A 57,671-nucleotide genomic window follows, 5' to 3' on the forward strand; every position below is an offset into this window, starting at 1 on the left:
TATGATCATAACTGTGGATGGCCAACTTTTACGAAACCGATTCTTTCTTATCATCTCAAAGAAAATCTCGATCAAAGCCACGGAATGTTAAGAACTGAAATCAAAAGCTTATATGGAGATTCCCATCTAGGTCACGTTTTTGAGGATGGTCCAAAAGAAAGAGGAGGACGTAGATATTGTGTGAACTCAGCAGCCCTCTGTTTTATTCCGTTGAATGAGTTAGAAGAGAAAGGTTATGGTGAATATCGAGCTCTTTTTAGTTGTACGAAAAACCGAACATAATAATATATTTAGGAAGAAATCAAAACCGTATCGAACATCAAACATTCAATACGGTTTCTCATTTATTTCAAGTGATAAATATTTTGAGCAGAATAATGAGTAGGAATATTTGATAAGAATTGTTTAGGATTTTTCAATTGTTTGTTTAGCTTTTTGTAAATAGCGTTTAAATGTTTTATATAGGGTTCGTAGATAACATCAAGTAATGATTTCGTGAATGGAAGCGGATTGTATTTCCAAAGTTCGAATTTAGTTGAGCTAATTAGGAACATACTACTGAAATTAAAACATATTAATGGTGTCTCGTTTATAAAAATGTTGTTTTTTTGTTTGGAAGTCTTGTAATGATCTATATCCATAAATAGAAGATTCCACGGAGCGACGTTTATTCCAATATGATCCATTATTTTTATATTTTCAAATTGATTGGGAATGTCATTTAAATATTTTTGATCTAACCAACGATCCTCTTCATCAAGAAGAGTATTATAGCACCAATCTACACAATGATCTCTCCACCACGAGAGAATATGTTTGCTATTTGATTCTTGTTTAAAACCAATTAAACCAGATTGATATAAACCGTGATTATTTGTGTGTAACTCTGTTGTTCTTGTTGTACATAGAAAAACAGAGTAATTTGCCCATTGTTCAAAAATGGCTTTTGGATCAGAGAAAAAGTACATATCTGCATCACAGTACACTATATGGTCAAGCTCTCTATAGTTGTCGAGAATATGCTTGCATAAAGGTGCTTTCATCGTTGCGCAGCATTCCTTCATAGTGCGGTTATGGTTTATTTGGTTTAATAGATTTTGTTCAACTTCCCAAACAGGGATAAGGCTAACGTTACTTAAGTCTAATTTCTTTAATTCTTCCAAACTCTCATGATCCATACAACAGATCCATAGGTGAAAGGCCTCAGTTTGATTTAATAAAGATTCGTATAAAGCGTATCCTTTCAATAGATAATCTTTACTCAAGATAGTAGTAAAACAATAAAATTCATCATATTGATCCATCTTTTTACGGAATTTTGTGTTCTTATAATACGAGCGTGCTTCAGATGTAGGATTTTTACTATAGAGAGGATTTACATCAATCTTTTCACTAGCTAACCTTTTTATGACCTCAGCCAGCTTTATCATGTAAGGCTCATAAATATGTTTTTTGATGGACCGACTAAATTTAACAGAGTCCAGAGACCATAAATCAAATTCATCTTCGTTAAAAATGGTAAAGCATGCAAAATGAAAAGCAACTAATTTGTCATTTCCAATATAAACAGTGTTGTTCCTTTTAGAAACTTGTGGGAAATGGTTATATACACAGTTCCAAGGTGCGGCATCTATTCCTAAATGATAGGAGGTTTTTACGTTTGGAAATAATAAAGGTAGATGATCTAAATATTTCTGATCTCCAAATCTGTTTTCCTCAGGTTCTAAGAAACACCATTCTTCACATCTCCTTCGCCACCACCTTAACCCGTCAAGACCATGTTGATCATTTCGAAATCCGATGATGCCTGCTTGATATTTGCCATACCTTTCTTCGACCCAGTCGATATCGCGTTGAGTACATAAATAAATGGAAGCAGAACCCCAGTCATCAAAAATTTCTTTGGGGTCAGAGAAAAAAAGATGTCTCCGTCACAGTACAACATTGTTTCAAGATCGTGTCTTATTAATAGATGATGAATTAATGGTGCCTTTAATGTCCAGCAATATTCATTAACAGCACGCTCTTGTTTAAGTGCACGAAGCTCGTCATTTTCAACTTCATCTACTTTAAAAACAACGGCATGTGTCAAATTCATTTTATTCAGTATAGAAAACGAACTTTCATCTATACAACAAATCCATAATTTAAATTGATCTGAGTAATCGATAAGTGATTGATACATGGCTCGTACTTTAATGACATAGTCTTTACTTGCGATCACACAAATATGATTAAGGCCCCAATTATCTGGCATTTTATCAACATTCCTTTTTTAAAGTTTTCTTCCCTAGATTTTTCCCTCTCTTTTTTTAGTGTCTCAATACACTATGAAATAAGTTTGTTTTTGCTGTAGTCAGATAACTGTTTTTACTAGAAAAAAGAGAAGAGAACGTATATCTAGTTTGTTCGTACAAGCAAATTAAAGATTCATTCCATCTGATTAGAACTAGTTAAAGGGCATCATAAGGTAGATGAAGACTGAACCGAGCGAGCGCAGACAGAAAAAAGGTCTTCATAAGGCTGATGAAGACCGAATCGACCGAGCACAGACAAAAAGAAGGTCTTCATAAAGTAGATGAAGACTGAATCGAGCAAGCACGGACAGAAAGAAGGTCTTCATTAGGTAGATGAAGACTGAACCGAGCGTTCGCAAACAGAAAAAAGCACCGCAAACGCGGTGCTTCAAACTTTAATTTGCAAAACTCATCAATCTCTTCATGAGCCAGTAATTAAGAGATTTTTTTCGCCTCTAAAATCTCTTTATCACAAGGAACTTCTGCATTTTTCCGTTGGTAGTAATACCAGTTTAATGCGATAGAAATCACATAGAAAGTGATAAAGAAGTAAAGCGCTGTGATCGGTGTACCCGTGTTAGAGACAGACCAACCAAATAATTTAGGAATAAAAAATGATCCGTATGCAGCAAATGCAGCCGTAAATCCAAGAACGGGTGCTGCTTCTTTAACAGGGAAGATAATCGGAATCATTTGGAATGTTGAACCCGAACCCATACCAGCTGCAATAAATAAGATTAAAAACGATATTAAAAATCCAACGAAATTTTGTTGACCAATAAAGTAGATAACAGAAATAGCACCAAGGCTCATGCCAACAAGAACAAATGTGGTAACTCTTGCTCCACCAAATTTATCGGAAACCCAACCACCAACAGGGCGGAACGCAGCTGCTAAGAAAGCACCTAAAAAGGCTAGCGCTACGTATTCAGGAAACTGAGATCTTAGTAGTAAAGGAAATGCAGCACCGTATCCAATGAAAGATCCGAAAGTAGCTACATATAATATTGTCATAATCCATGTGTGTTTGCGTTTTACAATGATAAATTGATCTTTAACAGATTGTTTAGCTGTTGGTAAATTATCCATTCCGAAATAAGCAATAATTGTCATAACTACAATAGGAACGACCCAAATGAATGCGGCATTTTGCAACCAAATTTCTTGGCCATTAGGTAATACTTGAGCTTCTCCACCAATAAAAGCAAATGTACCGACCGTAATAATGAGGGGTGTTACAAATTGAACAACAGAAACCCCCATATTACCTAAACCACCGTTAACACCAAGTGCTGTCCCTTTTTCTTTTTTCGGGAAAAAGAAACTAATATTTGCTAAAGCAGAAGAAAAGTTACCGCCACCAAGTCCACAAAGCGCTGCAAGTGAAAGCATTACCCAGTAAGGTGTATCTGGATTTTGAACTGCGAAACCAATCCCTAGTGTTGGAATAATTAACACCCCAGTTGAGAAGACAACCCAGTTTCTACCTCCGAATTTACCTACTGCAAAAGTATAAATAAAGCGTAATGAAGCTCCTACTAAACCTGGAGTTGCTGCTAATGTGAACAATTGTTCATCTGTAAATGCGAAACCAATATCATTTAAGCGTACAGCTACAACTGACCAAATCTGCCATACAATAAAGGCTAGCATTAATGTTGGAACGGATATCCATAGGTTCCTTCTTGCATGACGTTTTCCTTCTCGTTCCCAAAATTCTTGATTTTCTGGCTGCCATTCTTTAATTCTTGCCATTTAAATTTCCCCCATTTTCATTTATAGAAATTAACGTCTTTATCTCGTTTACAAGATTGATCATACAAACATTTTCAAGCCTTGAAAGTGATGTACGTCACAAAATATAACAAACGAGTCGAAGTTATTTCTGTATATATAAAGGAAGCTACACGGAATTAATGAAAGAAAAAATTAATATCTTACATTTATATTTCTTCTGAATACGTGCCATTTAAATTTTTCTTATAACTGTGATGAACCTCACATTTATTGTGAGGAAAAACAAATACAATGTGAGTAAGAAAGATATTGTGAATCAATGCACAAGTGGAGGGTTTGAAAATGAAAAAGCAAAAGTTAGTAATGGTAGGTAATGGAATGGCAGGAGTTCGAGTAATTGAAGAGATCATTAAAATAAATCCTAATTTATATAGTGTTACCATCTTTGGATCTGAGCCGCACCCTAACTATAATCGCATCAAATTATCAAATGTTCTTCAAGGAGAAACGAGATTTGAAGAAACCATTATTAATGATTGGGATTGGTATCAAGCAAACGAAATTGAGTTATATACTGGAGAAACAGTGTTAAAAGTGGATCCAGAGAGTCAAATTATAATCACTGATAAAGGACGAGAAGAGAGCTACGATAAATTAATTCTAGCAACAGGATCATTGCCATTTATCTTACCAGTCCCAGGCGCTGATAAAAAAGGTGTTATCGGTTTCCGTGATATCAAAGATTGTGAAATGATGATCAAAGCATCAGAGCAATATAAGAAAGCGGTTGTAATAGGTGGTGGATTGCTAGGCTTAGAAGCGGCAAAAGGCTTAATTCACCTAGGCATGCAAGTAGATGTTGTTCATCTTATGGAGCATTTAATGGAAAGACAGTTAGATCCAGTTGCATCTAGCATGTTAAAACGCGAACTTGAAGAACAAGGGATGAATTTCTTAATGGAAAAGGCAACTGTTGAATTAGTTGGCGATGATCGAGTAAAAGGAATTCGCTTCAAGGATGGAACAGAAGTTCAAGCAGATCTAGTGGTAATGGCTGCTGGAATCAAACCAAACGTAACGGCTGCAAATGAAAGTGGAATTTATGTAAATCGAGGAATTGTAGTGAATGATTTTATGGAAACGAACCAGCCAAATATTTATGCTATTGGGGAGTGCGCAGAACATAGAGAAGTGGTATACGGTCTGGTAGCTCCACTGTATGAACAAGGCAAAGTGCTTGCTCAAGTGCTATGTGATCAAAAAGATAAAGGTTATGAAGGTTCTATTACAGGAACACAATTAAAGGTTTCAGGGATTGACCTTTTCTCAGCAGGGGAAATTTATGAAGATTCAACATCAAAATCAATCATCGTTCATAACGAGTTCGATGGAGTCTATAAAAAAGTTCAAATTAGGGATAATCGTGTAGTTGGGATCGTCTTATATGGAGATACAAAAGATAGCAACCGTTTATATAAGATGCTAATTGAAAAACAAGATGTATCTGATTTAACGTCAATTGCATTTTTACAAGCAGCAGGTCAAGGGGAAGCGAATGACATTGCCTCTATGCCAGCAGACGAAATTGTTTGCGGATGTAATGGGATTGTGAAAGAAACGATCGTGCAGGCTATTCAAAATGAGGGAGTAACAACTGTTGAACAAGTAGGAGGATGTACGAATGCAGGGCGTTCTTGCGGACGTTGCAAACCACTGATTCAAGATATATTAGAATATACGCTTGGGGACAGTTTTGATCAATCGAACAATAAGAAAACACTCTGTGGTTGTACGTCTTTAAACCGCGATGAAGTCGTCCATGATATACGTTCAAAAGAATTAACAACGATTAAGGAAGTTATGAATGTTTTAGAATGGCAAAATGAAGAAGGTTGTTCTAAGTGTCGTCCTGCACTGAACTATTTTTTAGGAATGGTTCATCACGATTATGTGGATGAGAGAAATTCTAGATTAGTGAATGAGAAAATGCATGCAAATATTCAAAAAGACGGAACATATTCTGTTATCCCAAGAATGTATGGGGGCGTTACGTCAGCTAAAGATCTTCGTACTATCGCTGATGTAGCTGAAAAATATAATGTTGGCCTTGTGAAATTAACAGGTGGTCAAAGAATTGGTCTTTACGGTTTGAAAAAAGAGGACCTGCCTGCTGTTTGGGAGGATCTTGGAATGCCTTCAGGATATGCATACGGGAAAACTTTACGAACAGTTAAAACGTGTGTCGGTAAGACATTTTGCCGATTTGGAACTCAAGATTCAATGAGTATGGGAATTGAGCTAGAAAAACGGTTTGAGCGTTTGGATACGCCACATAAAGTAAAAATGGGAGTATCTGCTTGTCCAAGAAACTGTGCAGAATCTGGTATTAAAGACGTTGGAGTTGTAGGTCTTGATGGTGGCTGGGAACTGTATGTTGGTGGGAACGGCGGAACTGACCTTCGAGCTGGTGACCTTCTTTGCAAAGTAAAAACTAAAGGAGAGGTACTAGAGTTAACTGGAGCTTACCTACAATATTACAGAGAAACAGCGATGTATTTAGAGCGTACTTCCCAGTGGTTAGAGCGAGTTGGCTTAGAACAAGTAAAAGAAGTGTTAGCTGACGAAGCGAAGCGAAATGAGTTAAACGAGCGTTTGCAGCAAACATTAGCTCGCTATGAAGAGCCTTGGCAAAAAGCGATTGAAGATGAGTCAATAAGAGACACTTATTACACGGTTAAGTAATAACTAAGGAGGAGATAAAATGATTGCGACAGGTACACAAGTGAAAATTAGTAATATTAAAGAACTACCGGTTGGCATCGGTCAAGTTTACCGAGTCAATAACGAAGAAATTGCCGTGTTTCGTTTGTCAAACGGAAAGGTGTATGCGATTGAGAACAAAAGTCCACACCCTAAAGGTGGTAGGCTAGCAGATGGTCTCGTTAGTGGAGAATATTTATTTTGTCCGATTCATGACTGGAAAATTTCTTTAATAGACGGAACGGTTCAGGCACCGGATCAAGGTAAAGTGAAGAGTTTCCAAGTCGACATTTCAAACAATGAAGGAGTCATTTACCTTTAACACTGCTTTATTTCATAATTTTGACAAACTTAATATAGAGATTGTGATTTATATCACATTGTTTTAAGAAGGATTTGTTTAAACTTATAGATAAGAGGAATTCCTTTTTAGATTTATTATTTGATTACCGATAAGGTAAAGGTTTTAAAACAGTATTAGTGTGTGAGGAAAATTACTATTTATAAGAAGTATATGAAAGCGGGGAATTATAATGGCAGTTATGACAGCTACTAATACAGATCACTGGAGAACTTTTAAAAAAGGAAAATGGCAACATGGAATCGACGTAAGAAACTTTATTCAACGTAACTATGCAGTGTATGAGGGTGATGATGTTTTCCTAGCTCAGCCTACAGAGCATTCTAATAAATTATGGGCCCAAATTATGGAGCTAACTAAAAAAGAAAGAGAAAACGGTGGAGTGTTAGATATGGATACTGAGATTGTATCTACGATCGTCTCTCACGGTCCAGGCTATTTAAACAAAGATTTAGAGCAAATTGTCGGGTTACAAACAGACGTTCCGTTCAAACGTTCTTTACAGCCTTATGGCGGAATTCGTATGGCGATGGATTCTTGTAAGTCTTATGGCTATGAAGTTGATGAAAAAGTAGTAGATACGTTTACAAACTATCGCAAAACCCATAACCAAGGTGTATTTGATGCTTATACAACGGAGATGAAACTTGCGCGTAAAGCCGGAATCGTGACTGGTCTACCGGATGCTTATGGTCGTGGTCGTATTATCGGTGATTATCGCAGAGTAGCTTTATACGGAGTTGATTTTCTAATTGAACAAAAACAAAAAGATTTAGAAGCGACGAGTAGTGTGATGTCTGAGGAAGTTATTCGCGATCGTGAAGAAATCACAGAACAAATAAGAGCTTTGCAAGAATTAAGAGCAATGGCAAAAGCTTATGGCTGCGATATTTCATTACCAGCTACAACAGCTCAAGAAGCTTTCCAGTGGTTATATTTTGCTTATCTAGCTGCTATCAAAGAACAAAACGGTGCAGCGATGAGCTTAGGTCGAACATCTACGTTCTTAGATATCTACATCGAGCGCGACATTCAAGAAGGTAGATTAACGGAAGAAGCAGCTCAAGAGCTAGTGGACCATTTTGTTATGAAGCTTAGATTAGTTAAGTTTGCTAGAACTCCAGATTATAACGAATTATTTAGTGGAGACCCAACATGGGTAACGGAATCTATCGGTGGAGTTGGTGTAGATGGCAGACCGCTAGTTACAAAGAGTTCTTTCCGATTCTTGCATACGCTTGATAATTTAGGACCAGCACCAGAACCAAACTTAACTGTACTTTGGTCAAATAATTTGCCTAAAAACTTTAAAGATTACTGCGCGAAAATGTCTATCAAAACGAGCTCTATTCAATATGAAAATGACGATATTATGAGAGCTCAGTTTGGTGATGATTACGGAATTGCTTGTTGTGTAAGTGCGATGAAAATTGGAAAACAGATGCAATTTTTCGGAGCGCGTGCGAACCTAGCAAAAACATTGCTATATGCGATTAATGGTGGGGTTGATGAAAAATTAAAACTACAAGTAGGACCGAAATTTGCTCCGATAACGTCAGAATATCTTGAGTATGAAGAAGTGTTAGAAAGATTTGACAAGGTAATGGATTGGTTAGCAGACATCTACATGAATACATTAAATGTTATTCATTATATGCATGATAAATATAGCTATGAGCGTATTGAAATGGCCTTGCACGATAAAGAGATCGTTCGCACAATGGCTTGCGGAATTGCAGGATTATCCGTTACTGCCGACAGCTTAAGTGCTATTAAGCATTCAAAAGTTAAAGTGATTCGTGATGAAAATGGAATTGCTATTGACTATGATATTGAAGGAGAGTATCCACAATACGGTAATAACGATGAAAGAGTAGATGAAATTGCTGTATGGCTTGTTAAAACTTTTATGAATAAGCTAAAGAAGCATAAAACATATCGTAATGCGATTCCAACTATGTCTGTTTTAACGATTACTAGTAATGTGGTTTACGGAAAGAAAACGGGAACGACTCCAGACGGGCGTAAAGCTGGAGAGCCTTTTGCACCAGGAGCTAATCCTCTTCATGGTCGTGATCGAAAAGGAGCACTTGCTTCACTAACATCAGTAGCTAAGCTACCATATGAAGATTCATTAGATGGTATTTCAAACACATTTAGTATCGTTCCAAAAGCACTAGGAAAAGAAGAAGTTGATCAAATATCCAATTTAGTAGGTATTTTAGATGGTTACGCAAAACAAGGAGGACATCACTTAAATATCAATGTATTTAACCGTGAAACTCTTTTAGATGCTATGGAGCGACCTGAAGAATATCCACAGCTAACGATTCGTGTATCTGGTTATGCAGTAAACTTTATTAAATTAACTAGAGATCAACAAATCGACGTTATTAATCGCACATTCCACGAATCACTATAATAGGATTGTAGTTTCAGCCCCGAGAAAAGGTCGGGGCTGACTACTTTAGAAAATGAGGGATTTTACATGATGGGGAAAGTACATTCTATAGAAACATGCGGAACAGTAGATGGACCGGGTCTAAGGTATGTGGTATTTATGCAAGGCTGTTTGTTACGCTGTCAATATTGCCATAATCCAGATACATGGAAGATTGGTGAAGGCAAAGACATGAGCGTTGATGATATTATGGCTGATTTAGAGCATTATCTTCCGTACTTTGAAAGTAGCAATGGGGGAATCACGGTTTCTGGTGGTGAGCCATTACTTCATCTCGACTTTTTAATTGAACTATTCACAAAATGTAAAGAACGTGGCATTCATACAACGATAGATTCTTCTGGTGGTTGCTTTCAGGAACATCCTGAGTTTCTAAGAAAATTAGATCTGCTATTAGAATTAACTGATTTAATCTTACTTGATATTAAACATATTGACTCCAAGAAACATCACGCCTTAACAGGGATGAAGAATGATCATATTTTAAAGTTTGCTAAATTACTTTCTGCGAAAAACTTCCCAGTTTGGGTGAGACATGTATTGGTTCCTGGCATAAGTGATGATACGAACGATCTGCTCGCCTTGAGATTGTTTCTTAATCAATTAAATAATGTAAAAAAGGTAGAAATTTTGCCTTATCATAAATTAGGTGTTTATAAATGGAAAGAATTGGGACTCAAATATCCTTTAGAAGAGGTTGAACCGCCTTCTGAAGAGAAAGTAATGGAAGCTAAAAAGTGGTTACAAATGGTGTAAAAAAAGCTATTGAGATGATGATTCTCAATAGCTTTTTACATATAAAGGGATTAATGGATAAGACATGTGCCGAAAAGCTTTAAGATAACCACTGAATTAAGATACTCATTGGCCTTATTTATGATTTGGTGGAAAAATAATCTAATTTGTGATAAATATCACAGTATTTTTGATAAGTAGTATATAAAATACATCTTATAGAAGTGTTATTTATTACTTAGGAGGCGATTCGTTATGTTCTGTTATCAATGTGAACAAACACCAACTGGAGGATGTCAAATCGTGGGTGTCTGTGGGAAAAATGAAGATATTGCAAGTTTACAAGATACACTTGTATTCGCTTTAAAAGGAATCGCAGCATATGCAACACACGCGAAACAACTAGGCTATTCGAGCCCGGAGGTAGATGCCATTACACATGAGGCACTTTATATGACTTTAACTAATTCAAACTTTAACTTACAGGAACATGTTGATATGGCATTAAAGGTAGGATCTTCGGCAGTAAAAGTGATGGAGTTATTAGATGCTGCTCACACTGCGAAATTAGGAGTTCCAGAACCGATTACGGTTAGCCAAAATAAAGTAGAAGGAAAAGCGATCGTTGTAACAGGACATAATTTATTTGCCCTAGAAGAACTGTTAAAGCAAACAGAAGGAACAGGAATTAACATTTATACACACTCAGAAATGCTTCCTGCTCATGGGTACCCAGAACTGAAGAAATATAACCACCTAAAAGGAAACATAGGAAAAGCATGGTTCGACCAACGTCGTTTATTTGAAAAGTTTCCAGGAGCTATCCTTGCAACAACAAACTGTGTTATGCCAATTAAAGGGACTTATGCTGATCGTTTCTTTTCTTATGAAGTTGCTGGATTAGAAGGAGTGGAGAAAATCATGAATGATGACTTTACCCCTTTAATTGAAAAAGCTTTGTCATTGCCAGAAGCAAATATGCAAAGTGAAGAAAAGTTAACAACGGGCTTTCATCATAATACAGTAATTGGAATTGCACCAGAGATTGTAACCGCGGTTAAAGAAGGAAAGATTAAACGTTTCTTTGTTATTGCTGGCTGTGATGCACCAGGTCCAGGAGGGAAATATTATCGGGATTTAGCGACTAGCTTACCTAATGACACGGTCATTTTAACAACATCTTGTGGAAAATTTAGATTTAATGATCATGATTTCGGAACAGTAGCAGACACAGGAATTCCTCGTTATATAGACTTAGGTCAGTGTAATAACTCTATTTCGACAGTGAAAATTGCACTTGCTTTAGCAGAGGCCTTTGATTGCGAAGTCAATGAATTACCTGTTAGTATTGTGCTTTCTTGGTTTGAACAGAAAGCTGTTGCGATTTTATTAGGGCTGTTTAGTTTAGGAATTAAAGATGTTCGTATTGGACCTAAACCACCAGAATGGATCACTCCAGGGGTATTAGGAGTTTTACAAGAAGCTTTTGGTCTTAAATTAATTACGAATGTTGATGATGACATGAAGGCTATGCTTCAACATTGATCTTGAAACTAGTATTAATATGCTTATCAACAGATTCTAAATTCATAACGGTTTTATTTTCATGATTTAATGTAAGAAAACCTTTTGGATTAACGCAATCTAAAAAAGTTTAATATTGATTTATATTAATAATTTTTTTATACTGTCAAAATATCAAAATCAATGATGAAGAGAGTAGTTATGATGATGGATTAAAGCGAGTTAGGGATGGTGAAAGCCTAATGGATGTCTCATAATGAAGCGCACTTCGGAGATGCAGCCTGAAAATATTAGGGTGTAGTCGGGGGAACCCGTTATTAATCTGTAAGAAGGTTCCTTTGGGAACAATAAGAGTGGTACCGCGGGAAATCTCGTCTCTAATTAGAGAGAGATTTTTTGTGTTTTTAAGAAAGGTTGTTGTTTAACCATAATAATAGAAGGGTGAGGAAAAGAATGGAATTTAAAAAGATATTTGCAAACGAAATTGTTCTTCATTTAGAGAATCTGTTATCAATAAACGAGGTAGAGAAATTAATTGAGAATCCGAAATACGAACAACAAGGGGATATGGCCTTCCCCTGTTTCTCTCTTGCTAAGCTATTAAAAAAAGCCCCAAATCTTATAGCAATAGATCTGGCTAGTAAAATAAACCATCCTTTTATTGAGAACGTAGTTGCTGATGGACCATATGTAAATGGATTTCTGAACAAAGAGATTGTGAGTAAACGGATATTGGATACAATCTTGAGTGAGGGTAATCATTACGGAAATCATTCCATTGGGATGGGTAAAAATGTGGTTATAGATTTTTCTTCACCAAATATCGCAAAGCCCTTTTCAATGGGGCACTTAAGGTCTACTGTAATTGGAAATTCACTTTCGAATATTATTGAAAAGTGCGGGTTCAACATAATTAAAGTGAATCACCTCGGAGACTGGGGGACTCAGTTTGGTAAGCTGATCGTAGCTTATAAACTCTGGGGAGAAGAACAGCAAGTTAGGAACAATCCTATAAAAGAACTATTGCATTTATATGTGAAGTTCCACGAAGAAGCTGAAAATAAACCTAATTTGGAGGACGAAGCTAGGTATTGGTTTAAGAAATTAGAGGATGGTGACGAAGAAGCCAAAATACTCTGGAAATGGTTTAGGGATGAATCTTTGAAAGAGTTTTCTAAAATTTACGGATTGTTAGACGTTGAGTTTGATTCTTATCAAGGAGAAGCTTTCTATAATGATAAAATGGATAAAACCATCAAACATTTATATCATCAGCAACTAATTAAGGAATCAGAGGGTGCAGATGTGATTGAATTAAAGGAGTTTGATTTACCGCCATGTTTAATCAGAAAGTCGGATGGAGCCACACTTTACGCAACTAGAGATTTAACAGCTGCCATGTTTAGACAAAAGGAATATCAGTTTGAAAAAGCATTGTACGTAGTTGGGCAAGAACAAAGCTTGCATTTTAAACAAGTGTTTCTTGTTCTTGAAAAAATGGGTTATTCATGGTCACAAGGTTTAGAGCATGTTCCATTTGGTTTTATCTTAAAAGAAGGAAAGAAGATGTCAACGAGAAAAGGCAAGGTAGTACTTTTAGAACACGTAATTAAGGAAGCTATTGAGTTAGCTGAAGAAAATATAAAACTGAAAAATCCTGATCTAGAAAATAAAAGTGAAGTTGCTAAGATGGTTGGAGTAGGCGCAATTATTTTCCATGATCTTAAAAATGAAAGGCAGAATAATGTAGAATTTTCTCTTGAAGACATGTTGAGGTTCGAAGGGACTACAGGACCTTATGTCCAGTACACACATGCAAGAGCCACTTCCATTTTAAGAAAGGGAAATGATACGAATGATTTTTTTAATGTACTTGGGTTAAGTGATAATCACAGTTGGTCAGTGCTCAAAATATTAATGGAATTTCCAAATGTAATTGAGAGAAGTTTTAACTTAAATGAACCATCTCAAATCTCTAAGTACTTATTAGACGTCTCTCAGGAGTTTAATACTTATTACAGTCGTGTGAAAATTCTTGCAGAGGATAACGAGAAACAAGGTAGATTGGCTTTAGTAAAATCAATCACGATTGTTTTGAAAGAAGGGTTAAGGTTACTTGGGATTAAAGCACCTGAGAAGATGTAATGTGAAGCTGTATAGGTCATTAAGAGTATCTCTCTTAAGACGAAATTTGTAGTAGTACGATCAGAATATAAAAAATGAGGCCTCTCTAAAAGTCTACGTTCAGACATTTAGGAGAACCCCATTTCATATAAACTTTCTTTAGATCATTGATTAAAACTGAGTTCCACCCATTTGTTGCTCAGCCATTTGAACTAAGCGCTTTGTAATTTCTCCACCAACAGAGCCGTTTGCACGGGAAGTTGTGTCAGCTCCTAATTGAACACCAAATTCTGATGCAATTTCATACTTCATTTGATCCAATGCTTGCTGTACACCTGGAACTAATAATTGATTTGAATTATTGTTGTTACTTGCCATGTTTGAAACACCTCTTTCTTGGTTTTGAGATTAGTATTGTGGAGAAATGATTTTTTTATGTGTGAGAAAAGAAAAGAAGCGGATTGTAAATGTTTCCAGTTATTATGAGATTGGCATTTTCATTGAATTCTTTTATGTGAAAAAGGTTGTGTTAAAAGGTTTGAGCACCTTAACACAACCGTAATTCGTTTAGCAAATGAATATTCTTTATTATCTCTTTTGTTATTTCTTCGATCACGATCTCTGTAATCACATCTGCTAGGAATTGCATTTTTGACGACTATACCAGCTAAAACAATGAGTCCTATGAATGTCCTTACACTAAGTGGTGTTAGGGTAATGGTTAACGCTAATGCGACCCCAATAATAACCAATGGTACACTGTACATGATGGCGAGCGGATTTTTGAACGATTCAAACTGTGCTACAAGGACTAAATAAACGAATACTAACGTTAAAATTAACTAGGGATCAGTTATATTCTCCAGAAAGAGAGCATAGGCGAGAATATTGGGCGTGTTACAGGAATCTAGACTTAGAAATGGACCTTCAAACAGCTAGGTTCCAAAGAAAATCGATACTAGAATCAGCAAAATAGAAAAACATTGCTGTTAAGAGAAAAACCAGCCTTCTAATTAAGAATCGGCTGGTTTTGGTTTCATGATAGGCTAGTCTTCTTTGTTAAACCATAATGGTTCATTGTCATCAACATCACCATTATAGTTGATGAGAACTTCTTCGCCTTTTTTAATATCTTTGTAAGCATAGTAATCAAATGTATGGTTATCAAAATTAATATCATACGTTGCATTCGGCTCGTACGAATGGTTAAACAGCATTCCAAATCCTAAAACAACTGCAGTATGATTGATTCCGTACTCATATACATAATCAGCAAGGATTGTTTTTTCAATGTGTTCGTGTTCCTCGTTCGGCAATGGTACAACAGGTGCTTCGTGTATTAACTCTCCTTTTTTAATATCACAAGTAGCAAATACACCTCTATTAAATTCCCCGTCACTTAACCGAGAAGCTTTTACTTCTAACATATTACTCACCCACTCAATTTATTGTGTTCTATCTAACTATAACATTAATAGAACAGTAATTAAAATTCAGCTGAACACACATTATTCAAAAGTCAATCATTGCAAATGAAAAAAGGATAGCTCTAGCTAGAATAAACAACTTAGCTTAAGTCGTTTTATAAAAAGGAGTCAGCCTTAGACACCCGTTCTTTTGCGTTGATTGTTTTGCTTTTTAGTTTGTTGACTCTTCAGTTGTTTTGTTGAGTGGCTTTGGTTTGAGAATGATTTACCAGATGTAGATTGTTTCTTTTTATTTTCTAATTGCTGTCTTACTGCTTCTTGAAGGCTTATTTTCTTCTTTGGTGTATCTTGATTTGATTCTGACATAGTTTAATCCCTTTCTTTCCTTAATATATCTGTATTATGTTCAGTATAAACGATAACAAGATAACTATGTGATTTTTTTTGATCGGTTACCTAACTCTAGGTATTTTAAATCCATTTTCAATTTTTTTGAAACCGATATTAGGATAATAATTCATAGCGGTTTCTGACGCTAAGAGAATTAAAACAACTTCATTACTAATGTGTTCTTGAACAGTTTTGATGAGATTTTTCCCTATACCATTCTGTTGGTACTCCTTGTGTACGGCTAAATCAGATAAGTAACAGCAATAACTAAAATCAGTAATTGCCCTCGCTATACCGACAATTTCAGGACCATCCCAAGCGGTAATGATCAGGTCAGCATGATCAATCATCCTCTGGAGTCTGGCTAAATCATCAATGGGTCTTTTAATACCTGACATAGTAAATAAAGCTGCTAATTGTTCTGCATTGATCGTTTTAGTACTACTGTACGTAATTTGAGTCATAAAACTACCTCCTTTAAAAAAAATTATAATAACCATCTGGCATAAGTAAAAGGGTCAGTTATAATATAAATAACCATGCCAGTAATGTAGGAGGAGGTTATCTTGATTGAGATTACATTGCATTTAGACCCAGAAGGAAAAGTCCCACTTTATATTCAACTTTATCAATACATCCGTCATGAAATTGAAAGTCATACGATAAAACCAGGAGATAAATTGCCTTCAAAACGACAGCTTTCTACTCATCTTGGAGTGAGTCAAAGTACGATAGAAGCCGCGTACCAACAGTTAGTTGCAGAGGGCTATCTTGATAGTAAACCTAGAAAAGGGCTCTATGTAAATGATATTAAAGGTCTATACATGAATCCAATTTCAATTAATAATAGAGAATTGAACGAAAATCTCTCAGTTGAACCAACTTATCAAATTGATTTTAGCCATGGGTGTATTGCATTAGATCATTTTCCATATTCTCTCTGGAGGAAATTAACCATTCAAAGTTTATATGAAGAGCAAAATAAGCTTTTTATGAATGGAGACAGGCAAGGGGATTTGGCTCTTCGAGAAGAAATAGCAAAGCATGTTTATCAGTCTAGAGGTGTAATTTGTGAACCATCTCAAATTTTGATTGGCGCAGGAACACAATATCTAATAAGTCTCCTAGTATTGCTTATAGGGAGAGACACTACCTTTGCATTAGAAGAACCGGGATTTCATCGTACACGAGGGGTGTTATTAGATCAAAACGTGAATATTAAACCAATCCCATTGGATGATTTCGGGCTAAGTGTGACCGAGCTCGAACGTAGTAAAGCGCGTGTCGTATACGTAACGCCTTCACATCAATTTCCGCAAGGTGTCGTAATGCCAGTCACTAAAAGAATAGAATTGCTTAGATGGGCTGTTCAGTCTAACGGCTATATTATTGAGGATGACTACGATGGTGAATTCAGGTTTAAGGGAAAACCGATCCCGTCACTTCAAGGGCTTGATACAAATAATCGCGTCATTTATTTAGGCACATTTTCAAAATCTCTACTTCCATCTATTAGAATTAGCTATATGATCTTACCACCAATACTTTTAGATAACTACTTGAATAACTTTACTCTTTATAAACAAACCGTTTCTAGATTACATCAACATACATTAACTGAATTTATGAAAAACGGTTATTTTAATAGGCACTTGAATAAGATGCGTACCATTTACCGAAGAAAACAAAAAATATTAATAGCAGCTATTCAAGAGCATTTGGGAGATAGAGTATCAATTATCGGAGAAAACTCAGGTTTACATTTATTAATTAACGTAAATGCTGGACTAACAGAAAAAGAGTTGATTCATAAAGCAAGGGAGAAGAAAGTAAATGTGTACCCCACATCTGTTTATTATCATGAGTATAATACTGAATCAGTTCCAAATATTCTACTAGGATATGGTGGGGTAGAGGAACAACAATTAACTGCTGGGATTAAATTACTAAAGGAAGCTTGGTTCTAGTAAAATCATTCAGCACTTGGAGTGTTGAACTTTGTGTGAACTGTATCATTTTCCACATATCCGATTCTTATTAGGAGGAAACTATTAACAAAAGGAGGTGACATATCATGCCAATCTTGAATTCCTTTGAAGAATGGAAGGAGCACCTTGGTGAACTGTTAAAACAAAGTAAGAAGGAAGAACTAGAAAGAATTACAACTGAACTAGGCAACTATCTACAGGCTAATGAAGACCCATGTAACGATCAGGAGAGGCTATTAACAGATCTATGGAAAGAATCATCAGTGGAGGAACAACATATGATTGCCAAATTTGTCGTGAGGTTAGTAAAATAACAAATACTTAATTCACAAGGACATTATTTCTAATGCCCTTGTGAATATTTTCACATGATTTTTCAAATAAAGAAACATTCACCCTGTTTTCAAAAGTCGTGGTTTTGCTTGTAATTTCTTAATGTCAAATTGAATGAAAATGGAGACAATAAACGCAATTACTAACAGGACTGTAAAGAAATAAAATGTAAGGTTGTAATTCCCGGTAGCTTCGTGAAAGAAAGACACGGCAATTGGACCTACTACACCTGCTGCAGACCAGGCTGTTAATAAATATCCATGAATGGCTCCTAATTCTTTCGTACCAAACATATCAGCTATAAAGGCGGGTAGAGCGGCAAAACCACCACCATACACAGTCATGATCATAAAAATAAGCATTTGAAATAGGATGACGTTCGTTACATGAGGCAGTGTCATAAATGCTATGATTTGTATAATAAAAAACAAAGAAAAGACAGTTGGGCGTCCTAAATAATCTGAAATACTGGCCCAACCAATTCTCCCACCACCATTAAAAATTCCCATCAATCCAACCATGGAAGCCGCTGATGCGACACTTAAACCAACCATTTCTTGTGATAAAGGGGAAGCAACTGATATGATCATAATTCCTGAACTTATATTGATGAAGATCATCGTCCAAAGTAGCCAAAATCTTTTTGTTTTAATAGCTTCATTAGCAGTAAGTTGAGAAAGATCTGTTTTGATTGTTCTATTTGATGGTTGGTTGATCACTTTTATTTTGTTAGGGTACCAACCTACTGGAGGGCGAACAATATAAAGAGCGCCTGATATCATAAGTAGGAAGTACGTTGTTCCTAATATATAAAAGGTATTTGAAATTCCTACGCCCTCAATCAATCTTGCAGCAATAGGACTAGCAATTAACGCACCAGCACCAAAACCAAATACAGCCATCCCTGTAGCTAGGCCTCTTCGATCAGGAAACCATTTAACTAGTGTAGAGACGGGAGAAATATATCCTAGCCCAAGCCCAATTCCACCAACAACCCCGTACATGATTAAGAATAGAGGTAAAGATTGAATCGCAATCGCAAACCCTGAACCTATTTGCCCGAGGCTAAATAGAATGGCAGCTAAAATGGCTGAAAAGCGTGGACCTTTTTTTCAACTAAACGGCCAAAACTTGCCGCTGAAATACCTAGGAATGCAATTGCTAAAGTAAACGCAAGTGTAATTTGTGTTGATTTCCAGCCGAGAGTTTCCACTATGGGGTTTTTATAAACACTATAAGCATAGGCAGATCCAATAGATAAATGGATTGCGATTGCAGACAAAGCGATTAACCATCTGTTTTTCTTTAATTTCATTTTACTCACTCACTTTCTTGAGATCTCTTAAATCTATAAACTTAACTAACCTCCCCTTTCAAATAGAACATGTAATATCTTTGCTGTTATAAATGTATCAAATTGTGTTTGACATAACTATGATGGCCGTCACACTGATTTACTCTTTTCAGAGTGTTAAACATATAAATTTAAGTGCGACTCATTACATGTGTAAGATACATGTAAAGATTTCTTCGTCTTTACAGTAAAAATATGATACTATTAATTAAAATTAGATAATTAGACCTATACACTTATCTTGATCATCTATCACATTGAATTCTCTTAAGGTCATGAGGAGTTAAAAGAATGAACCATCAAAAAACCTATATATTAGAGTCTAAACAACGGTGCAAAGATCTTTATCATCAGGATCCATCGGATATTCCGTTTCCTAAAGTTAGTTTAGTGAAAAAAGAAATCGAATTAAGGCAGGAAAAGTACAAAGAGCTTCTATCGGTTTCTAGAGAATTCATAAAAAAACTTTTAACCTTTATGGAAGGTACACCGACCTTAGTTTTGGTTTCTGATGATAAAGGTTATATTTTAGATTTATACGGAGATAAGATGATAGAAAATGTCATTCAATCTTTTGGAATACATGTGGGTACTTTGTTTACAGAAAAAGATGTTGGAACAAATGCTATTTCTTTAGCTCTTACCTTAAAGGAACCGATTAAATTAATAGGTGATGATCATTATCATCATTGTTTACATTCATCTGCATGTATCACAGCGCCATTCACATACGATAATCCGGAACCAATATGTGGAACAATCTCTATCATGACTTCGGTTGATTATGCAGGTCCTTTTCATTTAGGGCTGATTTCTTCAGCGGTTGATTCAATTGAGCGTGAATTAAAAATTAGAGTACAAAACAGAAGACTGAATTTATTGCATCAAGTAATGGTAGATTCAACACAAAGTGGCATTATCATAACCGATGCAGAGGGCATCATTACTGAATTTAACCCCGCTGGCGAAGAGATAACGGGTCTTTCAAAAAAACATTTAGTAGGAACTCATGTTGAATCGGTAAAACCTGTAAGTAAGTATCTATCACTAGTTTTAAGTTCCGGAGTGAAATACGAAAATCTAGAAATTGTGATTGATCGTAACAATGAACGAAGAACTTGTTTGTTTGATGCATTGCCTCTATATAATGAAAGAAATCATATAACCGGTGCATTTGGTAAATTCAAAGATATAACGGAGCGAATTAAATTAGAAAAACAGATGATCGCTGCTGAAAAACTATCGGTTGTCGGTAAACTTGGAGCAGGATTTGCACATGAAATTAAAAATCCGTTAACATCTATTATTGGCTTTATGACATTATTAAAAGATGATATTGAAACAGAAAAGTCAAGAAAGCACTTCATGATTATCTCTAATGAATTAGATAGAATAAAAAACTTAGTCACTCAATTTGTCATGATGCAAAACCAGCCGAACAAGTGAAAACAAAGAGCAACATTAAGGCTCTTATTAGTGATATTGTCACTCTTATGAATAACCAAGCTAGTTTACAAAATGTATCCATAAACTTTTCATCAAATGAAGTTGAAAATTGGGAAGTAATGATTGATGACTCTCAAATTAAACAAGTTTTGATTAACTTAATACAAAATGCGATTGAAGCTATCATAGACGAGGGTACCATTACTATTTCACTCTCACATGTTAACGTTTATGACTCATCATATATTCAGATTCAGATTGTAGATTCTGGTGATGGAATGACTAAAGAGGAACAGAAATCCATTTTCACTCCTTTCCATTCTTCTAAAGAACAAGGTCTAGGTCTTGGATTATCCATTTGTAAGGATATTATAGAATCACATAAAGGAATATTAACTGTGAGTTCAGTCAAACACGATGGAACAACTTTTAAAATATTACTGCCTGAATAAAATAACAAGAAAAGACGCTCACATTGAAGCGTCTTTTCTTGTTAAAAAATAGCTTACTAACAAATTGAAATAATTCTTTTAAAAATACAACATATTTTGAAACTTTTCACTCCATTCATTGTCCATACAGATATACAACAAAACGAGCAAAAGGAGAATGTTATGGAATGGGTTAGTCGAATTATATTACATATTGAAAATTATTTTTTATTAAGTATTTATAGCAAGTTAATTATTCAATTTTTAATGACTGCATTAATTTTGTATGCTGTTGCAAGATTTTTTTCAAGTAAAGTTCGAGAGGAACGTGTTATTTTTTATATTGGCTTTGCTATACGTATCATCTTACTAATTGGATTGTCGATCGAAATGCATCACCAAGTAAAGTTAACTGAACTAACAAGTATATATTATGAAAAGGACCAATCTATCAGGCAATTTTTATATTTTTTAACCTATGGCTATGTACTTATCGTTGGTTTTTATTATATCCTCACCATTAATCAAAAAGCGACTAAAGGACTTTTCTATACATTTGATATTGCCGTTTTGTCATTACCTGTTTTACAGTTATTAACAAGTTTTGCCATTTATCTTATGATAGGCAATCAATTTGAGCTAGGTAGCTTCATTTTTCTAATTATTATTATCTCGTTCATTAGTGCACTTTTGATTTTATTTTTCAAAAATTACTGGACGTTTAATCTAAACAAACTAATTTTGTTTTATATTCTTGTAATAATGCCGATCTTACCGATTTTTATTCAGGGGAATGGAATAAGAATGCATAACTTGATGGAGCTGACAAATTTCGCTTTGTTTCTAGCCCTACTAATGACATATCATTTATTAGAATCGACAAGTAAACCAGCTTTTCATAAAGGTCAATCTTATCTCCAAGTGGCCATTGTTGCCTTGTTTTTTCTTTTTATGAACCCCTTATATAACCTAGGGGATGTTGCATTGGCAACAACAGATGCAGAAGTGAAGTTAAGATTTTTTGAAGAAGTGGATTTACTTACATTTAATGAAGCTCGTAATTTAGCAATGAAGTTAACGGGAGATGAGGAATTCTATTTTTATCAACGTCCAAATGAAGACTTTCATAACGTCTATAAATTCTCCAACGAAAATTTTTCAATTGATATTGATGGTGTATCAGGAATGGTCTTAAACTTTCATAAACATCATTCAGTGAAAGGCTCATCGTTGACAAACGAAGACTATATTTCACTCTCTAGGAAAACGTTAGAATCATTAGGAAGAAATTTACTTCCAGAAGACCGACTTTCTTTTACAGTGAGTGATTCTGAAAATAGGGTATCAGTTGATATTGCGCCCACGTATTCAGATGGCTCTGTTATTGAAGAAACATACCCTGGTACTACTCTTATCTGGGAGAATGAAACACTTATGGAGATGCATGAATGGGCAGATGTATATCAGATTGATTCATTAAGAAATACAAGGGTTACAAATAGTGGTATTAAAGAAAAATTAACGAACTGGTTCGAACTCCTTGATCTTGAAGTACCGCCCTATGCCATTCGAAGAGTTCAATATGGTTATAGCAATAGAAGAATTGAATTAATGCTGGAAACAAAGGAACGTCATAACATTACAATTGACGGGATATCTGGGGAGATTATTAGTTTTAATGGGGATTTTCCTGAGAACCAAAACTTCAGTGAGTGGGAAAACCGTCTTTTAGCAGAGAAAGGAATTTCGAAGTCTAAATGGATTCGACATAGAGAAAGTAATTGGTGGGTTTGGACTATGGAAAAACCGTCTGATAGATTTCTTATGTATGAGCATCGTTTCGGTTATCAACATAATGATACATTCTTCAGCTATGATAAAGCGATTGATTATTTCTCGATCCCAAAAAGTAAAACAAAAAATGCTGGAAGTAAAGAGGCTATTGAAATAGTTCTAGATCATATTGGCCAATTTCCTTACGCAACACGAACTAGGTTTACACATGTCATTAATCAGCACGATGAAATTAAGCCTGCTTGGCTAGTTGTTGTTCAACCATATGGTAGCTCCGAACGCAAACTTTATTTAGTCAATATTGAAACAAAAGAGGTGGAGCCGTTATATGAATAAAAAGGATGAGTGTTCAATTTATCAATCATTATATGAGTTATATGTGGATGAAGAAGTGGAAGAAGAGACGGTCAAATGGATGAAAAATCACGAAAAGACATGTGAGAACTGTAGAGGTACAGAGGAGAAGAACATGGAAGTAATACGGAATACAGAAGATTATCAAAAAATAAAATCCATAAAGATCGTTACATTTATTATGTATGGCTTCTTTCTCGCGCTCTCGATCTGGATGTCTATATGGTATCTTTGGTAATGAAAAAATGGGATAGTCTTGAAAATTTATATATAGAATATTACGATGAAATATTCCGTTACCTTCTTAAACGTGTGCAGAGAATAGAACTAGCGCAAGACTTAACACAAGATACATTTATTAAAGCGTTTAATGGCTTATCTTCTTTTCAAGGTAAGTCTTCTATTAAAACATGGCTTTATACCATTGCACATAATACCTTTATCAACTGGTATAGACGTGATACAAAATTTCACTATCATTCCATTGATATTGTGCAGCCAATGGAACAAACATTGTATTCGGATCCAGTTGCTTCTTTTCAACTTAAAGAAAAACAACAGGAAGTCATACATCTTATTTTTAAGCTCAAACAGGATTATCAACATGTATTAATTTTGAGAGAATTTCAAGAATTAACTTATGAGGAAATAGCAGAAGTTTTAGATTGGAAATTGTCTAAAGTGAAAACAAATTTACACCGAGCTAAGCTAGAACTTAAGAAATGTATAGCGAAAAAAGAGGATGATATAGATGAATTGTTTTCTAATTAGAGATTTACTGCCTCTTTATATAGAAGGAGATTGTTCATTTGAAACTGAGAAACTGATTAAAGAGCATATTAACAATTGCCAGGAGTGTAAGAAACTTCTGGAAATGATGGATGAACCTTTTGATGTTAAAGAAATGACAGGTAGTGAAGAAGAAAAAGTTTTACCCGACTCCAAAAAGCTCATGCAATTATATTATGCCAAACTAATCTTAAAAGGGACCGGGTTGTTTATATTGATTTATGTGCTGATTGTAACTTTTACTCTATTAAAATAATGTAAGTAAGGAGATTCACATGATTATTTGGAACATAGAAAAGCTGGCTCTTAAATTAAAAAATAATGAAATAACAGAAAAAGAGAAATTCATTTACTTCTTTATTTATATTGTATTAAGTGGTTTTGTAGGGTATTACACTATTGAATTTGCTTCTAATTTACAAAGGATGATAGAGCTACTGATTACTTCTATTATAACAATACTTGGTTTATTGTTTTGTTTTAACATCAATCAAAAAGGAGATGGAAAGGTCTTTATTGAAAGATATATTTGTTTAAGTTTACCGATTTCAATCAGAATAATTGTCTACGGTACACTTTTATATGGACTATATATGATTATCGCTTTATTCACCATGTCTGGATATTATGATCCTACAAACGATCTCTTACTTGATTTTGTTTACACTTTTTTGATTCAACTTGTTTTCTATGTACTGCTGTATCGTTGGATTCGAGTTATTGCTAATAATAAGGAGAATAAGAATTCTCAATAGGCACTATCATAAAATTAATTTGATTAATACCTTCTAAAAGCTTCAATAGTTTACAAATTGAAATGTTCTTGCTACTATAACGGAAGCAAGGAACCGCTTTCTCTACTCTAAAATAGACTTAGTTGGAGGTTATATAATGGACTATCGCAAGCTGGGTAATACTGATTTAAATGTAAGTGAACTAAGTTTTGGTACATGGGCAATTGGTGGCTCATGGGGTAATGTCAATGATGAAGAATCCTTAAGAGCACTTGAATATGCTATGGATAAAGGAGTTAACTTCTTTGATACAGCTGATGTTTATGGAGATGGACACAGTGAAGAACTTCTAGCCAAGGCAACGAAAGGAAAAGAAGATAAAATACACATTGCAACAAAATTTTGCCGTGCCGGTGACATACATAACCCAGAAACATATTCATACGACTCTGTTAAGAAATATTTAGAGCAGAGCTTAACACGTTTGAACCGTGACTATATCGACTTATATCAAATTCATTGTCCGCCAACGGCTATTCTAAAAGATGGCCAGGTGTTTGAAGTGTTAGATAAGCTTCAACAAGAAGGAAAGATTAGATATTACGGAGTTAGTGTCGAGACAGTTGAAGAAGGTCTTATTTGCTTAGAAAACCCCAATGTACGTGCCCTACAAGTGATCTTTAACTTGTTTAGACAAAAGCCTTTAGAAGAGCTTTTTCCAAAAGCATATAATAAAGGAGTTGGAATTCTAGCTCGAGTTCCATTAGCTAGCGGACTTCTTACAGGTAAATTTACAAAGGAAACCTCTTTTGAAGTAGACGACCATCGGAACTTCAACCGCAACGGTGAAGCTTTTAATGTTGGAGAAACATTTGCAGGTATTGAGTTTAAAAAGGGCGTTGAACTGAGTGAAAAGCTTCAATGGATTACAACTGGACGTGATCAAATGGCAAAAGCTGCATTGCGTTGGATTCTTGATCAAAAAGAAATAAGCTGTGTAATACCAGGTTTTAAAAATGTTAACCAAGTTGATAGTAATCTCCAGGCTAGAACGGTTCCTTCTTTTACATCAGAGGAACTAACTAAGTTAAAAGAATTTTACCAAAATGAAGTAAAATCACATATTAGAGGGCCGTACTAAGGCCAATACAGGACCCGAGTATCACAGATAAGCTGTGCATATTCGGGTTTTTTACATTAATCACACTAGTAAGGTAGTCATCATATCAGATTCTTGTTTAGCCATAGTTAATATTTCCACTTATTTCTAAGGAGTAAATATCCTTGGTTGAAGACAATAAGGTAGGAGAGGTGGTGAAGAATATGCAAAAAACACTAGGTGTTCATGAGAGTTTAGAATTGCATGAATTACTAACTTTTAAAAATCTTTGCCTTACTAAGGCAACAACCATGAAAGCAATCGTAAATTGTGAACAGCTTCAATCCTTAATGGAACAAGATATTCAAAACAGTACTCAGGCTATACAGCAATACCAAAGTCTAATGCAAAAATAGGAGCGATAAGATGAACGATTTTATCCAAAAAGTAACTGGTTTAGGTGCCATGACCGATCAAATTGTAGCAACAGATATGCTAATTTCTTCGAAAACAGCAATGAAAAACATAGCTTTTGCAATCACCGAAACCGTGACACCAGAAGTGCGAACAGTACTAACCCAACAACTTCAACAGTCAATCCAGCTTCATAATCAACTTTCAGATTACATGATTGAAAAAGGGTATTATCATCCATATGATTTAAATGAACAAGTAAAAGTTGATTTTGTTGCTGCACAAACGGCTCTATCTTTAACTAATCAAGGCCAACAAATCCAACAATAACGATAGAACCTTCACAAAGAGTGAAGGTTTTCTACGTTTAATGTTTAGGTACTTACCACTCCACTTATTAGTAATAAACATATTTCAAAATAAACGTTACAAAGATAGTCTTATTACTATCTACCAACATTTAAATCAATATTGACAGAGGGCAAAAGAATATGATAAATAAAAATAGAGTTAGCAATCACTAGTAGAGAGTGCTAATAATGATCATTAATTACATTGGAAGGGGAACTATTCATGGCGAAAAAACAATTCAAAGCAGAATCAAAACGACTATTAGAAATGATGATTAACTCAATTTACACACAGAAAGAAATATTTCTAAGAGAGTTAATTTCTAATGCGAGTGATGCTATTGATAAAATGTATTATAAGGCTTTAACGGATGAGTCGATTGTGTTTGATAAAGATCAATACTACATAAAAGTGGAAACAGATAAACAAAACCGCAAATTAACAATCACTGATACAGGAATTGGTATGACAAAAGAAGAGCTTGAAATTAATTTAGGTACAATTGCTAAAAGTGGCTCTTTAGCGTTTAAAAGTGAAAATGAATTAAAAGATGGACATGATATTATAGGTCAATTTGGAGTAGGCTTTTATTCAGCCTTTATGGTAGCTGATGAGGTTACGGTTACAAGTAAAGCTTTAGGTAGTCATGATGCATATAAATGGCAATCTGATGGAACAGACGGATATACCATTGAAGAAGCTGAAAAAGACACTTTTGGAACTACCATTGAATTAACGATAAAAGAAAATACAGAAGACGAAAACTATGACGAATACGTTGACTCTCATCGCTTACGAGCTATTATTAAGAAATATTCTGATTTCATACGTTACCCTATTAAAATGAATGTAACAGAAAGAAAACTTAAAGAAGGTAGTGACAATGAGTGGGAAGACTATACAGAAGTACAAACGATAAACAGTATGGTTCCCATTTGGAGAAAGAATAAAAGCGAGTTAACAACAGAGGATTACGAGAATTTCTACAAAGAAAAGCACTATGGTTTTGATAAGCCTTTAAAGCACATTCATATCAGCGTGGATGGTGCAGTGCGCTATAATGCTATTTTGTATATTCCAGAGAACATTCCATTTGATTATTACACGAAGGAGTATGAAAAAGGGCTTGAGCTTTATTCCAATGGTGTGTTAATTATGAATAAATGTTCGGATCTCTTACCTGATCATTTTAGCTTTGTTAAAGGTATGGTAGATTCAGAGGATTTATCTCTTAATATTTCTAGAGAAATCCTGCAACATGATCGTCAACTAAAATTAATTGCAAAGAACATTAACAATAAAATTAAAAGCCAGTTACAGAGTTTATTAAAAGATGAACGCGAGAAATATGAACAATTTTTTAAAGCTTTTGGTAGACAGATCAAATATGGTGTTTACACTGATTTTGGTTCAAATAAAGAGGCTTTACAAGATTTATTGATGTTCTACTCTTCTACTGAGAAGAAAATGGTTACATTAGCTGAATATACAGCTAGAATGCCAGAAGAACAAAAGTATATTTATTATGCTTCTGGAGAGTCGCATGAGCGAATTGAAAAATCACCGCAACTTGAACTTGTTACAGATAAGGGATATGAAGTGTTATACTTCACAGAAGATATTGATGAATTTGCGATCAAAATGCTAATAAATTATAAAGAAAAAGAGTTTAAATCCGTATCAAGTGGGGATTTAGGAATCGAACCAGATGATCAGATTGAAAAGACGGAATCAGAAGAGCAAGAACATCACGATCTTTTTGAAGCTATGAAGAAGATTCTAGCAGATAAAGTCAAGGATGTTCGAGTTTCTAAACGTTTAAGAACACATCCAGTGTGCTTAGCAACAGACGGTGAAGTAACCATTGAAATGGAAAAAATTCTACAAGCAATGCCTGATAACCAAAATATTAAAGCTGATAAAATTTTAGAAATCAACTTAAATCACGAAGTTTTCCAATCAATTAAGAAAGCTTTCCAAAATGATCAAGAGAAACTAAACCTATATACAAAATTATTGTACAACCAAGCTCTATTAATTGAAGGACTTCCAATTGCGGATCCTGTTGAATTTACTAATGATATGTGCAAAATTATGAACTAATTCATAGTCAGTAGATTATTACGAGGATCAGCTGAAAATGTCTATTTTCTCTTCGGTTTAAGAGGGGAAATTTAAAATCAGTCTAAATATAGAAATTGCTTATTGGATTAATCCAGAAGGTCCGTACCTTTTGGATTAATCTTTTTTATTGATACTGATACGACATTATTTTCGGGGTATTTAAGGTTTCAGGATAATTTAAAACTGATTTGAGCACAGTAAGGTGTAAAAGAGGGATTTTATGAAATTACTGAAACTATTATTTATTGTACTGTTATCCGTATTCATTTTTTCAGGAGCGGTTTCTGCGGGAACAACAATAGATAAAAATGAATTTATTTCTCAATTTGAAAAATCAGATTTTGAATTTAACATTATAGATCAAGTAGATATAGAAATTAATTTTGCTGCTTCACAAACGATTTTAAAATTAGACGATGGGCGCATTCATATTTTTGAATTTAGAGACCCTATAGAGATGGAAAATGAATCGCTTTTTGTTAGTAAAGATGGCTTTAGAATTGGTCATTCATTTTATAGTTGGGTGTCACAACCTCACTTTTATAAAAAAGGTAATATTATCGTTCTTTATGTAGGAGAAAACAAAGAAATCATTCGCTGTTTAGATAAATTGTTAGGTAAACCATTCGCGGGCCAAAATGATTGAAAAACGAGACGTTTTTAAGAGACTGAGTAACTTTTGCGTTCCTGTAAAAAAACAGGGGCGCTTTTCTATTTTCTTTTTATTCAAAGGAAATTAATGTTAAAATAACTGCAACAAAATGTGTACAAACATAATTATAGTTGACCTTATTTAATAATAGTTAGTCTTTATAATTTTCAATTGAAAATAATAGAATCAGGAGAAATGATGGATGTCAGATGCAAAACTTCTTCGTGGTACACTTGTTTTAACTGCTGCAACCTATATATCTAAAATGTTAGGTCTTATCTACGTTATTCCTTTTACAGCTATCGTGGGGCAAACAGGAAATGCATTATATCAATTTGGTTTTATTCCTTATACCGTTTTATTAAGTTTAGCAACACTAGGAGTACCTTTAGCTGTCTCGAAATTTGTTTCAAAATACCAATCTATGGGAGATTATCAAATCGGTTATCGGCTATTAAAGACAGGGATTCTTTTTATGGCCGTTAATGGTGTTATTGCGTTTCTTGTGTTATATGTTAGTGCACCTTTGATAGCGAGTTGGATTGTCATAGATCCTAACGAACTAAAAGGAAATTCAATGGAAGACGTGATCTTTACAATTCGAATGGTTAGTGTTGCTTTATTAATCGTTCCAATAATGGCAATCATACGAGGTTTCTTTCAAGGACATCAGTCGATGGGGCCCACAGCTGTTTCACAAGTTATTGAACAAATTGTTCGGATTATCTTTATCCTTTTAGCAGTCTATTTCATCATTTATGTAAAAGATGGTTCACTAGGATTAGCAGTTGGAATAGCAACACTAGGAGCTTTTTTTGGCGCTGGGGCAGGTATGATCGTATTATTATGGTATTGGATTAAAAGAAAATCTCTTATTTTGAACGAAGTAAAGTCTAGTACAGTCACACATACTCTTTCTCTAAAAGAAATGTATAAAGAAGTGATTGGCTATGCTATCCCTTTATCATTTATTGGATTGGCCATCCCCTTATTCCAATTAGTTGATTTATTTACAGTGACGAATGCCTTAAGCAAAAGTGGCTTAATGGCAGAGGGTGAACCCGTTACTTTTTTTGCCATTTTCAGTTCAACTGCTCATAAACTGATTCTAATTCCGATGGCATTAGCAACTGCTTTTTCGATTACGTTAGTACCAACTATCACTAAATCGTTTATATTAAATGATCGAAAGGCCCTACAACAACAGATTACAAAAACATTTCGTATTATCTTATTCTTTACGGTTCCGGCTATTGTAGGATTATCTACCTTATCATATCCTGTATTTAGTTTTTTTTACTGGCCTAATGAGGTAGAAATGGGTGGAATGGTATTAAGATACTACGCTCCGATTGCTTTATTTTTCTCTTTATTCGCTGTTTCAGGAGCTATTTTGCAAGGAATTAATAAACAAAGATTCGCGGTGATTGCACTCGTTTGTGGCTTAATTGTTAAGTTGTCTCTTAATTATATTCTTTTGTATCAATGGGGACCCCTTGGAGGAATATTCTCTACATACCTTGGATATGCTCTGTCAATCGCAATAATGTTATGGGCGATACGGAGATATGCTGGTTATCAATTTAATGAGCTGTTTAAAGAAACGACATCAGTATTTGTTTTTTCTACTATTATGGGCCTATATGCTTGGATCGTAATGATATACACTCAACATCATTTCCCTATCGTAAATTGGACTAGTGCTGCAATTGTACTAAGTTCAAGTGTGTTAGTTGGTTTTTCGATTTACATTCTTTTAGGCTATCGATTTGGTGTAATTCAATCTGTATTAGGTAATCGGTCAAGGCAACAATCGTTCAATAGTAAACAAAATGAGGACTGATAATCGGTTTTGACTCCTTCTTTAAATTAATTAACATAGACGCCTAAACTAAGATTGTAAAGTAAAGTTATCATCTAACCATTTACTTGTTAATCTATCTGTTAAATGGAAATACTACACAGAAAATAACTTTACTAATGCTGTTAAATTCCAATTTATCTAGTAGCCTATAATTGTATTTGACTTTTATTTATTAGTCTTCATAATAAACATATATAATAGTAGACGAAAGGGCAAAATCATTGAAAAATGATGACGCAAAACTATAGGAGCTAAGGGAATGGAAACTATGCTAGCCAGTTGCCGATATTCACCTTCCGTCTTATATTTTGGAGGAGGGGCGATCACATTGCCAGATTCGATTAAAAAGAAAAGAATGTTGATGTATGTTCAAAGACTAATCTGTAGAAGAAACACTTTATTCGAACAAATTGAAAACGAAAAACTCGTTGAATTAAAACAAATTTTGTTAGGTGAAGTGAAAGGAATGGACTTAGTCATTAAAGAGATGATTAAAGAATTTGACTTACCTGTAAACGAATTTAAGGGATTATAATATAGGTTACTTATTAAAGTAGTATTGCACGGATTATATTGGATATATTAGTTAAAGGGTTAATACTGGAATTGTTAACCTTTTTTTTTACTTCTAATTTGAATAACAACTAGGAAGGTCTGATTATGGAAACAAGAGGCTATAGGAATATCATGGAGGAAATTGTTGAAGTCTTGGTTGATATCCTTCTTACAGGGCCAGAGTATCAAGCTTTTTGTAAATGTAAGAAATGCAGGAATGATGTGATTGCACTCTCCCTTAATAGTTTATCACCTCAATATGCGACTACTCAAGAAAACAGACAAAGCATATATGAAAATTATAACCAACCAAACATGAGAAATTGGGTAAATAAAAGGATTATCAGTTCTTTACACATTGTCAATAAATACCCACAGCATAAGAAATAAATGATGAAAAAAGCCAACTTTTGAGTTGGCTTTTTTCTTATGGTAAACAGCAGTAATTGTATAATAGCTAATAGAACAGTTGGTTGTTAGTATTAGAAAAAGTAGAAAAAATAAAATCACTGTAACTTTTAATTTATAAAAACAGACTAATCTTTGAATAAAAGAAAATGGAGGTGAAGTCTTGAGTGGAAATAAAGAATTAGAAGAAGACATCAGAAGATTGTACGGCCTTTATTTTAATGATGTCTATCGGTTCATCGCATCGTTTATAAATAACCGAAATGATATCGAGGATTTAACACAAGAGGTATTTATGCGATTATTCAAATCTCTATCTACTTATAAAGGCCAATCAGAAATGAAAACTTGGTTATTTTCTATTGCTAAAAATGTAACTTTTGACCATCTACGTAAGGTAAAACGTCAAAACTTTCTTTATGAGTATTTACTAAAATGGTTACCAAATCAACAACAAGAAAAATTGACTGAAGATGTTGTAACTAGAAAAGAAGAGGTTTCTGCTCTTTATTCACATTTAAAAGATTTAAAGTATGATTACCGCATGGTTGTTCTTCTTCGAGGAGTGCACGAATTATCGATTATTGAAACAGCTAAGATAATGGACTGGACTGAGTCTAAAGTGAAAGTAACGTACCATCGCGCTCTTAAAATCTTAAAAAAGGAATTAGAAGCAACTGAGGAAATGGCGAAAGAGAGGTGGATAGATAATGGATAAAAAGGAAGATCAAGACATTCTTAACGAACTAAAACGAAAACATGCAGCTCTTATGCCGAGTAACCAATTTAAAAATGAATTAGAGGATAAGTTGATTCTAAAATTTTCAAAGAAACGTAATTTCACCTCTTTAATTCCAGCTTTTGGATTAAGCTTAGCTAGTATTATATTCTTTATTTTATTTATAAATTCAGAGGCGCTTCTTACTAATACAATGAATATACCAAGTGAACCACCACAAGTTTATATTTTGCATACTCATAATTACGAATCGTTTGTACCTGACTTAGAAAATTTAACAGCGAGTGATGTCCCTGTTGAAGAAGCACAACACCATGATTTAAATATCACATTAGTTGGTGAATATTTAAGTAAACAACTTCATGATAATGGAATAAATGCAATTCAGGAAAAAAGAGATGTTCAATCAGATCTTCTAAATAAAGGTTGGATGTACTCAAAGTCATACGATATTTCAAGAATTTACACGAATGAAGTGTTGAAACAACATGATTCTATTGAGCTTATATTGGATATCCATCGAGATTCACTTCCTAGAAATCGCACGACTATGAAGTATAATGATGAAGACGTTGCGAGAATTGTTTTTGTTGTGAATGGAAATCATTCAAATTATCAACCAAACTTGAGCTTTGCTGAAAAATTAAACCAAAGACTCGAAGAATATCATCCGGGCTTATCAAGAGGAGTAATACTTAGACAGGGTGCGTTCACTAATCATAATTATAATCAAGACTTGTCCGAAAAGTCGATCTTATTAGAGATTGGAGGTCCTGAAAATACGATCGAGGAAGTCAATAAGGCAGCTGGCTTTTTAGCGGAGGTGATTGTAGAGGTCCTAAAAGAAAAATAGTTTATTGTTTTTTAGATGCGATTACAGAACCTGGTAATCGCATCTATTTTTATGAAATTGAAGTTAGACAACTAATATATTTACAAGTTAATTTTCAAATAAGGTACAGTAATAGACCAAATAGCAGAGAAAATTTGTATAATTATGGTATTATTAATAAAACTACTTTTTCTACACAATTTCTCATTACACACAGAGGTTTGTTTGAATATTAAAAGAAAATAAAATTTTGAGAATTGCTGCTGGTGTGTGGGGATTAGTTGCTATTTTAAATTTATGGTTACTAATTTATATGTTAAACGACAGCTGCCTTTTGGTTTAATCATGATGCCGATTTTTGTTGTGACGATCCCTAATATTATCAATCTATCATTTTAAATTACATTCAATTGATTATCTTAGAATAGATAAGGAAGTCCTGTCTATTCATAAAGGTTTAGTTTTTCCTAGGAAGAAAATCCCTTTATCCGAAATTGAAGAAGGTCATGATTTAGGCACTTGGTTCGTTCTAATTTTAAAAACAGGAAATGAGATCGAAATCAATACAAAACTAATAACAATCAGAGATTACGAGAAGTTAAAAGACACATTAATGAAGTAAGTAACGATCAAATAAGAATTATTAGAATGTATTTGGAGGAAGATGTTATTGGATCACGACTATGAAGATGAAAAGAAGAAAGTTTACAAAAAACTAATTAAAAGTTTTTTTATAGGATTCTTACTAATTACTGGACTCATTACCTATGGCGTTTATTGGTTATTTTATGACTATAGTAGATTTAAACAAGAATTAATTGTGGAGTCAACTTCTCCAGGTGGTACATATACAATTAAAGCTTATCTCAATAATGGTGGCGCTACCGTTTCTTACACTGTTCTTGGCGAATTGGTTTTTAATCAACAAAACAAAAGACCTAAGAAAATATATTGGCAATATAGAGAAGAGAATGCAGATATAGTTTGGTTAGATGATCAGACCGTCCGCATCAATCAAGTGCAATTAGAACTTCCTCATCAAACGTATGATTATAGGAGAGGAGTAAAATAAAAGTATTGGAAAACAATTATTAATGGAGTAGGGTCCTTATGATCCTTACACTGTTTTTGAAACTCAAAGTAAAGAATATACGTAGATTAAGATGTTAGGAACTTTAACCAGAGGTGATCATGGTGGGGCAAAAGCAAATTATACCTGAGCAACATTTGAAAACTAGATCTCTTTTTAGATGGCTAGGTCCAGTTCTAATTTTTATTGGAGTAGTTTGTATGATAGTCGCATTCATTGATTTTTTTACAGCCGACTTTTTTAGAGAGCCGAGATTTTTTGGGCTATTTTTTGTAGCAATGCCATTTTTATTTGTTGGAATTAGTTTGTCGGGACTTGGCTATGGAGGAACGGTCGCATAGTACCAAAGCAGAGAATATGCTCCTGTTGCCAAAGATACCTTTAATTACTTGGCAAAAGAAACTTTTGGTGGGGTTAAAGAAATAACTAAGGCAGTTCAAGCAGGTCAAAATAGTAAAGCTTCTTTAACATGTCAAGGGTGCCTAAAACAAAATCCGAGTAACTCAAAATTTTGTAATGAATGTGGGAAGTCGCTTGTTCAAATCTGTGGAAAGTGTAACCATGAAAATGTAAAAGATGCTCGATTTTGTAATGATTGTGGCAGTTCATTTTGATCTTTTGGTAAGCTCATAGTAATGGCTAAAGCGTAAGGATAAGTTCGTTTAATTGAACTATCCTTTTTTTTATATTAATATTATATTGCAATAAATGAAATATATATTTCTCGGTTTAGAATTAATATCGTTTTTAGTGCATGTAGACGAAGATTAAAGAAAAACTAAGAAGGCTATTACTATTTTTAAGACATTACATAGCTACGTTCCTAATTTGTCTATATGGATTAAGGAAACGACATTCGATCATTGTAAGATTGGAAGGAGATTGACTATGACAGAAAAACGTAAAGTGACTATTGCTCGAGGAGACGGTATCGGTCCTGAAATAATGAACGCTACCCTAAAAATACTAGAACATTCGGGGGCACAGATTGAACCTGAATTTATTGATATCGGCGAAAAGGTATACATATCTGGTAATACAACTGGAATTCCAGACGAAGCATGGGAATCATTAAGACGAACTAAAATATTTTTTAAGGGACCAATAACAACTCCCCAAGGTGGAGGGTATAAAAGCCTTAACGTAACCATTCGGAAGACGTTAGGTTTATATGCAAATGTTAGGCCCAATGTTTCCTATGCACCATTTATACAAACAAAACACCCTGACATGGATCTCGTCATTATTCGTGAAAACGAAGAAGACTTATACGCTGGCATTGAGCATCAGCAAACGCCAGAAGTCGTTCAGTGTTTAAAGTTAATTACCCGCCCCGGTTGCGAAAAAATCGTAAGGTACGCATTTGAATATGCAAAAAAGAACAACCGCAAAAAGGTAACCTGCTTCACGAAAGATAATATTATGAAATTGACGGACGGTCTCTTTCACAAAGTTTTCAAAGAAATTTCGGTAGAGTATCCTGAAATTGAAACAGAGCATTGGATTATTGATATCGGAATGGCTAAAATCGCTGATTCTCCACAAGATTTTGATGTAATTGTCATGCCTAATTTATACGGGGACATTGCCTCTGATGTTGCTGCTCAAATTACGGGGAGTGTAGGACTTGCTGGTTCGGCAAATATTGGGGATCAAGTAGCGATGTTTGAGGCTATCCATGGAAGTGCTCCTGATATTGCTGGAAAAGGAATTGCCAACCCTTCTGGTTTAATTCAAGGGGCTATCATGATGTTAGTTCATATTGGTCAAGCTGACGTTGCTACTCGTATTCATAATGCATGGTTGAAAACATTAGAAGATGGAATTCATACAGGCGATATAGCAAAAGGCGGAGCATCTGTTGGTACGATGGAGTTTGCAGAGGCTGTAATCGAACGGTTAGGGCAAGAGCCTACTACGTTCAAACCAGTTCAATATAATAATGAAGACAACTCTAATGAAAATAATTTTAAACTAGCTCCACTCGTTAAAGATCGACCAAAATCTAATGTTGTTCGTGAATTAGATGGAGTAGATGTTTTCTTGTTTAATGATGACTTAACTCCTGATGAAATTGGAGAGAAATTAACAGCACTCGCTGAACCAGAATTCTCATTAGCTGTCATTACTAATCGCGGAGTCAAAGTTTATCCGAATGGCTTCCCTGAAACGTTTATGACAGATCATTTGCGCTGTCGTTTTCAGAAAAATGAAGAACAAGCTGTAACGAATGAAAGTATTATAAAATTATTAGCGCGCATTCAAGAATCGGGCTTGGACTTTATTAAGATTGAGAACCTGTATAAATTTAATGGTGAGCGAGGTTATTCTTTAGGTCAAGGTCAATAAATTTAAAAAGGGTATTCAATTTTTATTGGATACCCTTTTTGTTTGTTTTCAACTGTAAATATTAAATATTATATGTTTTTTGGATTTAGTGGGACGGAATGATTACACACTACCAATAAAAAGGAAGTTATTGTTATATTTTTTGAGCAATCGTAGCTGTTATTCTCGGTTTGTTATTCCTCAAGACGATACTTATTAGAAAAAACGTTACACAAATTTGATAAATAAAGAAGGAATTGAAAAATGACTGTAATCTATCAATCTTATATAGGAATACCAGAACCTGAAGTTTTAAAGGGGATAGCAGATTTACATCATCGAATATTCAATCAATCAGAAAACTTCTTATTGAAGATTCAAACAAAACCTGAATTATTATTTTTCGTTGCCATAGATCCTGAACAAAGAGTTATAGGTTTTAAAGTGGGCTATGCTGTTAATAATTCTTGCTTTTATAGTTGGTTAGGTGGGGTGGATGAACATTATAGAAGTGCTGGGATAGGTTCAACACTTATGTTAAAACAACATGCTTACTTAAAAGAGAATGGCTATAAAACCGTGCAAACGAAAACAATGAATAAGTGGCGCAATATGTTAATTTTGAACATAAAGTTGGGATTTAACGTCGTCTCAACATACACGGATGAAAAGGGATTACATAAAATCATATTAGAAAAATCACTTTAGTGAAAGAAAATTCATAGAGACAAAAAGAACTAATGTTCGGTATAATGGTATTATCTAATTTAAGGGAATGAAAATATTGAAAGGAAGACCATTCATGAAACCTAAAGTTTTTATTGGATCTGCACGAGAATCCATACGATATGTAAATGCCATTCAAGAACAACTATCCTATTGCGCTGAAGTAACTCCTTGGTCCGCTGGTGCGTTCAAAACACTGGAATATCCAATGGAAGCTCTTGAACGAGAGTTAACCCAAAATGATTTTGCTGTATTTGTCTTTTCTCCAGATGACGTTATTAATATTCGTGGTAGTATCTCTTTTATAACAAGAGACAATACTTTGTTTGAAATGGGCTTGTTTTGGGGGAGACTGAAGCGAGGTAGAGTATTTTACATAGTTCCTGACACAACTCCAGATACAAGCCATGCATCTGGGTTACGCCTTCCATCAGATTTAGCAGCATTGACAGTATTAACTTATCAAGTTCGAACTGATCAAAACTATAATGCTGCCGTGAATGTTGCCTGCGGGAAAATTCAATCAGCTATTGAACAATTAAGCTTTTTTCAAGATCCAGCAGTTCTTTTAGAGAGTGCATTAGAACATACTGAACAAGATTATGCAATCATACGTTTATTGAGAACGTTATCAAAAAGATTATTAGAAAATCCCTCAAAAAAGTATCAGTATTTATCAGACTCTGTTAGAAGTACGTATAAAGCGCCACCTTCTTTCTTTGTTGAAGGAATTGGTGTTTGGATAACAGAAGAAACGGAAGACCTTAGAGGATTGAGGCAAATTGCTGGAAATGAAGGATCTGGTAAGTTTTATGATTTTGGAGTAAACACAAACAAAGAAGCATCTGACCGCATTTTAGTTATTGATTGTCTACTCAATAGCGAAGAGCTGGTTCTTCTTAAGAGTGATATTACTTTTGATAAAACATATGTATTATGTTATCCTATTGGTAACGAAATCGTATTAACTGTGGCAATTAACGGAAGAAATGCGTTAACAGAAGAAGAAATTGACTCAATTTTTCTGGAAAACCATAAACTTTTGGGCATTATCAATTATCTTTTTGGAGGTGCTTCATCGTGAGTAAAACAGCTAAATCAATGATCAATACTTTAGGAAAAAATTCTTATAAAGTTGGAAAAGCTGTACCGGGTGTTCAAGCAATTATTACCTCTAAAAAAGGTGAAGAATCCGGAACCATTGTGTATAGAAGAAAAGCCGAATATCGTGAAGACCCTTTTGGTAAACGCGCGTAGAAGAGAGTGATACTCTCTTCTTTTTTATTTGCTCATTTAATTCATTTAAAAGTATGAACTTAATACAAAAATATGGTAATCTTAATCTATTGTTTTATCATTTAGAATAATATTCTTTTCGCATTGATTATTGCTATTAACATTGACAAAAAACAGAAATAGGAGTGGTCATCTTATGGAAAAATCAATCCCTGACATTATACTAAATGACGGTTTATCCATACCAGCTGTTGGTTTAGGTACATACTCACTTAAAGGAAATCAAGGGGTAGAAGCAATACAAAATGCAATTGACTTAGGATATAGATTACTTGACTCTGCTTATAATTATGAAAATGAAGGGACTGTTGGCGAGGCTGTTAGACGAAGTTCTATACCAAGAGATGCACTCAGGATAACTTCGAAGTTGCCCGGTCGCTATCAGACATATGAAAAAGCAGGTGTAACGATAGAAGAATCATTATATCGCGCTAATTTAGATTATTACGATTTATATCTAATCCATTGGCCCAATCCTAAACAAGACCTTTACGTCGAGGCTTGGCAGGCATTAATTGATGCAAAAAAGAAGGGACTTATTCGTTCTATTGGTGTATGTAACTTCTTACCAGAACATTTAGAACGATTAGAAAAAGAAACAGGTGTGAAACCAAGTATTAATCAAATTGAGTTACATCCGTTTTTCAATCAAGAACAATTAAGACTTTATCATGAGAAACATAATATTCAGATTCAATCATGGAGTCCATTAGCAAGAGCAAATGATGTTTTAGACAATCCTACTCTTTTTGACATAGCGAAAGAACACAATAAGTCCATATCCCAAGTTATATTAAGGTGGCATTTCCAACTAGGAGCGATCTCGATTCCAAAATCGGCCTCTAAAGAAAGACAGCTTGAGAACATCTCCATTTTCGATTTCTCTTTAACAGAATCAGAAATGAATTTAATTTCTAAATTAACAAGACCTGACGGAAGAATAAACAATCAAGATCCTGCAACATATGAAGAATTCTAAGGTAATAAATTGAATTATTATTTGAAGCGCTATCCATTTAATTGGGTAGCGCTTGATTAGCCTATAAGTCAAACTACATTTTCATTGTACAAATCAGAACAGTCATTCATTAGAAAGAGAGCAGGAAGGTCTATGAATAAATCTATAGGTATGTTATTAACTATTTCTATCATCGCCATTTCTTTTGCAGCGATATTCGTGAAATGGTCAGAAGCACCAGCAACTATTATTAGCATGTATCGTATGTATTTAGCTTCTCTTTTATTATCGCCGATCGTCTGGAAAAAAAGGAAAGAGTTTTGTAAGCTTTCTAATAAGGATTGGTTATTTTTAACAATGGCAGGGATCTTTCTTGCCCTCCATTTTGCTCTTTGGTTTGGGTCCTTAAAACTTACGACAGTTGCTAGTTCAACCATCATCCTTTCTTTACAGCCAATCGTTGCTTTATTAGGCGGTTTTCTTATTTATAAAGAAAGAATAAATCTGTTGATGGTGATTCCAATCGGTGTCTCAATGATGGGAGTTGTTTTAGTTGGGTGGGGAGATTTAGGTCATGGCAGTGTATCCGTCATGATTGGTAATCTACTATCTTTCCTTAGTGTCATCGCAGTTGTGGGTTATTTATTGATTGGACAAAGTAAAGTAAAGGCGATCTCTCATTGGATTTATAGCTTTTGTGTATTCTTTTTTGCAGGAATTGCTTTACATTTTTATAATCTAGTCGCCGGAATATCGATTACTGGGTATGACTCGAGAGAATGGGGAATATTTCTTCTTTTAGCTATTTTCCCAACACTAGCTCATGTGATATTTAATATGCTTTTAAATTATGTAAATACTACAACCATATCAATGAGTATTTTAGGTGAACCAGTAGGTGCTACTATTTTAGCTTTCCTGTTATTAAGAGAACAAGTGTTTTCATCACAAATAATTGGTGGTTTTCTAGCTTTAGTAGGTGTATTTATATTTTTAAAGCAACAGAAAAAACTCACTCAAACAAAATTGAAAGAAAAAGATCAAGCTAACAATGGTATTGCTTAACGTCGTATAACTTTGTTAAAAAATTGAACCCATCCTCTATACATTTGGATGGGTTTTTTCACTGTGAGTTTTACTTGAAGGAATTCCCTTACTCTATGAATGTTTTGTCCATCTTCAGAATAGCCATATACAAAGAGACGAAATGACCGCTTGAAAGTAGTTTTCATTTTAATGGTTGTTTGTCCTACGAGAATGGACCTAATATGGGATTTTGAAATGATTGATTTGGAAGAGGAGGGATTCAATTGATAGAAGCATTGTTAAAAATATTTTTAAGTGAACAGCAAGCTCAATCTGTTTTAGCAAGTCCAATTATTGAGATAATCTTTTTGGTGCTTCTCTGTTCCTTTGTAGCGGCCGTTTTTATTCACTTTATATTATTCAACCGGTTGAGAAGAATTCGTAATTTTATTCATGACAGCCAGTCACTCGATATTGCGCCTTTAAATAGATTCAAAGTAGAATTCGAGTTGAAAAATCAGCAGGAATCAGTAAATGTTGAGACATTTATTCAACAGAAATTCTCAAGTTGGCGTATGTTTAATTTGCCTGTTGTCAGTCTCATCAAAATGATTCAAATGACCGTATCAATTTTCATATTAATTGGCGTGCTAGGGACATTTATTGGACTTGCAATGTCTCTAGGTAGTATTGATTCAACAGGTGATCAGTTAGTAGAGAATGTAGCTCTCGTGCTTGCCGGAATAGATGTAGCATTCTACACCAGTATTGTTGGTATGGGTTTATCACTTATAATGACTGTCATTACACGCGTTGCTAATACCGAGTATCTACTAACAGATATTATGTTAAAAACAGAATCCTATTTAGAAGAAAACGAGCCTGATGCGATGGCTCGACTTATCGGAGTCTCAGAATCAATTCATGCCTCAATAGATCAGCTTCGTGAAACAAACCAGGAATCTTTACAAAGTATCGTTGACTCATTTAGTGGGTTTCAAGAATACACGGTTGGATTACAGCAATCTGCGAAAGATCTCGCCAAATTTAATGAGGGCCTTTCAGAAAATCTTAAAGATTTCACCGTGATTTTCGATAGTGTAAAAGAAGTTACACATGGTTTTGAAAAAGGCGTTACAAAGTTAAACAAGAACTTTGATCAATTATTTTCTTACTTTTATAAAATGGATCAAAGAAATGAAAAGATGACGAGTGCGTTCACAGAAACATATAAAAAAATTGATCAACTATCGAATTCACAAATAGAAACAATGAACGAATTTCAACAATCCGTTGTTGATTTGAAGGATTATTTCTCAACCATTGCAGGAAGACAAGAAGCGATACAATCTTCTTTTGAAAGAATGAATGCACAAAGTGATCAACTAGTAAAAACAATGAAAGAGAACAATAAACAATTTGAACGAATTTTCGGAGAAGATGTTAGCCAGAAACTTGGTGGAATTAATACGTATTTAAATGATTTAAGAAATGATTTCTATAAGCTTAGCAACTCAATTGAACGTTTACCAGATGAACTAGAAACGATTAACCGTGCACAAGGAGAATATAAGAACCTGTTATCAAACCGTTTTGACGAGTTAAAGCAGTTTAATCATGAGTTTCATAATCACTTAAAAGCCCATGCTGTTAACTCACAAGCATACGAAAAATATTTAAAGGATGCTTCAAAATTTTATGAACAATTAGGAATGAGCAATGATCAACTACTAAACGAGATCAATCGTACTATCACGCAAATGTCCGACTCTTATTCTCAGAGGGAAAATCAACTTGAGTCAAATGTAGGAATGCTAAAAGATACGCTTACTAGATATGTCACTAATTTAGAAGGAACTCTTGGTGATAAATTAGAAAAAACAAGTAGAAACATTGGCGATTACGTTATTGATATAAGTGATGCGATGAAAAGAGAATTTAAACAAATAGGTGAAATAACTGAAGAAAGTCAACTTAAAAATGCTCGCTATTTACAACAGACCATCCAAGAATTAAATCAAGAAATGCAACAACTGAATCGTCAACTACATCTACTTTCACAAGAGCCAGTTAGAGAAAATCGTCGAATAAGGGTTGGCACTAATGATTAATAAGTATAAACGGTTATTTCATCGCGAAGAAGAGGAAGGACATTTTTGGCCGTCTTTTACAGATTTATTAACGGTGATATTACTCTGCTTTATACTCATTTTCATTATAATGATGGTGATTAAATCTTACCAAATTGAGGAAATGAAAAAAACGATCGACCAGATTATGGGAGTTAGGGTCAATATCATACAAGATTTAAATGAAGAGTTTTCAGATTCACATTTACGTATTGAAATTGATGAGCAAACAGGGGCTTTGATCTTTAACACAGACATTTTATTCGAATTTGATGCAGCTGTCTTAAAACCAGAGGCATTTGAATTTCTAGATGAGTTTGTACCTGCTTATTTAGACGTATTACTAGAAAATGGCTATGAGGATTATATTTCAGAGATTATTATAGAAGGTCATGCTGATAGGCATGGAAGTTATTTATATAATCTTGAGTTGTCCCAACAAAGGGCATTTAGCGTAGCTGAGTATATTCTAAGTGATGATTTTCCTTATAAAAACATTCAAGAACATCTCAAAACGAAATTAACTGTGAACGGAAGATCTTTCACAGAAGGGCGTAATGACTCAGAAGGAAACTATAGCAATCAAGCTTCCCGTCGAGTAGAGTTTAAGTTTCGTTTGAAAGATGAAGAAATTTTGGAAAAAACGCGCGAGTTACTAGGTCAGTGAAGAGCGTAGTCTGAAACCTGTTGGTTACTTCTTGGACACAGAAGCCTCTATTGGGCTAAAATGGGATCGTTTTTATGTGAATTTCTGTTTTTAGAGGCTCTGGTGTCCATTTCCAACTCAAAAAAAGACAATTTACTATAATAACGGCTCGTGTGTCCGTACCTACTATCACTCAACTATTTTATTTAAGAGAGCACTTGGATTAACTGATCAGTTATCCAAGTGTTTTCTCATGGAAGGACTTCTACCAAAAAAAGATCATATCCCTTATAATAAGGGAACAAAAGATCATACAAGGTGGAATTACCAGAAATGTTATTAACCAAATACAAACCAATTCACTATTTATATATATATTCAAGACACGAGGATGAGGTTTCTCTATGTGATTTAGAGACGAGAGCTTTATTTGGAAAAGATGCTGATTCCATCATTTTAGAAAGCAATTTAGATATAGATCCAAGCAGAAGTCCGTTTATAAAAGAGAAAATAGACGTGTTATTTCAAGTTGAAACGCTAGAGCAACTGAAAACCCAACTAGTAGATTTTGTTATTAAAGACCATACTTTTAAAGTCACATTGATTAAAAATACCGAACTAGAAAAACATGACAAAATTGATTTTAAGATGAGACGGAATATTGAAAAAAATATCGGTCTTCTCATAAAAGGAACAGTTGATTTAAATAATGCAGATATCACATTTGGAATTATGAGAGTAAAAACAGGGTGGGTGTTTGGCTTACATCAAAAAAGTGAGGCTATCTGGTTACATCATCAACAGAAACCGCATCAATATTCAACTGCCCTTAGTACACGAGTTGCAAGAGCAGTCGTTAATATCGCGGTTCCAAACCCTGCTAATAAAAAAGTAATTGATCCTTGTTGCGGAATTGGCACAATTTTAATTGAAGCTTTGTCAATGGGTATATCTATAACTGGGAGAGATATAAATCCTTTGGTATTACCTGGTACAAGGGAGAATATATCTTTTTTTGGTTATCATACTGAAGTGATATTGGGAGATATAAGAGATGTCTGTGAAAAATATGATATCGCCATTGTCGATATGCCATACAATTTATGCTCAGTCCTTTCAACACAGGAACAACTTGATATGTTAAAAAAGCGCGCGTGCTTTTGCGAATAAAGTGGTCGTGGTCACAATTGAACCAATTGATCAGGCAATAAAAGAAGCAGGATTTACCATCATGGATCGTGGGGTAGCTAAAAAAAGTTCATTCACAAGGCAAATAATTGTTTGTGAATAATTCCAGAAGCTAAGAGATTGTTATATTCTCTTAGCTTTTTTGATTGCTAATATTTAAGACCACAATTAATATCTGCAATAAAATTCACCCTACAAAAAAATCTATGACTCACTCAAGAAAAGAAATTATTGACTGCCAGGTCGTACATCCTTTTCTTCCTGGCCAATGCTTCCATCCCAATTTGTTCTTGTACATCTAATTGGATTTTCTTTTCTGTTAATTCCTCATTTTTAAAACTTAAGTCAGGTTGAATATTGTTGTTTCTACTTGCTTGTTTATTCCAATCACCCATATCATTCACCTCCATTTGCTATAAGTATGTGGTAAAAAGACCACGAATATGATTGACTCTCTCATCAGACATTCACACTTGCAGTTGTGTATCTAAAGCGTTACGATTTAGAAATAATTAATTTGTTTATAGAGAGGAACGGACAATGATAAAACAATTAAAGGTGTTGATTATTGAAGATGATCCTAACATTTCAGACCTCATTCAAATGTATACAGAAAAAGAGAATTTCAAGTCCATCATTGCGAATAATGGAGAAGAGGGCCTAAGCAAATATTATGATGAAGATCCTGACTTTGTTTTACTTGATATTATGTTACCAGAGATAAATGGTTGGGATATATGTCAGCTTATTCGAAAAGATAAAAGTTTTATCCCCATTATCATGCTAACTGGAAAAGGAGAAAATTACGATAAAATTAAGGGTCTTGAAATAGGAGCTGATGATTACATTGTTAAACCTTTTGATCCTAACGAATTAATTGCTCGGATGAAAGCTGTAATAAGAAGAGCGTATCCTGCACAGGAGTTAAAAGAAGACATAGAACTTCCATCATTATTAATTGATATTACTCAATATAAAGTATATAGAAATGATACTCAGGTTATTATGCCTCCTAAAGAACTCGAATTGTTATATTTCCTAGCTTATTATCAGAATCAAGTATTTACTCGCCAACAGTTACTAGAAAAAATTTGGGGGATGGAGTATGAAGGTGATCCGCGTACAATTGACGTTCATATTAAACGAGTTAGAGAAAAAATTGGCGATCATTCGCCATTATGGACATTAAAAACAATAAGAGGAGTAGGTTATAAATTCGAGGTAAATGCCGATGTGTAAACGTAAAAGCATTTTTCTGAAGTTATTTTTAACGACTCTTCTCATTTTATTTACTTCATTGGTGTTTTTTGGAATTATATTTAATTATTTGGTTCATAATGTCTTTTTTAACTCTGCTAAAGAAAGTTTAAATCATCAACGCGAACAATTGGTTCATCATCTAAATTTAGCCTATGAAGAGAATTGGGACCGTGACGTAATTCAAGCATCTCTTGAATTAGCACTGGATCAAGAAGATAAGGTCACATTCATTTTTGGACAAGATCTAGAATTAAAGTATAAATCTATGCAAACAGGGATTGAAGATATCATCATTGAGCGTGAAATTGTTCAATCAGCCTTGAGTGGAGAAGAGGTTACAAAGATCATTCGAGTTCAACAAGATCGAATGTTTATTGTTGCTGCTCCAATGGTAGTAGAATCTGATGTACAGCCCAATCATGTTATTGTATCGGTTTTACATGGTTATGATAGAGAAGCTAGCCAAATCAAAATTATAAACTTAATTGCGCTTCTTATAACCGTGTTGTTTACAGCTATTATTATTTTCTTTGTATCACGGAAGATTACTTCACGCTTCGCGAAATGAATAATGTTGTTTTGAGATTTGCAAAAGGTGACTTCTCTAGAAAAGTAAAAATTGCGACGAAAGATGAGATTGGACAATTAGGTCATAGTGTGAACTACATGGCTAAAGAACTTGAAAGTATTGAACAAATGCGCAGAGATTTCGTCGCAAATGTTTCACATGACTTACGTTCACCTCTTACATCTATAAAAGGGTTCTTAGTCGCTTTCATTGACGGCACTATTCCAGAGCAAAAGAAATCTCGTTACTTATCAATTATGAAAAGCGAAACAGAAAGACTTATCAAATTGGTAAATGATTTACTTGATATCACTAAACTCGAATCAGCTGAACTGACTATAAATCCAACAAGTTATAATATTAGCGAGCAGCTGAGACTTGTTATCGCTAAAATGGAACCTGAACTTTCAAAATTCGAAATTGAAGTTGAATTGGATGAGGAGGAAGATTATTTTGTCTTTGCCGATTCAGATCGAATCGAGCAAGTATTTATCAATTTACTTCAAAATGCGATTCACTTTTCAACGAGGCAACAAGTCATATATATCAAGATGAAGAAAGTCGAGAATATGCTGTCGGTTTCCATTAAAGATGAAGGTAAGGGCATCAACGAAGAGAATCTGAAAAAAATCTGGGACCGATTTTATAAAGTTGATCAATCTCGAACGAATAACCTTGGCACAGGTATAGGTTTGTCAATTGTTAAACAAATTATCGATCTACATCAGACAGAGATTGAAGTCACGAGTGAGTTAGGTAAAGGAACCACGTTTACGTTTAAACTACAATTATCAGGTGAATAAAAATTATAAATAGCCTAAAGTCCTTCTAGATTGAGAGGACTTTAGGCTATTTTACTAAGTAAATATGACAAATTCTCTAAAAAAATTTATGTAACTTATGAATATCTAGCATTTGTTCATATTCTGTTCATGTTCGGATGTTACAATATGAAAGGTTGTGGAATAGTTATCTTATATATCTGACGGAGGTTAAGTGAATGACTGTAAATAAAAACATATGGTTAGCTCTTATCGTATTGTTATTACTAATAACCGGATGTAGCTCAGAAGCTTCTAATGTGGTAAGCAGTGATGAAGAAGCAGAAGCTCCTGTACACCCTGTTGAAATTGCTGAAATTAACAGAGGTATCTTATCAAATGAATTAAAACTACCAGGGACCATTATGGCAGGGAAGCATATGCCTGTATTACCGATGTTAACTGGTGAAGTAACCGTTGTTCATGTGAAAAATGGAGACACTGTAAAACGTGGTGATACCCTAATTGAATTAGATGCTTCTGATGTTGAATTAAACATTGCCCAAGCTCGTGCGGGATTAGATGCTGCAAAAGCGAACTTAAATAGTGCTAAAACAATGCGCGATCAAAGTATTAAGCAAGCTGAGCTTCAATTAAGTCAAGCTAGAGATATGCACCAAATGCTTACTAATGCTGAGGTTCCGTCTGATGTTGTGTTAGACGATGTTCCAGAAGAACTACAAGCAGTTTTTGGAACTTTATTAGGTAGTAACATGCCAACAGAACATGATATTAACCAAGCAAAAACGGCTGTAAAACAAGCAGAGATGGGACTCGAGCAAGCGAAATCTTCTGCTCAAATTGATGCTGCTCAAGCATCTGTGAAACAAGCAGAGATTTCAGTACAAATGGCTGAACAGCAAAAAACACATGCAGTCGTTACAGCACCAATGGCGGGACAAGTAACGGGCTTTAATACAATTGTTGGAGAAATGGTATCCCCACAGGCACCACTCTTGCAACTAGTTCAAATGGACTCACCTATCGTACAATTAAGTGTAACCGAGTCAATGTTACCAAGTATTGAACTTGATCAGTCTGTTCAAGTATATGTGAAATCTTTCAATCAATCATATGAGGGACGAATTAAATATATTAGTTTATTACCTGGTGAGCAGTCCCGCTCTTATCCTGTTGAAATTGAACTAGTCAATCCAGATGAGAACCTTCGAGTTGGTATGCTTGCTGAGGTTGTGATTGAGACCGCTATAGCAAACGAACAAGTACTTCTTCCTGTTGCAGCAGTAGTCGAAGAAAATAACGAGCAATTTGTTTATGTTATCAAGGATGATGGAGACCAAGTTGAAAGACGTGTCATCTCTATAGCAAATGAGACGGCGGAATGGTTTGCCATAGAAGATGGTTTAAACGAAGGCGACTTTGTCGTCATAAGAGGTAATCACCAATTATACGATGGAGCCTTATAAACATCCGTAATGAGGTTACACCAGTTCGAAACATAGAGGAAGCAGCAGAAGACAGTGAAGACGATAATACCAATCCAGAGTCTGATACCGAAGAACAAGATGAATCTGATGAAGACAAGTAATTTATAACGGAGGTACTCTAGTTGAAACTAATTAATGAATCTGTTAAACGCCCTGTTGGTGTGATCATTATTGCTCTCGTTATGATTATACTTGGAGTGGTCTCATTAACGGGGTTAAAGGTAGATTTAATGCCAGATTTAGATTTACCAATCGCTGTTGTAGCGACACCTTATAACGGAGCTGCACCTCAAGAAGTCGAAAATTTAGTGACTCGTCCTTTAGAAGGTGCACTGAGTGCTACTGAAGGATTAGAAACGATGCAGTCAATGTCAGCGCAGAATCAATCAATCATCTTTCTAATGTATGATTTTAATACGAATTTAGATGTTGTGATGTTAGATGTGAGAGAGAGAATTGACATGGTGCGTCAAAGTTTGCCCGATGGAGCAGGTTCACCAAGTGTCATGCGTTTTGATCCAAATCAAATGCCTATTATGCAAATTGGCTTATCAGCAGATATGGATTTAACTAGATTAACGTATATAGCTGAAGAAACCATTATTCCTAGAATAGAACGTATTCCCGGAGTAGCACAAGTTAATTTAACAGGCGGTGAAGAAAGAGAAATTATAGTAGAGCCCGATTTAACAACTTTACAACGTTATGGGATGACACTCTCACAGCTAGCTCAAATAATTGGCGGAGAGAGTATGAGCGCATCTGCCGGTGAGATTAATCGTGGTGGACAAGATGTTCCTCTTAGAATTGTAGGAGAATTTAGATCGGTTAGAGATATTGAGAATATAAATATCCCACTCCGAACCGGGCAGACGATCAAGCTCACTGAAGTAGCTGAGGTGAAAGAGACTTATAGCGAAAAAGATTCTCTAGCATACTTAAACGGACAACCTACATTAAGTATTGATATTTTAAAACAATCCGACTCAAATACGGTTGAAGTATCCAGAGCTGTTACGAAAGAATTAGACAACATCCAAGATAACGTTGCTCAAGGTGTTACGCTAACAACAGTAATGGATTCTGCTCTATTCATTAACGAGTCGATTAAAAATGTGGTTATTAACATGATCCTTGGGGCAGTTATGGCCATTGTTGTCTTACTTGTTTTCCTTCGGAGTTTTAGAAGTACGTTGATTATTGGATTATCCATTCCTATTGCCTTAATTTCTGCATTTACCCTTTTGTATTTTGCAGGGGAAACGATTAACATTATCACTTTAGGTGGACTTGCATTAGGAATAGGATTATTAGTTGATAGTTCAATTGTTATTTTAGAAAACATCTATAAATATCGCGAGAGAGGCTATAGTCGCATTGAAGCAGCTAAAAAAGGTGCCTCGGAAGTGTCATCAGCTGTTATCGCTTCAACATTAACTAGTTTAGTTGTTTTTGTTCCAATTGTCTTCACGGGAGGAATTGCTTCTGAGTTATTTATGCCTTTAGCGTTAACGGTAGGATTTACTCTTCTTGCTTCTTTAGTAGTAGCTCTTACATTTGTTCCAATGTTGTCAGGGTTATTACTACCTGACATAATTGAAGAAGAAGATCCTAAAGGTTTAAGAAAAGTAAGTGTGGCTATCGGTCGATTTTTTGATCGTGTAGATAACTTTTATCGCTCGATTTTACGATGGTCGCTACGAAAAAAGAAAACGATCGTCTTTGGTACGCTTATTTTGTTGATTGCCAGTTTAGGCGGCGTTAAACTCGTTGGTGTAGAATTAATGCCATCTTTCGATCAGGGAGAAATTTCTGCAAGTTTTGAAGTACCTCCAGGAACTTCATTGGAAGATATGCGAGATACAGTAAGCCAATTAGAACAATATCTACTCGACACAGGATTAACTGAAGTTATTCAAACTTCTATTGGAGGTGGAGGGTTCATGGGCGGAGGTTCCAACGAAGGTGAGCTTTATATTCGTTTGATTCCGCAAGATGAAAGAACTAGTTCAACAAATGACCTGATAAGTCAGTTTAGCGACTTTTCAGAAACAGTTCCGGATATTGAAGTCAATGTACGATCACTTGAAAGTGATGGAATGGGCGGCAATCCAATTGAAATTGAATTAAGAGGGGACGATTTTGATACGTTAAAATTACTTGCTGATGATATTCAAGATATCATTCGTGACGTACCAGGTACTTCAAATGTCACTCATTCAATGGGAGAAACTCGCCCTGAAACACAAATCCATATTAACCGAGACTTGGCGTCGCAATATGGATTAAATTACGCAGACGTTATGCAAACTATCACGTCAAGCGTGACAGGACAGCTTGCAACTTTAATGAGAACCGAGGGACAAGAGATAAGTGTTACGGTCATACTACCGGAAGATCAACGGGATAACTATAATAGTTTGCAAAATCTTCCTATTTTAACTGCTAATGGCGACATTATTCCATTAACAGCTATCGCGGACTTTGTTCAAGCTGAGGGTCCAAATGTCATTAACAGACAAAATCAGTCGCGAGGCGTATCCATTACAGGAGATATTATGGATCGCGATCTTGGGAGTGTCATTGCTGACATTGAAGCAGAGTTGGACCAATATATTTTTCCAGAAGGCTACGAATATCGTACTGGCGGGGACTATGAAATGATGATGGAAGCTTTTTTCGATTTAACTCTAGCGTTAGGGTTAGCAATTTTCCTAGTTTATGCTGTAATGGCGTTCCAATTTGAAAAAGTTATCTATCCTTTCATAGTCATGTTTAGTTTACCTGCAACTTTTATTGGAATTATGGCTGGTTTTGTGTTAACAGGCAGACCTTTAAGTGCACCTGCTTTTATAGGGGTTATTATGTTAGCGGGGATCGTCGTAAATAATGCGATTGTTTTAGTTGACTATATTAACAAGTTAAAAGAAACAGGTTTGTCAACTGAGGAAGCTATCTTAGAAGCAGGACCAACTAGATTACGACCAATTCTTATGACAATGTTGACTACTGTATTAGCGATGGTTCCTCTTGCAATTGGATTTGGTGAAGGTGCTGAACTCCAAGCACCTATGGCTACTGTCATTGTATTCGGTTTGTCGTTCTCTACATTCATTACACTAGTACTAGTACCGGTGATGTACATTTATACAGATCGTTTTACAGAGTGGTGGAAAGGGTTATTTATTCGTCGCAGAAAAAAAGACCAACTTGAAATCGAATAATCAATACTTGCTTTCAATAACGTTAATTGGTCGCATTGAAGTTTCCTTCAATGCGACTTTTTTACATTCAATAATTGTTATAAGAGTAAGAATATTATTCTAATGTGAGGGGGAGATTAGGAGTAAATTGGAAAAGAAGGAGTTTTATGATGAATCATGGTCTAACAGGTAAGGTAGCTATCGTTACAGGAGCATCTTCTGGCATAGGTAGATCAAGTGCACTTAAACTTGCAAAAGAAGGAGTTAAAGTAGCTCTAGTCGATTTGAAAGACGAAAATGCAGAGAAGGTAAAACAAGAAATTGAACAAATAGGCGGAGAGGCAATTGTAACAGATACAGATGTTTCTGACATGAAAAGAATGGAAGCCAGTTTCAATGAAATTATTGAAAAATGGGGGAGGTTAGACATTGTATTTGCAAACGCAGGGATAAATGGAAAAGTTGAACCGATTGAAGATCTCTCTGCAGATGATTGGGATCAAACACTAAATACGAATTTGAAAAGTACCTTCTTGACTGTGAAGCTAGCTATACCTTATATGAAAGCTCAAGGAGGTAGTGTGATTATTACTAGCTCTATTAACGGTACAAGAACTTTTAAAAGTTTTGGTATGTCAGCATATAGTACATCAAAAGCAGGACAAGTCGCATTTGGAAAAATGGCAGCTCTTGAGTTAGCGCGTTATAAAATCCGGGTTAATATTATTTGTCCAGGCGCTATTGAAACAAATATTGGAGAAAATACGTTCCCTAATGAAGAAGAGCTGAAAAAAATCAAGATTCCAATTGAATACCCTGAAGGATCGCAGCCATTAGAACATCACGCAGGAAAACCTGACCAAGTTGCCGATCTAGTTTCATTCCTAGCTTCTGATTTATCAAGTCATATAACAGGTAGTCAAATATTTATAGATGGCGCTGAATCCTTGTTATAATTTCATTGACTTATGGTAAATAAAACCATACACTAAAACCTAGTCATTGGTAAATAAGAAGGAAGGAAGGGTGCCTTCTACATGAAGTACTAATTTCTGATTTCAGACATTATTTTTTTATTTACAAAGATAATTTTGTCTAGATTGGATTAGTTTGTACTTTTAGGTATTTGTTCGAACGGAAAATCTACTTTCTTCTAGTAAGGACCCCCGACTACCTGAATAATACAATCCATCCTCTCTAGAAAAATAGGGAGGTTTTTTTATTAAACAGTTAGCAATTATAACAGGAGTAAGTCATGAACATGGAATCGGAGCAGCAATCTGCTTAAAATTGGCTGAAGAAGGAATAAATATTTTGTTTACTCATTATAAAGCAGAAAGTGAATGGGCTCAGTTATTTCAAACTAAATTACAAGCTATGAATATATTATGTGACAGTTTGGAGATTAACTTAGCTGAAAGTGGTGCGGCCACTAAGGTCTTAAACAAGGCATTTACTAGTGGCGTACCAAATATTTTAATTAATAATGCTGCACATTCAACACGTGATGGGTACCAGATATTATCTGCTAAAATAATAGATGAACATTACGCAGTAAATGTTAGGACCCCGATGTTACTATGTGCAGAATTTGCAAAAAGGTTAAAGGATAGTAGTGTTGAAGCAGGACGGATTATTAATATGACATCTGGTCAAGATCTTGGACCGATGACTGAAGAGTTAGCGTATGTAGCATCAAAAGGGGCTATGTCAGCATTTACCCGGTCCTTTTCGGCAGAAGTTGCACATTTAGGCATAACGGTAAATGCTATCAATCCTGGACCAACTGATACTGGTTGGATGACAGATGACATTAAAGAACATCTTCGACCTAAATTTCTTATGGGACGCATTGGCTTGCCACAAGACACCGCTCGATTAGTTTCTTTTCTCGTCAGTAAAGAAGGCGGCTGGATAACAGGGCAAGTCCTTCATTCAGAAGGCGGTTTTTTAAGATCATAATTTTATTATATTCTGATTCTAAGTAAAAAGAGTCCTTCAGAATGAACAGGCTAGAACCTTACTAAAGTATATTGCAGTAACTTAGCTTGAAGTAATTTACTTATTCTAACTATGAGATCAAAGGTCGGGGCACTGAGAAAAGTAATTTTTTTAGTGCCCTACCATCTGTTACGGAAAGTGTAATTTCTTTCCGAAGCGTCTTCATAGACTTCTTAAACCTTTTTACAACTAAGCAAACAATTATTGCCACTGGTTAAGCTGCTTTTCCATAATATCTAATGAGATTAGCATTTTTTGCATTGGTGCTGGACACATTCGATTGTATTTTTTTATCTTTTCATTGATCAAATTCAATTCTGCTGCCAGATCTTTTGAGTTAGTCGTTCTTAACTTTATCAGATTAATAAGTTGATCTCTAATTTGATGCTGAAGAGCTATCCACTCAGGTAAATAATTTGCATTCTTGATAGTTCGATCCAGAACATTTCCCTCTAGAACCTCTTTGCTAATCGGTTTACCGTGACCTTTTAATGTTTCGTTTGAATCTCCATGTTTCTTGATAATATCTCCTAGCCAGTCTCTAGACATCATTAATCCACCCCCACACATCTCTTTATCTTTCATTATAATAGTATTAATTCGATATATAACAATTTGATGTGAAGTTTTCTAGATTTTTACATAAGTTGAAAATCATTATTATGTTATAATATGGAAAGTTATAATGGTAGGGGGCGATTTAATTAATAGGTGTAAATGGGCTGAAGCTCATATTTTATTACAACAATACCATGACATTGAATGGGGTATTCCTTGTTATGATGATAATAAGCTATTTGAGTGCTTAACACTTGAAGGAGCACAAGCCGGATTAAGTTGGCTAACCGTACTGAAGAAAAAAGAACATTATCAAAATGCCTTTTGTAAGTTTAATATTCAAAAGGTAGCTGCTTTTACAGAAGAAGACTTTCAATCTTTACTAGCCAATTCACATCTAATTCAACATAAATTGAAACTTAAATCGGTTTCTCATAATGCCAATTGTATCCTTGTCATTCAAGAGGAGTTTGGTAGCTTTTCTAACTATTTATGGTCTTTTGTGCATCATAAACCTATTATAAACCTTTGGGTAAACCAAGAGGATGTGCCAGCTAGTACTGAGTTATCACAAACTCTTAGTAAATCTCTTAAGTCGTATGGGTTCAAATTTGTTGGCCCAACGATCTGTTATTCTTTTATGCAAGCTATCGGGATGGTTAATGATCATACTATTGATTGTTTTAAAACTAACTAAGACTCAACAACTTAGATTAGGAGTGATAAGATGATCACGTTAAAAAGTGAAAGAGAAATTCAAATGATGAAAGGTGCTGGAGAGATTTTAGCAGCTTGTCATAACGAAATTTCAAACATAATAAAACCAGGAATAAGTACGTTAGAAATTGATTCGTTTGTTGAGTTATTTCTGAAAAAAAATGGAGCAACCCCTGAACAGAAAGGTTATAAAGGCTTCGAATTTGCCACGTGTGCTTCTGTTAATGATGAAATCTGTCATGGCTTTCCTAGAAGAGATCCACTTCAGGATGGAGATATTGTTACGATTGATATGGTTGTCAATTGGAAGGGTGCCTTGGCTGACTCAGCTTGGACATATGCTATTGGTAACGTTTCTAAATCTGCTCAAAACTTACTAATGATTACCGAAAAAGCCTTGTATAAAGGTATAGAACAGGCCGTCTGTGGAAACCGAACAGGTGACATTGGTCATGCGATTCAGTCATATACAGAGGCTGAAGGATTTTCAGTTGTCAGAGACTTTACAGGTCATGGAATTGGTCCAACTTTACATGAAGATCCTCAGATCCTTCATTTTGGTGCTCCTGGAAGAGGGTATCGACTTCGAGAGGGCATGGTTATAACGATTGAACCTATGATTAACGAAGGTTTATGGGGAAGCAAGATGGATTCAAACGGATGGACAGCTCGTACTGTAGACGGTAAATTGTCAGCTCAGTACGAACATACAATTGCAATCACGAAAGAAGGCCTTCTTATTTTGACTCAACAGTCATAGGACGAATTCCATACTAAAAGAACTAGCTTTTATCAAAAAGTAGCTAGTTCTTTTTTTGTTTTCTTATTGTGTAAGCTGCTGCTTTGCAAATTTACGGTATAACTCATGTGTTTCAAATAGTTCTTGATGAGTTCCAGTTCCTGTTACTTCACCGTTTTCTATAAAAACTATTTTATTAGCATCTACGATTGTTGACAAGCGATGTGCAATAACGAAGGTTGTACGACCTTCCATTAATCTGGTTAATGCTTGTTGAACGACTAGCTCTGATTGACTGTCTAAACTAGCGGTTGCTTCATCCATCATTAGCAATTTGGGATCACGTAAAAAGGCACGCGCAATCGCGATTCGTTGGCGTTGGCCTCCAGAGAGCTTAACTCCTCTTTCACCGACCTTCGTTTCTAGCTTATCTGGAAACTGTCGTATGAATTCGTCTGCATACGCCATTTTCGCAACTTCCCACAACTTTGCATCAGCAATTTGGTCAGCATCTTCCAATCCATAGCATAGGTTTTCACGTATTGTACCTGCCATCATTGCATTTTCTTGAGATACATAGCCTATTTGGTTACGCCAAGATTCCAAGGAAAGCTCTTTAATTGGCGTTTGACCAATGAGGATTTCTCCATGAGTCGGTTCATAAAAACGTTCTAATAAGGCAAACATGGTAGTTTTCCCACCACCACTTGGTCCGGCAAAAGCAATCATTTCTCCTGGATTTGCTACAAATGAAATATCTTTCAGGACTGGTTCTTGTTCACTATATGAAAATGAAACATCTTTAACAGTTAGTGGTTGATTGGATATATCCATTTCTTTACCTTTATGCTCTTCTTCTAACGGGAGGTCTAAGATTTCTATAATGCGTTCT

At 34.9% G+C, this 57,671-nt stretch carries 57 protein-coding genes, 2 pseudogenes, 1 riboswitch and 1 other annotated feature (1 of these 61 running past the window's edge); of the genes and pseudogenes, 47 read left to right on the plus strand and 12 right to left on the minus strand.

Annotated features, from left to right (window positions below):
- Nucleotides 1–282: peptide-methionine (R)-S-oxide reductase (locus JCM9157_RS10105; protein WP_035664405.1), on the plus strand; the 282-nt coding region annotated here is incomplete at its 5' end.
- Nucleotides 283–344: 62 nt separating this feature from the next.
- Here JCM9157_RS10105 and JCM9157_RS10110 read toward each other — a convergent pair.
- From JCM9157_RS10110 to JCM9157_RS10120, 3 genes are all read right to left on the minus strand, one after another.
- Entirely contained in the window at nt 345–1,430 is a 1,086-nt protein-coding gene (locus tag JCM9157_RS10110; protein WP_052013068.1) for a glycosyltransferase, read from the minus strand.
- 332 nt (nt 1,431–1,762) lie between these two features.
- Entirely contained in the window at nt 1,763–2,257 is a 495-nt protein-coding gene (locus JCM9157_RS10115; RefSeq protein ID WP_035664407.1) for a hypothetical protein, read from the minus strand.
- A 475-nt stretch (nt 2,258–2,732) separates the two neighbouring features.
- On the minus strand, nt 2,733–4,052 hold the full coding sequence (locus JCM9157_RS10120) for an MFS transporter (RefSeq protein ID WP_035664410.1): 1,320 nt from the start codon (nt 4,050–4,052) through the stop codon (nt 2,733–2,735).
- Nucleotides 4,053–4,376: 324 nt separating this feature from the next.
- Between JCM9157_RS10120 and nirB the strand changes: the two genes are divergently transcribed.
- The 6 genes from nirB (at nt 4,377) to argS (ending at nt 14,020) form a co-directional block, all read left to right on the plus strand.
- A complete protein-coding gene (gene nirB / locus JCM9157_RS10125) occupies nt 4,377–6,776 on the plus strand; it encodes a nitrite reductase large subunit NirB (RefSeq protein ID WP_035664412.1) in 2,400 nt (799 codons plus the stop codon).
- Between the two features lie 19 nt (nt 6,777–6,795).
- Nucleotides 6,796–7,116 carry a nitrite reductase small subunit NirD gene (nirD, locus tag JCM9157_RS10130; RefSeq protein ID WP_035664413.1) on the plus strand — a complete coding sequence of 107 codons (321 nt, stop codon included), beginning with the start codon at nt 6,796–6,798 and terminating at the stop codon, nt 7,114–7,116.
- A gap of 211 nt (nt 7,117–7,327) precedes the next feature.
- Nucleotides 7,328–9,577 carry a formate C-acetyltransferase gene (gene pflB / locus JCM9157_RS10135; protein ID WP_035664414.1) on the plus strand — a complete coding sequence of 750 codons (2,250 nt, stop codon included), beginning with the start codon at nt 7,328–7,330 and terminating at the stop codon, nt 9,575–9,577.
- Nucleotides 9,578–9,643: 66 nt separating this feature from the next.
- Nucleotides 9,644–10,372, plus strand: a complete 729-nt coding sequence (gene pflA / locus JCM9157_RS10140; protein WP_035664416.1) for a pyruvate formate-lyase-activating protein — start codon at nt 9,644–9,646, stop codon at nt 10,370–10,372.
- Nucleotides 10,373–10,606: 234 nt separating this feature from the next.
- On the plus strand, nt 10,607–11,896 hold the full coding sequence (gene hcp / locus JCM9157_RS10145; RefSeq protein WP_035664418.1) for a hydroxylamine reductase: 1,290 nt from the start codon (nt 10,607–10,609) through the stop codon (nt 11,894–11,896).
- A 153-nt stretch (nt 11,897–12,049) separates the two neighbouring features.
- Nucleotides 12,050–12,257: a binding site (T-box leader), on the plus strand.
- A 71-nt stretch (nt 12,258–12,328) separates the two neighbouring features.
- Nucleotides 12,329–14,020 carry an arginine--tRNA ligase gene (argS, locus tag JCM9157_RS10150; protein WP_035664419.1) on the plus strand — a complete coding sequence of 564 codons (1,692 nt, stop codon included), beginning with the start codon at nt 12,329–12,331 and terminating at the stop codon, nt 14,018–14,020.
- 150 nt (nt 14,021–14,170) lie between these two features.
- On the opposite strand, the gene JCM9157_RS10155 is transcribed toward argS, so the two are convergent.
- The 5 genes from JCM9157_RS10155 to JCM9157_RS10170 form a co-directional block, all read right to left on the minus strand.
- Entirely contained in the window at nt 14,171–14,377 is a 207-nt protein-coding gene (locus JCM9157_RS10155) for an alpha/beta-type small acid-soluble spore protein (RefSeq protein ID WP_035664421.1), read from the minus strand.
- Nucleotides 14,378–14,496: 119 nt separating this feature from the next.
- On the minus strand, nt 14,497–14,838 hold the full coding sequence (locus JCM9157_RS26045; protein WP_369384725.1) for an efflux RND transporter permease subunit: 342 nt from the start codon (nt 14,836–14,838) through the stop codon (nt 14,497–14,499).
- A 207-nt stretch (nt 14,839–15,045) separates the two neighbouring features.
- Complete coding sequence (locus tag JCM9157_RS10160) at nt 15,046–15,426, minus strand: SET domain-containing protein (protein WP_035664423.1); 381 nt, start codon at nt 15,424–15,426, stop codon at nt 15,046–15,048.
- A gap of 174 nt (nt 15,427–15,600) precedes the next feature.
- Nucleotides 15,601–15,792, minus strand: coding sequence for a hypothetical protein (locus tag JCM9157_RS10165; protein ID WP_035664425.1), 192 nt, complete (start codon nt 15,790–15,792; stop codon nt 15,601–15,603).
- Nucleotides 15,793–15,878: 86 nt separating this feature from the next.
- Entirely contained in the window at nt 15,879–16,280 is a 402-nt protein-coding gene (locus JCM9157_RS10170; protein WP_035664426.1) for a GNAT family N-acetyltransferase, read from the minus strand.
- 102 nt (nt 16,281–16,382) lie between these two features.
- Between JCM9157_RS10170 and pdxR the strand changes: the two genes are divergently transcribed.
- Both pdxR and JCM9157_RS10180 read left to right on the plus strand, forming a co-directional pair.
- Nucleotides 16,383–17,783, plus strand: a complete 1,401-nt coding sequence (gene pdxR / locus JCM9157_RS10175) for a MocR-like pyridoxine biosynthesis transcription factor PdxR (protein WP_052013069.1) — start codon at nt 16,383–16,385, stop codon at nt 17,781–17,783.
- 107 nt (nt 17,784–17,890) lie between these two features.
- Nucleotides 17,891–18,118: a DUF3243 family protein gene (locus JCM9157_RS10180; protein ID WP_035664429.1), complete on the plus strand. Its 228-nt coding sequence runs from the start codon at nt 17,891–17,893 to the stop codon at nt 18,116–18,118.
- Between the two features lie 78 nt (nt 18,119–18,196).
- On the opposite strand, the pseudogene JCM9157_RS10185 reads toward JCM9157_RS10180, so the two are convergent.
- Nucleotides 18,197–19,452, minus strand: a pseudogene (locus tag JCM9157_RS10185) (L-lactate MFS transporter).
- Between the two features lie 330 nt (nt 19,453–19,782).
- Between JCM9157_RS10185 and JCM9157_RS10190 the strand changes: the two are divergent.
- The 29 genes and pseudogenes from JCM9157_RS10190 to JCM9157_RS10315 all read left to right on the plus strand — a co-directional run bounded on the left by JCM9157_RS10190 (nt 19,783) and on the right by JCM9157_RS10315 (nt 45,567).
- Nucleotides 19,783–20,937: a PAS domain S-box protein gene (locus JCM9157_RS10190; protein ID WP_052013070.1), complete on the plus strand. Its 1,155-nt coding sequence runs from the start codon at nt 19,783–19,785 to the stop codon at nt 20,935–20,937.
- Complete coding sequence (locus JCM9157_RS23370) at nt 20,934–21,389, plus strand: sensor histidine kinase (protein ID WP_052013071.1); 456 nt, start codon at nt 20,934–20,936, stop codon at nt 21,387–21,389. Before JCM9157_RS10190 ends, JCM9157_RS23370 begins: the two co-directional genes overlap by 4 nt.
- Nucleotides 21,390–21,551: 162 nt before the next feature.
- Nucleotides 21,552–23,498, plus strand: coding sequence for a hypothetical protein (locus tag JCM9157_RS10195; protein ID WP_035664431.1), 1,947 nt, complete (start codon nt 21,552–21,554; stop codon nt 23,496–23,498).
- Nucleotides 23,491–23,754, plus strand: a complete 264-nt coding sequence (locus JCM9157_RS10200) for a zf-HC2 domain-containing protein (protein ID WP_035664434.1) — start codon at nt 23,491–23,493, stop codon at nt 23,752–23,754. The genes JCM9157_RS10195 and JCM9157_RS10200 overlap by 8 nt, the downstream gene beginning before the upstream one ends.
- Nucleotides 23,739–24,287, plus strand: a complete 549-nt coding sequence (locus JCM9157_RS10205; RefSeq protein ID WP_052013072.1) for a sigma-70 family RNA polymerase sigma factor — start codon at nt 23,739–23,741, stop codon at nt 24,285–24,287. Before JCM9157_RS10200 ends, JCM9157_RS10205 begins: the two co-directional genes overlap by 16 nt.
- A complete protein-coding gene (locus tag JCM9157_RS10210; RefSeq protein ID WP_035664435.1) occupies nt 24,268–24,561 on the plus strand; it encodes a zf-HC2 domain-containing protein in 294 nt (97 codons plus the stop codon). The genes JCM9157_RS10205 and JCM9157_RS10210 overlap by 20 nt, the downstream gene beginning before the upstream one ends.
- Nucleotides 24,562–24,580: 19 nt before the next feature.
- A complete protein-coding gene (locus tag JCM9157_RS23375; RefSeq protein WP_052013073.1) occupies nt 24,581–25,060 on the plus strand; it encodes a hypothetical protein in 480 nt (159 codons plus the stop codon).
- Between the two features lie 136 nt (nt 25,061–25,196).
- The gene (locus JCM9157_RS10220) at nt 25,197–26,180 is read left to right on the plus strand and encodes an aldo/keto reductase (protein WP_035664436.1); all 984 of its coding nucleotides are present in this window, start codon (nt 25,197–25,199) and stop codon (nt 26,178–26,180) included.
- Between the two features lie 143 nt (nt 26,181–26,323).
- On the plus strand, nt 26,324–26,554 hold the full coding sequence (locus JCM9157_RS10225) for a hypothetical protein (RefSeq protein ID WP_369384721.1): 231 nt from the start codon (nt 26,324–26,326) through the stop codon (nt 26,552–26,554).
- A 10-nt stretch (nt 26,555–26,564) separates the two neighbouring features.
- On the plus strand, nt 26,565–26,882 hold the full coding sequence (locus tag JCM9157_RS10230; RefSeq protein WP_035664437.1) for a spore coat protein: 318 nt from the start codon (nt 26,565–26,567) through the stop codon (nt 26,880–26,882).
- Nucleotides 26,883–27,125: 243 nt separating this feature from the next.
- Nucleotides 27,126–29,006 carry a molecular chaperone HtpG gene (gene htpG / locus JCM9157_RS10235; protein WP_035664439.1) on the plus strand — a complete coding sequence of 627 codons (1,881 nt, stop codon included), beginning with the start codon at nt 27,126–27,128 and terminating at the stop codon, nt 29,004–29,006.
- A gap of 241 nt (nt 29,007–29,247) precedes the next feature.
- Nucleotides 29,248–29,673 carry a hypothetical protein gene (locus JCM9157_RS10240; protein ID WP_035664440.1) on the plus strand — a complete coding sequence of 142 codons (426 nt, stop codon included), beginning with the start codon at nt 29,248–29,250 and terminating at the stop codon, nt 29,671–29,673.
- Between the two features lie 208 nt (nt 29,674–29,881).
- Nucleotides 29,882–31,522 carry a putative polysaccharide biosynthesis protein gene (locus tag JCM9157_RS10245; RefSeq protein WP_035664442.1) on the plus strand — a complete coding sequence of 547 codons (1,641 nt, stop codon included), beginning with the start codon at nt 29,882–29,884 and terminating at the stop codon, nt 31,520–31,522.
- A 222-nt stretch (nt 31,523–31,744) separates the two neighbouring features.
- A riboswitch (cyclic di-GMP riboswitch) is annotated at nt 31,745–31,830 on the plus strand.
- Complete coding sequence (locus tag JCM9157_RS10250; protein ID WP_035664445.1) at nt 31,803–32,078, plus strand: hypothetical protein; 276 nt, start codon at nt 31,803–31,805, stop codon at nt 32,076–32,078. It overlaps the preceding riboswitch by 28 nt.
- A 125-nt stretch (nt 32,079–32,203) precedes the next feature.
- Nucleotides 32,204–32,488 (plus strand): late competence development ComFB family protein, encoded by a 285-nt coding sequence (locus JCM9157_RS10255; RefSeq protein WP_035664448.1) that lies wholly within the window; start codon nt 32,204–32,206, stop codon nt 32,486–32,488.
- 181 nt (nt 32,489–32,669) lie between these two features.
- A complete protein-coding gene (locus tag JCM9157_RS10260) occupies nt 32,670–33,224 on the plus strand; it encodes an RNA polymerase sigma factor (protein WP_052013074.1) in 555 nt (184 codons plus the stop codon).
- The gene (spoIIP, locus tag JCM9157_RS10265) at nt 33,217–34,098 is read left to right on the plus strand and encodes a stage II sporulation protein P (RefSeq protein ID WP_052013075.1); all 882 of its coding nucleotides are present in this window, start codon (nt 33,217–33,219) and stop codon (nt 34,096–34,098) included. The genes JCM9157_RS10260 and spoIIP overlap by 8 nt, the downstream gene beginning before the upstream one ends.
- 649 nt (nt 34,099–34,747) lie before the next feature.
- Entirely contained in the window at nt 34,748–35,149 is a 402-nt protein-coding gene (locus JCM9157_RS10270; protein WP_439644341.1) for a DUF5412 domain-containing protein, read from the plus strand.
- Nucleotides 35,150–35,367: 218 nt separating this feature from the next.
- Nucleotides 35,368–35,508 carry a hypothetical protein gene (locus JCM9157_RS24620; RefSeq protein WP_156321484.1) on the plus strand — a complete coding sequence of 47 codons (141 nt, stop codon included), beginning with the start codon at nt 35,368–35,370 and terminating at the stop codon, nt 35,506–35,508.
- A gap of 48 nt (nt 35,509–35,556) precedes the next feature.
- Nucleotides 35,557–35,781: a double zinc ribbon domain-containing protein gene (locus JCM9157_RS26050; protein ID WP_081734130.1), complete on the plus strand. Its 225-nt coding sequence runs from the start codon at nt 35,557–35,559 to the stop codon at nt 35,779–35,781.
- Nucleotides 35,782–36,055: 274 nt separating this feature from the next.
- The gene (locus tag JCM9157_RS10280) at nt 36,056–37,516 is read left to right on the plus strand and encodes an NADP-dependent isocitrate dehydrogenase (protein ID WP_035664452.1); all 1,461 of its coding nucleotides are present in this window, start codon (nt 36,056–36,058) and stop codon (nt 37,514–37,516) included.
- A 243-nt stretch (nt 37,517–37,759) separates the two neighbouring features.
- A complete protein-coding gene (locus tag JCM9157_RS10285) occupies nt 37,760–38,203 on the plus strand; it encodes a GNAT family N-acetyltransferase (RefSeq protein WP_035664453.1) in 444 nt (147 codons plus the stop codon).
- 94 nt (nt 38,204–38,297) lie between these two features.
- Complete coding sequence (locus JCM9157_RS10290; protein ID WP_035664454.1) at nt 38,298–39,305, plus strand: TIR domain-containing protein; 1,008 nt, start codon at nt 38,298–38,300, stop codon at nt 39,303–39,305.
- Nucleotides 39,302–39,478 (plus strand): hypothetical protein, encoded by a 177-nt coding sequence (locus tag JCM9157_RS24625; protein ID WP_156321485.1) that lies wholly within the window; start codon nt 39,302–39,304, stop codon nt 39,476–39,478. Before JCM9157_RS10290 ends, JCM9157_RS24625 begins: the two co-directional genes overlap by 4 nt.
- A gap of 175 nt (nt 39,479–39,653) precedes the next feature.
- On the plus strand, nt 39,654–40,496 hold the full coding sequence (locus JCM9157_RS10295) for an aldo/keto reductase (protein WP_035664455.1): 843 nt from the start codon (nt 39,654–39,656) through the stop codon (nt 40,494–40,496).
- Between the two features lie 132 nt (nt 40,497–40,628).
- Entirely contained in the window at nt 40,629–41,540 is a 912-nt protein-coding gene (locus JCM9157_RS10300) for a DMT family transporter (protein ID WP_035664456.1), read from the plus strand.
- Between the two features lie 245 nt (nt 41,541–41,785).
- On the plus strand, nt 41,786–43,612 hold the full coding sequence (locus tag JCM9157_RS10305) for a MotA/TolQ/ExbB proton channel family protein (RefSeq protein ID WP_035664457.1): 1,827 nt from the start codon (nt 41,786–41,788) through the stop codon (nt 43,610–43,612).
- The gene (locus JCM9157_RS10310) at nt 43,605–44,297 is read left to right on the plus strand and encodes an OmpA family protein (RefSeq protein WP_035664458.1); all 693 of its coding nucleotides are present in this window, start codon (nt 43,605–43,607) and stop codon (nt 44,295–44,297) included. The genes JCM9157_RS10305 and JCM9157_RS10310 overlap by 8 nt, the downstream gene beginning before the upstream one ends.
- 312 nt (nt 44,298–44,609) lie before the next feature.
- A pseudogene (locus JCM9157_RS10315) lies at nt 44,610–45,567 on the plus strand (TRM11 family SAM-dependent methyltransferase).
- Nucleotides 45,568–45,679: 112 nt separating this feature from the next.
- On the opposite strand, the gene JCM9157_RS10320 reads toward JCM9157_RS10315, so the two are convergent.
- The gene (locus tag JCM9157_RS10320) at nt 45,680–45,859 is read right to left on the minus strand and encodes a hypothetical protein (RefSeq protein ID WP_035664461.1); all 180 of its coding nucleotides are present in this window, start codon (nt 45,857–45,859) and stop codon (nt 45,680–45,682) included.
- A gap of 145 nt (nt 45,860–46,004) precedes the next feature.
- Here JCM9157_RS10320 and JCM9157_RS10325 point away from each other — a divergent pair, with 145 nt between their 5' ends.
- The 7 genes from JCM9157_RS10325 to JCM9157_RS10350 all read left to right on the plus strand — a co-directional run bounded on the left by JCM9157_RS10325 (nt 46,005) and on the right by JCM9157_RS10350 (nt 54,726).
- Nucleotides 46,005–46,703 carry a response regulator transcription factor gene (locus JCM9157_RS10325; RefSeq protein ID WP_035664463.1) on the plus strand — a complete coding sequence of 233 codons (699 nt, stop codon included), beginning with the start codon at nt 46,005–46,007 and terminating at the stop codon, nt 46,701–46,703.
- On the plus strand, nt 46,696–47,292 hold the full coding sequence (locus tag JCM9157_RS23380; RefSeq protein ID WP_052013076.1) for a hypothetical protein: 597 nt from the start codon (nt 46,696–46,698) through the stop codon (nt 47,290–47,292). The genes JCM9157_RS10325 and JCM9157_RS23380 overlap by 8 nt, the downstream gene beginning before the upstream one ends.
- A gap of 11 nt (nt 47,293–47,303) precedes the next feature.
- Nucleotides 47,304–48,095 (plus strand): HAMP domain-containing sensor histidine kinase, encoded by a 792-nt coding sequence (locus tag JCM9157_RS10330; RefSeq protein WP_158318620.1) that lies wholly within the window; start codon nt 47,304–47,306, stop codon nt 48,093–48,095.
- Between the two features lie 197 nt (nt 48,096–48,292).
- Nucleotides 48,293–49,540 carry an efflux RND transporter periplasmic adaptor subunit gene (locus JCM9157_RS10335; protein WP_035664465.1) on the plus strand — a complete coding sequence of 416 codons (1,248 nt, stop codon included), beginning with the start codon at nt 48,293–48,295 and terminating at the stop codon, nt 49,538–49,540.
- A gap of 143 nt (nt 49,541–49,683) precedes the next feature.
- Nucleotides 49,684–52,785: an efflux RND transporter permease subunit gene (locus JCM9157_RS10340; RefSeq protein ID WP_035664467.1), complete on the plus strand. Its 3,102-nt coding sequence runs from the start codon at nt 49,684–49,686 to the stop codon at nt 52,783–52,785.
- Between the two features lie 146 nt (nt 52,786–52,931).
- On the plus strand, nt 52,932–53,720 hold the full coding sequence (locus JCM9157_RS10345; protein ID WP_439644342.1) for an SDR family oxidoreductase: 789 nt from the start codon (nt 52,932–52,934) through the stop codon (nt 53,718–53,720).
- 265 nt (nt 53,721–53,985) lie between these two features.
- Nucleotides 53,986–54,726, plus strand: a complete 741-nt coding sequence (locus JCM9157_RS10350) for an SDR family oxidoreductase (RefSeq protein WP_035664472.1) — start codon at nt 53,986–53,988, stop codon at nt 54,724–54,726.
- Between the two features lie 240 nt (nt 54,727–54,966).
- Here JCM9157_RS10350 and JCM9157_RS10355 read toward each other — a convergent pair whose 3' ends face one another.
- Nucleotides 54,967–55,317: a DnaJ family domain-containing protein gene (locus tag JCM9157_RS10355; protein ID WP_052013078.1), complete on the minus strand. Its 351-nt coding sequence runs from the start codon at nt 55,315–55,317 to the stop codon at nt 54,967–54,969.
- Nucleotides 55,318–55,450: 133 nt separating this feature from the next.
- Between JCM9157_RS10355 and JCM9157_RS10360 the strand changes: the two genes are divergently transcribed.
- The gene (locus JCM9157_RS10360) at nt 55,451–56,020 is read left to right on the plus strand and encodes a DNA-3-methyladenine glycosylase I (protein ID WP_035664476.1); all 570 of its coding nucleotides are present in this window, start codon (nt 55,451–55,453) and stop codon (nt 56,018–56,020) included.
- A 30-nt stretch (nt 56,021–56,050) separates the two neighbouring features.
- Nucleotides 56,051–56,800: a type I methionyl aminopeptidase gene (gene map, locus JCM9157_RS10365; RefSeq protein WP_035664478.1), complete on the plus strand. Its 750-nt coding sequence runs from the start codon at nt 56,051–56,053 to the stop codon at nt 56,798–56,800.
- A 63-nt stretch (nt 56,801–56,863) separates the two neighbouring features.
- Here map and JCM9157_RS10370 read toward each other — a convergent pair whose 3' ends face one another.
- Nucleotides 56,864–57,671 carry the final stretch of an ABC transporter ATP-binding protein gene (locus JCM9157_RS10370; RefSeq protein WP_035664481.1) on the minus strand. It continues 929 nt past the right edge of the window, so the window shows 808 of its 1,737 coding nt (coding positions 930–1,737); its start codon lies beyond the right edge, outside the window; the stop codon is at nt 56,864–56,866.

Origin of the sequence: Halalkalibacter akibai JCM 9157, assembly GCF_000513135.1 — a bacterium.
Lineage (GTDB): Bacteria > Bacillota > Bacilli > Bacillales > Bacillaceae_D > Halalkalibacter > Halalkalibacter akibai.

Bases quoted from the DNA above. Each gene is read 5' to 3' on its own strand.
- JCM9157_RS10110 (WP_052013068.1), bottom strand. From the start codon at position 1,430: ATGATAAAGCTGGCTGAGGTCATAAAAAGGTTAGCTAGTGAAAAGATT.
- JCM9157_RS10115 (WP_035664407.1), bottom strand. From the start codon at position 2,257: ATGCCAGATAATTGGGGCCTTAATCATATTTGTGTGATCGCAAGTAAA.
- JCM9157_RS10120 (WP_035664410.1), bottom strand. From the start codon at position 4,052: ATGGCAAGAATTAAAGAATGGCAGCCAGAAAATCAAGAATTTTGGGAA.
- nirB (WP_035664412.1), top strand. From the start codon at position 4,377: ATGAAAAAGCAAAAGTTAGTAATGGTAGGTAATGGAATGGCAGGAGTT.
- nirD (WP_035664413.1), top strand. From the start codon at position 6,796: ATGATTGCGACAGGTACACAAGTGAAAATTAGTAATATTAAAGAACTA.
- pflB (WP_035664414.1), top strand. From the start codon at position 7,328: ATGGCAGTTATGACAGCTACTAATACAGATCACTGGAGAACTTTTAAA.
- pflA (WP_035664416.1), top strand. From the start codon at position 9,644: ATGATGGGGAAAGTACATTCTATAGAAACATGCGGAACAGTAGATGGA.
- hcp (WP_035664418.1), top strand. From the start codon at position 10,607: ATGTTCTGTTATCAATGTGAACAAACACCAACTGGAGGATGTCAAATC.
- argS (WP_035664419.1), top strand. From the start codon at position 12,329: ATGGAATTTAAAAAGATATTTGCAAACGAAATTGTTCTTCATTTAGAG.
- JCM9157_RS10155 (WP_035664421.1), bottom strand. From the start codon at position 14,377: ATGGCAAGTAACAACAATAATTCAAATCAATTATTAGTTCCAGGTGTA.
- JCM9157_RS10160 (WP_035664423.1), bottom strand. From the start codon at position 15,426: ATGTTAGAAGTAAAAGCTTCTCGGTTAAGTGACGGGGAATTTAATAGA.
- JCM9157_RS10165 (WP_035664425.1), bottom strand. From the start codon at position 15,792: ATGTCAGAATCAAATCAAGATACACCAAAGAAGAAAATAAGCCTTCAA.
- JCM9157_RS10170 (WP_035664426.1), bottom strand. From the start codon at position 16,280: ATGACTCAAATTACGTACAGTAGTACTAAAACGATCAATGCAGAACAA.
- JCM9157_RS10180 (WP_035664429.1), top strand. From the start codon at position 17,891: ATGCCAATCTTGAATTCCTTTGAAGAATGGAAGGAGCACCTTGGTGAA.
- JCM9157_RS10190 (WP_052013070.1), top strand. From the start codon at position 19,783: ATGAACCATCAAAAAACCTATATATTAGAGTCTAAACAACGGTGCAAA.
- JCM9157_RS10195 (WP_035664431.1), top strand. From the start codon at position 21,552: ATGGAATGGGTTAGTCGAATTATATTACATATTGAAAATTATTTTTTA.
- JCM9157_RS10200 (WP_035664434.1), top strand. From the start codon at position 23,491: ATGAATAAAAAGGATGAGTGTTCAATTTATCAATCATTATATGAGTTA.
- JCM9157_RS10205 (WP_052013072.1), top strand. From the start codon at position 23,739: ATGGTATCTTTGGTAATGAAAAAATGGGATAGTCTTGAAAATTTATAT.
- JCM9157_RS10210 (WP_035664435.1), top strand. From the start codon at position 24,268: ATGAATTGTTTTCTAATTAGAGATTTACTGCCTCTTTATATAGAAGGA.
- JCM9157_RS23375 (WP_052013073.1), top strand. From the start codon at position 24,581: ATGATTATTTGGAACATAGAAAAGCTGGCTCTTAAATTAAAAAATAAT.
- JCM9157_RS10220 (WP_035664436.1), top strand. From the start codon at position 25,197: ATGGACTATCGCAAGCTGGGTAATACTGATTTAAATGTAAGTGAACTA.
- JCM9157_RS10230 (WP_035664437.1), top strand. From the start codon at position 26,565: ATGAACGATTTTATCCAAAAAGTAACTGGTTTAGGTGCCATGACCGAT.
- htpG (WP_035664439.1), top strand. From the start codon at position 27,126: ATGGCGAAAAAACAATTCAAAGCAGAATCAAAACGACTATTAGAAATG.
- JCM9157_RS10240 (WP_035664440.1), top strand. From the start codon at position 29,248: ATGAAATTACTGAAACTATTATTTATTGTACTGTTATCCGTATTCATT.
- JCM9157_RS10245 (WP_035664442.1), top strand. From the start codon at position 29,882: ATGTCAGATGCAAAACTTCTTCGTGGTACACTTGTTTTAACTGCTGCA.
- JCM9157_RS10250 (WP_035664445.1), top strand. From the start codon at position 31,803: ATGGAAACTATGCTAGCCAGTTGCCGATATTCACCTTCCGTCTTATAT.
- JCM9157_RS10255 (WP_035664448.1), top strand. From the start codon at position 32,204: ATGGAAACAAGAGGCTATAGGAATATCATGGAGGAAATTGTTGAAGTC.
- spoIIP (WP_052013075.1), top strand. From the start codon at position 33,217: ATGGATAAAAAGGAAGATCAAGACATTCTTAACGAACTAAAACGAAAA.
- JCM9157_RS24620 (WP_156321484.1), top strand. From the start codon at position 35,368: ATGATAGTCGCATTCATTGATTTTTTTACAGCCGACTTTTTTAGAGAG.
- JCM9157_RS10280 (WP_035664452.1), top strand. From the start codon at position 36,056: ATGACAGAAAAACGTAAAGTGACTATTGCTCGAGGAGACGGTATCGGT.
- JCM9157_RS10285 (WP_035664453.1), top strand. From the start codon at position 37,760: ATGACTGTAATCTATCAATCTTATATAGGAATACCAGAACCTGAAGTT.
- JCM9157_RS10290 (WP_035664454.1), top strand. From the start codon at position 38,298: ATGAAACCTAAAGTTTTTATTGGATCTGCACGAGAATCCATACGATAT.
- JCM9157_RS10295 (WP_035664455.1), top strand. From the start codon at position 39,654: ATGGAAAAATCAATCCCTGACATTATACTAAATGACGGTTTATCCATA.
- JCM9157_RS10300 (WP_035664456.1), top strand. From the start codon at position 40,629: ATGAATAAATCTATAGGTATGTTATTAACTATTTCTATCATCGCCATT.
- JCM9157_RS10310 (WP_035664458.1), top strand. From the start codon at position 43,605: ATGATTAATAAGTATAAACGGTTATTTCATCGCGAAGAAGAGGAAGGA.
- JCM9157_RS10320 (WP_035664461.1), bottom strand. From the start codon at position 45,859: ATGGGTGATTGGAATAAACAAGCAAGTAGAAACAACAATATTCAACCT.
- JCM9157_RS10325 (WP_035664463.1), top strand. From the start codon at position 46,005: ATGATAAAACAATTAAAGGTGTTGATTATTGAAGATGATCCTAACATT.
- JCM9157_RS23380 (WP_052013076.1), top strand. From the start codon at position 46,696: ATGTGTAAACGTAAAAGCATTTTTCTGAAGTTATTTTTAACGACTCTT.
- JCM9157_RS10335 (WP_035664465.1), top strand. From the start codon at position 48,293: ATGACTGTAAATAAAAACATATGGTTAGCTCTTATCGTATTGTTATTA.
- JCM9157_RS10345 (WP_439644342.1), top strand. From the start codon at position 52,932: ATGATGAATCATGGTCTAACAGGTAAGGTAGCTATCGTTACAGGAGCA.
- JCM9157_RS10355 (WP_052013078.1), bottom strand. From the start codon at position 55,317: ATGATGTCTAGAGACTGGCTAGGAGATATTATCAAGAAACATGGAGAT.
- JCM9157_RS10360 (WP_035664476.1), top strand. From the start codon at position 55,451: ATGGTAGGGGGCGATTTAATTAATAGGTGTAAATGGGCTGAAGCTCAT.
- map (WP_035664478.1), top strand. From the start codon at position 56,051: ATGATCACGTTAAAAAGTGAAAGAGAAATTCAAATGATGAAAGGTGCT.